Origin of the sequence: Natrinema salaciae, from assembly GCF_900110865.1 — an archaeon.
Lineage (GTDB): Archaea > Halobacteriota > Halobacteria > Halobacteriales > Natrialbaceae > Natrinema > Natrinema salaciae.
Window position 1 is genome coordinate 57,067 of sequence record NZ_FOFD01000003.1, and the last position, 56,933, is coordinate 113,999.

52 protein-coding genes (2 of these 52 only partly in view) are annotated in these 56,933 nt (G+C 66.0%); 27 read left to right on the forward strand and 25 right to left on the reverse strand.

What is annotated here, in order from left to right; translation table 11 throughout:
* On the forward strand, positions 1 to 1,460 hold the 3' portion of the coding sequence (gene ligA / locus BMX07_RS09815; RefSeq protein ID WP_090617325.1) for an NAD-dependent DNA ligase LigA. The gene continues 676 nt to the left of window position 1, outside the view; only the last 1,460 of its 2,136 coding nucleotides appear in the window; the start codon falls outside the window, past its left edge; it ends in the stop codon at positions 1,458 to 1,460.
* 397 nt (positions 1,461 to 1,857) lie between these two features.
* On the opposite strand, the gene BMX07_RS09820 is transcribed toward ligA, so the two are convergent.
* From BMX07_RS09820 to BMX07_RS09845, 6 genes are all read right to left on the reverse strand, one after another.
* On the reverse strand, positions 1,858 to 2,043 hold the full coding sequence (locus BMX07_RS09820) for a multidrug transporter (protein ID WP_090617327.1): 186 nt from the start codon (positions 2,041 to 2,043) through the stop codon (positions 1,858 to 1,860).
* A gap of 127 nt (positions 2,044 to 2,170) precedes the next feature.
* On the reverse strand, positions 2,171 to 2,764 hold the full coding sequence (locus BMX07_RS09825) for a GNAT family N-acetyltransferase (RefSeq protein WP_090617328.1): 594 nt from the start codon (positions 2,762 to 2,764) through the stop codon (positions 2,171 to 2,173).
* A gap of 120 nt (positions 2,765 to 2,884) precedes the next feature.
* Entirely contained in the window at positions 2,885 to 3,868 is a 984-nt protein-coding gene (locus BMX07_RS09830) for an ArsA family ATPase (protein WP_090617330.1), read from the reverse strand.
* A 92-nt stretch (positions 3,869 to 3,960) separates the two neighbouring features.
* Positions 3,961 to 4,932 carry an ABC transporter permease gene (locus tag BMX07_RS09835; protein ID WP_090617331.1) on the reverse strand — a complete coding sequence of 324 codons (972 nt, stop codon included), beginning with the start codon at positions 4,930 to 4,932 and terminating at the stop codon, positions 3,961 to 3,963.
* Positions 4,929 to 5,855 carry an ABC transporter ATP-binding protein gene (locus BMX07_RS09840; RefSeq protein ID WP_090617333.1) on the reverse strand — a complete coding sequence of 309 codons (927 nt, stop codon included), beginning with the start codon at positions 5,853 to 5,855 and terminating at the stop codon, positions 4,929 to 4,931. Before BMX07_RS09840 ends, BMX07_RS09835 begins: the two co-directional genes overlap by 4 nt.
* A 143-nt stretch (positions 5,856 to 5,998) precedes the next feature.
* Positions 5,999 to 6,268 carry a DUF7967 family protein gene (locus BMX07_RS09845; RefSeq protein ID WP_090618403.1) on the reverse strand — a complete coding sequence of 90 codons (270 nt, stop codon included), beginning with the start codon at positions 6,266 to 6,268 and terminating at the stop codon, positions 5,999 to 6,001.
* A gap of 129 nt (positions 6,269 to 6,397) precedes the next feature.
* On the opposite strand from BMX07_RS09845, the gene BMX07_RS09850 reads away from it, so the two are divergent.
* From BMX07_RS09850 to BMX07_RS09880, 7 genes are all read left to right on the forward strand, one after another.
* Positions 6,398 to 7,087: a hypothetical protein gene (locus BMX07_RS09850; RefSeq protein ID WP_090617335.1), complete on the forward strand. Its 690-nt coding sequence runs from the start codon at positions 6,398 to 6,400 to the stop codon at positions 7,085 to 7,087.
* Between the two features lie 26 nt (positions 7,088 to 7,113).
* Positions 7,114 to 8,853, forward strand: coding sequence for an excinuclease ABC subunit C (locus BMX07_RS09855; protein WP_090617337.1), 1,740 nt, complete (start codon positions 7,114 to 7,116; stop codon positions 8,851 to 8,853).
* A gap of 59 nt (positions 8,854 to 8,912) precedes the next feature.
* Entirely contained in the window at positions 8,913 to 9,209 is a 297-nt protein-coding gene (locus BMX07_RS09860) for an SUI1 family translation initiation factor (RefSeq protein ID WP_090617338.1), read from the forward strand.
* Positions 9,210 to 9,356: 147 nt separating this feature from the next.
* Positions 9,357 to 9,833 carry a GNAT family N-acetyltransferase gene (locus BMX07_RS09865; RefSeq protein WP_090617340.1) on the forward strand — a complete coding sequence of 159 codons (477 nt, stop codon included), beginning with the start codon at positions 9,357 to 9,359 and terminating at the stop codon, positions 9,831 to 9,833.
* Between the two features lie 194 nt (positions 9,834 to 10,027).
* Positions 10,028 to 10,552, forward strand: coding sequence for a GNAT family N-acetyltransferase (locus BMX07_RS09870; RefSeq protein WP_090617341.1), 525 nt, complete (start codon positions 10,028 to 10,030; stop codon positions 10,550 to 10,552).
* Between the two features lie 102 nt (positions 10,553 to 10,654).
* The gene (nrfD, locus tag BMX07_RS09875) at positions 10,655 to 11,971 is read left to right on the forward strand and encodes an NrfD/PsrC family molybdoenzyme membrane anchor subunit (protein WP_090617343.1); all 1,317 of its coding nucleotides are present in this window, start codon (positions 10,655 to 10,657) and stop codon (positions 11,969 to 11,971) included.
* A 230-nt stretch (positions 11,972 to 12,201) separates the two neighbouring features.
* Positions 12,202 to 13,428, forward strand: coding sequence for a putative manganese transporter (locus BMX07_RS09880; RefSeq protein WP_090617344.1), 1,227 nt, complete (start codon positions 12,202 to 12,204; stop codon positions 13,426 to 13,428).
* Between the two features lie 292 nt (positions 13,429 to 13,720).
* Here the strand turns inward: BMX07_RS09880 and uvrB are convergent, their stop codons facing one another.
* Entirely contained in the window at positions 13,721 to 15,775 is a 2,055-nt protein-coding gene (gene uvrB, locus BMX07_RS09885) for an excinuclease ABC subunit UvrB (protein ID WP_090617346.1), read from the reverse strand.
* A gap of 139 nt (positions 15,776 to 15,914) precedes the next feature.
* A complete protein-coding gene (locus BMX07_RS09890; protein WP_090617348.1) occupies positions 15,915 to 16,646 on the reverse strand; it encodes a DUF4397 domain-containing protein in 732 nt (243 codons plus the stop codon).
* Between the two features lie 287 nt (positions 16,647 to 16,933).
* Between BMX07_RS09890 and BMX07_RS09895 the strand changes: the two genes are divergently transcribed.
* Positions 16,934 to 17,203, forward strand: a complete 270-nt coding sequence (locus tag BMX07_RS09895) for a DUF7553 family protein (protein WP_090618404.1) — start codon at positions 16,934 to 16,936, stop codon at positions 17,201 to 17,203.
* A gap of 551 nt (positions 17,204 to 17,754) precedes the next feature.
* A complete protein-coding gene (locus tag BMX07_RS09905; protein WP_090617351.1) occupies positions 17,755 to 19,773 on the forward strand; it encodes an SLC13 family permease in 2,019 nt (672 codons plus the stop codon).
* A 36-nt stretch (positions 19,774 to 19,809) separates the two neighbouring features.
* Here BMX07_RS09905 and BMX07_RS09910 read toward each other — a convergent pair whose 3' ends face one another.
* A complete protein-coding gene (locus BMX07_RS09910) occupies positions 19,810 to 20,940 on the reverse strand; it encodes an ORC1-type DNA replication protein (protein ID WP_090617353.1) in 1,131 nt (376 codons plus the stop codon).
* A gap of 134 nt (positions 20,941 to 21,074) precedes the next feature.
* Between BMX07_RS09910 and BMX07_RS09915 the strand changes: the two genes are divergently transcribed.
* Entirely contained in the window at positions 21,075 to 21,398 is a 324-nt protein-coding gene (locus tag BMX07_RS09915) for a hypothetical protein (RefSeq protein ID WP_090617355.1), read from the forward strand.
* 33 nt (positions 21,399 to 21,431) lie between these two features.
* On the opposite strand, the gene BMX07_RS23720 is transcribed toward BMX07_RS09915, so the two are convergent.
* Positions 21,432 to 21,599, reverse strand: a complete 168-nt coding sequence (locus tag BMX07_RS23720; RefSeq protein ID WP_139210851.1) for a DUF1059 domain-containing protein — start codon at positions 21,597 to 21,599, stop codon at positions 21,432 to 21,434.
* Between the two features lie 65 nt (positions 21,600 to 21,664).
* On the reverse strand, positions 21,665 to 23,722 hold the full coding sequence (locus BMX07_RS09920; protein ID WP_090617356.1) for a MutS-related protein: 2,058 nt from the start codon (positions 23,720 to 23,722) through the stop codon (positions 21,665 to 21,667).
* Positions 23,723 to 23,801: 79 nt separating this feature from the next.
* Between BMX07_RS09920 and BMX07_RS09925 the strand changes: the two genes are divergently transcribed.
* From BMX07_RS09925 to BMX07_RS09935, 3 genes are all read left to right on the forward strand, one after another.
* Positions 23,802 to 25,370, forward strand: a complete 1,569-nt coding sequence (locus BMX07_RS09925; protein WP_090618405.1) for a SagB/ThcOx family dehydrogenase — start codon at positions 23,802 to 23,804, stop codon at positions 25,368 to 25,370.
* Between the two features lie 194 nt (positions 25,371 to 25,564).
* Complete coding sequence (locus BMX07_RS09930; RefSeq protein ID WP_090617358.1) at positions 25,565 to 26,524, forward strand: DUF368 domain-containing protein; 960 nt, start codon at positions 25,565 to 25,567, stop codon at positions 26,522 to 26,524.
* 84 nt (positions 26,525 to 26,608) lie between these two features.
* Positions 26,609 to 26,800, forward strand: a complete 192-nt coding sequence (locus BMX07_RS09935; protein WP_090617360.1) for a hypothetical protein — start codon at positions 26,609 to 26,611, stop codon at positions 26,798 to 26,800.
* Between the two features lie 137 nt (positions 26,801 to 26,937).
* On the opposite strand, the gene BMX07_RS09940 is transcribed toward BMX07_RS09935, so the two are convergent.
* Positions 26,938 to 27,876 (reverse strand): metallophosphoesterase family protein, encoded by a 939-nt coding sequence (locus tag BMX07_RS09940; protein ID WP_090617362.1) that lies wholly within the window; start codon positions 27,874 to 27,876, stop codon positions 26,938 to 26,940.
* Between the two features lie 89 nt (positions 27,877 to 27,965).
* Complete coding sequence (locus BMX07_RS09945) at positions 27,966 to 28,955, reverse strand: aldo/keto reductase (protein ID WP_090617364.1); 990 nt, start codon at positions 28,953 to 28,955, stop codon at positions 27,966 to 27,968.
* Between the two features lie 335 nt (positions 28,956 to 29,290).
* On the opposite strand from BMX07_RS09945, the gene BMX07_RS09950 reads away from it, so the two are divergent.
* Positions 29,291 to 30,439, forward strand: a complete 1,149-nt coding sequence (locus BMX07_RS09950; protein ID WP_090617365.1) for a glutamate-cysteine ligase family protein — start codon at positions 29,291 to 29,293, stop codon at positions 30,437 to 30,439.
* A gap of 9 nt (positions 30,440 to 30,448) precedes the next feature.
* Here the strand turns inward: BMX07_RS09950 and BMX07_RS09955 are convergent, their stop codons facing one another.
* Entirely contained in the window at positions 30,449 to 31,018 is a 570-nt protein-coding gene (locus tag BMX07_RS09955; RefSeq protein ID WP_090617367.1) for a DUF6789 family protein, read from the reverse strand.
* Positions 31,019 to 31,196: 178 nt separating this feature from the next.
* Between BMX07_RS09955 and BMX07_RS09960 the strand changes: the two genes are divergently transcribed.
* From BMX07_RS09960 to BMX07_RS09970, 3 genes are all read left to right on the forward strand, one after another.
* The gene (locus BMX07_RS09960; protein WP_090617369.1) at positions 31,197 to 32,744 is read left to right on the forward strand and encodes a hybrid sensor histidine kinase/response regulator; all 1,548 of its coding nucleotides are present in this window, start codon (positions 31,197 to 31,199) and stop codon (positions 32,742 to 32,744) included.
* Between the two features lie 80 nt (positions 32,745 to 32,824).
* The gene (larE, locus tag BMX07_RS09965) at positions 32,825 to 33,673 is read left to right on the forward strand and encodes an ATP-dependent sacrificial sulfur transferase LarE (protein ID WP_090618406.1); all 849 of its coding nucleotides are present in this window, start codon (positions 32,825 to 32,827) and stop codon (positions 33,671 to 33,673) included.
* A 230-nt stretch (positions 33,674 to 33,903) separates the two neighbouring features.
* Positions 33,904 to 34,263, forward strand: a complete 360-nt coding sequence (locus tag BMX07_RS09970) for a hypothetical protein (RefSeq protein ID WP_090617371.1) — start codon at positions 33,904 to 33,906, stop codon at positions 34,261 to 34,263.
* Positions 34,264 to 34,326: 63 nt separating this feature from the next.
* Here BMX07_RS09970 and BMX07_RS09975 read toward each other — a convergent pair whose 3' ends face one another.
* The 7 genes from BMX07_RS09975 to BMX07_RS23730 form a co-directional block, all read right to left on the reverse strand.
* On the reverse strand, positions 34,327 to 34,611 hold the full coding sequence (locus BMX07_RS09975) for an amphi-Trp domain-containing protein (protein WP_090617372.1): 285 nt from the start codon (positions 34,609 to 34,611) through the stop codon (positions 34,327 to 34,329).
* Positions 34,612 to 34,691: 80 nt separating this feature from the next.
* Positions 34,692 to 36,458, reverse strand: a complete 1,767-nt coding sequence (locus BMX07_RS09980; RefSeq protein ID WP_090617374.1) for a nitrite/sulfite reductase — start codon at positions 36,456 to 36,458, stop codon at positions 34,692 to 34,694.
* Between the two features lie 488 nt (positions 36,459 to 36,946).
* Entirely contained in the window at positions 36,947 to 39,127 is a 2,181-nt protein-coding gene (gene nasA, locus BMX07_RS09985; protein WP_245742114.1) for an assimilatory nitrate reductase NasA, read from the reverse strand.
* Between the two features lie 355 nt (positions 39,128 to 39,482).
* Positions 39,483 to 40,565 carry a twin-arginine translocase subunit TatC gene (locus tag BMX07_RS09990; RefSeq protein ID WP_090617377.1) on the reverse strand — a complete coding sequence of 361 codons (1,083 nt, stop codon included), beginning with the start codon at positions 40,563 to 40,565 and terminating at the stop codon, positions 39,483 to 39,485.
* A 279-nt stretch (positions 40,566 to 40,844) separates the two neighbouring features.
* Complete coding sequence (locus BMX07_RS23725) at positions 40,845 to 41,615, reverse strand: helix-turn-helix transcriptional regulator (protein WP_139210852.1); 771 nt, start codon at positions 41,613 to 41,615, stop codon at positions 40,845 to 40,847.
* Between the two features lie 123 nt (positions 41,616 to 41,738).
* Positions 41,739 to 41,912, reverse strand: a complete 174-nt coding sequence (locus BMX07_RS24825; protein WP_217643680.1) for a hypothetical protein — start codon at positions 41,910 to 41,912, stop codon at positions 41,739 to 41,741.
* Between the two features lie 61 nt (positions 41,913 to 41,973).
* A complete protein-coding gene (locus BMX07_RS23730; RefSeq protein ID WP_139210853.1) occupies positions 41,974 to 42,759 on the reverse strand; it encodes a hypothetical protein in 786 nt (261 codons plus the stop codon).
* A 697-nt stretch (positions 42,760 to 43,456) separates the two neighbouring features.
* On the opposite strand from BMX07_RS23730, the gene BMX07_RS09995 reads away from it, so the two are divergent.
* Entirely contained in the window at positions 43,457 to 45,796 is a 2,340-nt protein-coding gene (locus BMX07_RS09995; RefSeq protein ID WP_090617379.1) for a twin-arginine translocase subunit TatC, read from the forward strand.
* A 119-nt stretch (positions 45,797 to 45,915) separates the two neighbouring features.
* Complete coding sequence (locus BMX07_RS10000) at positions 45,916 to 46,092, forward strand: ribbon-helix-helix domain-containing protein (protein WP_090617380.1); 177 nt, start codon at positions 45,916 to 45,918, stop codon at positions 46,090 to 46,092.
* Between the two features lie 2 nt (positions 46,093 to 46,094).
* Here BMX07_RS10000 and BMX07_RS10005 read toward each other — a convergent pair whose 3' ends face one another.
* Complete coding sequence (locus BMX07_RS10005) at positions 46,095 to 46,868, reverse strand: 23S rRNA (uridine(2552)-2'-O)-methyltransferase (RefSeq protein ID WP_090617382.1); 774 nt, start codon at positions 46,866 to 46,868, stop codon at positions 46,095 to 46,097.
* A gap of 38 nt (positions 46,869 to 46,906) precedes the next feature.
* Between BMX07_RS10005 and BMX07_RS10010 the strand changes: the two genes are divergently transcribed.
* From BMX07_RS10010 to BMX07_RS10025, 4 genes are all read left to right on the forward strand, one after another.
* Positions 46,907 to 47,092, forward strand: a complete 186-nt coding sequence (locus tag BMX07_RS10010) for a hypothetical protein (protein ID WP_090617384.1) — start codon at positions 46,907 to 46,909, stop codon at positions 47,090 to 47,092.
* A 93-nt stretch (positions 47,093 to 47,185) separates the two neighbouring features.
* On the forward strand, positions 47,186 to 47,929 hold the full coding sequence (locus BMX07_RS10015) for a DNA polymerase sliding clamp (protein ID WP_090618407.1): 744 nt from the start codon (positions 47,186 to 47,188) through the stop codon (positions 47,927 to 47,929).
* A gap of 369 nt (positions 47,930 to 48,298) precedes the next feature.
* Positions 48,299 to 52,180 carry a S8 family serine peptidase gene (locus tag BMX07_RS10020; RefSeq protein ID WP_245742088.1) on the forward strand — a complete coding sequence of 1,294 codons (3,882 nt, stop codon included), beginning with the start codon at positions 48,299 to 48,301 and terminating at the stop codon, positions 52,178 to 52,180.
* 439 nt (positions 52,181 to 52,619) lie between these two features.
* The gene (locus BMX07_RS10025) at positions 52,620 to 52,925 is read left to right on the forward strand and encodes a HalOD1 output domain-containing protein (RefSeq protein WP_090617387.1); all 306 of its coding nucleotides are present in this window, start codon (positions 52,620 to 52,622) and stop codon (positions 52,923 to 52,925) included.
* Positions 52,926 to 52,951: 26 nt separating this feature from the next.
* Here the strand turns inward: BMX07_RS10025 and BMX07_RS10030 are convergent, their stop codons facing one another.
* Positions 52,952 to 53,821, reverse strand: a complete 870-nt coding sequence (locus tag BMX07_RS10030; RefSeq protein ID WP_090617389.1) for an alpha/beta fold hydrolase — start codon at positions 53,819 to 53,821, stop codon at positions 52,952 to 52,954.
* Between the two features lie 248 nt (positions 53,822 to 54,069).
* On the opposite strand from BMX07_RS10030, the gene priL reads away from it, so the two are divergent.
* Positions 54,070 to 55,155, forward strand: a complete 1,086-nt coding sequence (gene priL, locus BMX07_RS10035) for a DNA primase regulatory subunit PriL (RefSeq protein WP_090617390.1) — start codon at positions 54,070 to 54,072, stop codon at positions 55,153 to 55,155.
* On the opposite strand, the gene BMX07_RS10040 is transcribed toward priL, so the two are convergent.
* On the reverse strand, positions 55,156 to 55,536 hold the full coding sequence (locus BMX07_RS10040) for a hypothetical protein (RefSeq protein ID WP_090617391.1): 381 nt from the start codon (positions 55,534 to 55,536) through the stop codon (positions 55,156 to 55,158).
* A 41-nt stretch (positions 55,537 to 55,577) separates the two neighbouring features.
* Positions 55,578 to 55,844 (reverse strand): DUF7472 family protein, encoded by a 267-nt coding sequence (locus tag BMX07_RS10045; protein ID WP_090617392.1) that lies wholly within the window; start codon positions 55,842 to 55,844, stop codon positions 55,578 to 55,580.
* A gap of 198 nt (positions 55,845 to 56,042) precedes the next feature.
* Between BMX07_RS10045 and BMX07_RS10050 the strand changes: the two genes are divergently transcribed.
* Positions 56,043 to 56,681: a hypothetical protein gene (locus tag BMX07_RS10050; RefSeq protein WP_090617393.1), complete on the forward strand. Its 639-nt coding sequence runs from the start codon at positions 56,043 to 56,045 to the stop codon at positions 56,679 to 56,681.
* A 93-nt stretch (positions 56,682 to 56,774) separates the two neighbouring features.
* Positions 56,775 to 56,933 carry the start of an acyl-CoA dehydrogenase family protein gene (locus tag BMX07_RS10055; RefSeq protein WP_090617394.1) on the forward strand. The gene runs 1,680 nt beyond the window's last position, so 159 of the gene's 1,839 nt are visible here — the first part of the coding sequence; its start codon is at positions 56,775 to 56,777; its stop codon lies beyond the right edge, outside the window.

Sequence of the window (56,933 nt, forward strand, 5' to 3'; positions counted from 1 at the left end):
CGACCGCGGGGACGATCCGCCAGCTCGACCCCGCCGTCGTCGCCGACCGCCCCCTCGACGTGTTCTTCTTCGACGTGCTCGAGGCCAGCGACCTCGAGGACAGCCACCGCGCGGAACTCGAGCGGTTCCCCGACTGGGGCCTCCGAGTGAACGACCGCGTCGAGGTCGTCGGCGAAAGCGCGGACTGGAGTTCCGCGGCCGAGTCGAGCGGCGACGAGTCGCGCGACCCGATCGACGGCGCGATCGACTACCGCGACCGGCTGCTCGAGGTCCGCGACGACCTGGACTACGAGATCGACGGTGTCGTGATCAAGGTCGACGACCGCGAGGCCCGGGAGGAACTCGGGCGGACGGCGCGCCACGATCGCTGGGCGTTCGCTTACAAGTTCCCGGCGCGCGCGGAGGTGACGCCCATCGTCGACGTCGCGGTTCAGGTCGGTCGGACGGGACGGCTGACGCCCGTCGCCCTGCTCGAGCCGGTCGACGTCGGCGGCGTCACCGTCTCGCGGGCGAGCCTGCACAATCCCGAGGAGATCGCCGCGAAGAACGTCAACGTCGGCGACACGGTCCGCGTCCAGCGCGCGGGCGACGTGATCCCCTACGTCGAGGAGGTCGTCGAGAAGAACAGCGAGGGCCACTACGACCTCCCCGACGCCTGCCCCGTCTGCGACAGCCCGGTCGAGCGCGACGGGCCGATGGCGTTCTGTACCGGCGGCCTCGGCTGCGACGCCCAACTCCGGCGGTCGATCGAGTACTACGCGGGCGACGACGGCCTCGATCTCGAGGGGCTCGGCGAGGAGAGCGTCCGTCAGCTCGTCGACGCCGACCTGCTCGCGTCCGTCGCGGACCTGTACGAACTCGACCGCGCGGATCTCACCGACCTCGAGGGGTGGGGCGAGACCAGCGCCGCGAACCTGCTCGCGGAGATCGAGGCCAGCCGCGAGCCGCCCCTCCCGGCGTTCCTCTCGGCGCTGGGCGTCCCCCACGTCGGCCCGACGACGGCCCGCGAACTCGCCCGCGAGTTCGGCACGTTCGAGGCGTTCCGCGAGGCCGCCGAAGCCGACCCCGAGCGACTCGAGGGCGTCGACGACGTCGGGGAAACGGTCGCCGAGACGATCCACGAGTTCTTCACCAGCGAGGCCAACGCCGAGGTGGTCGACGACGTCCTCGAACACGTCACCCCACAGCACGTCGAGATGGACACCGGCGACGAGCTCGAGGGACTCACGTTCGTCTTCACCGGGTCGCTCGAGGGGCTGACCAGAGGCGACGCGCAGGAACTCGTCGAGGCCCACGGTGCGAACGCGACGAGCAGCGTCTCGGGGAACACGGACTACCTCGTCGCCGGCGACGACCCGGGTGCGACGAAACGGGCGGACGCCGAGGACAACGACGTGCCGATCGTCGACGAGGACGCGTTCGACGCGTTGCTCGAGGAGCGCGGTATCGATTCGGACTGAGTATCGCCGTTCCGCCGACTCGAAAACCGAGCCGGAGCGGAGCCGGTCGATTACTTGATTCGAACGAGCCGCTCGTTCCAGCACTCCTGACAGGTCGTGCTGTTGCTCTCGTACGTACAGCCGCAGTTCGAGCAGCGATAGATCCGCTGTTCCGATTTCGTTCGATACAACCGTCCCAGGTACTTCTCGAGGAGCTTCACGTGGATCAGTAGCGTGCCAGCTACGGACTCGAGGAGTCAGCAATCAGGTATAAGCTTCGTGGCTAGTCTCGTTCAGATTACAGTACGGTCGGGGAGACGATCAGGATAATCGAACGGATAGTGACCGGAACCGACGCGACCTGACGGCCGACCGGGCGGTCGAACGAACGGGCGACTCGAGACGGCGACGGTCGGACTCACCCGCGACGAGCGAGAACTACGAAGATCGCGATCACGGCGACACCGACGCCGATAGCCGTCGGCACGAGCTGTCCCGACCCCCACTCCCAGCCGAAGACCTGCGTGCCAACGATCGCCACGAGGGCGACGGCCAGTCCGATCGCGGTGACGAGAGACGAATCTCGAGCGATGGAAAACGCCATACGGTACTGTCATATCCCCAACGTAATAACTGCTCGGGTGCGTTCCGGGTCGCGACTGACAGGCAGCCGTCGTTTCCTCCCGTCCCGCCACTGGCCTCGCGCCATGCCATCGTCGCTTCAAACGCCGTTACCGGTTCGCCGCCCACTCCTCGCGCGTAATGCTGTACCGGACGGAATCCCGCGGTTGCCCGTCGATAATGATATCGTTGCGAAGCCGCCCCTCTTTCCGCCCACCGAACCGATCGACGTATCGCTCGATGGCCCGCCGGGAGTTCTCGTTCGCCGGGTCGTGGGTGACCGTGACGACCTCGAGCTCGAGCCGGTCGAACGCGAGTTCCAGCAGCCGGCCGGCCCGCTCGCCCGAATAGCCGCGCCCCCAGAACGGCTTCCGGAACCAGACGCCCAGGATCGCCTGTCGACGGTCCCAGTGAGGATCCAGGCCAGCGAACCCGGCCAGCTCTCCCGCTCGGTCGCCGTCTTTCGGCCGGACGGCGTAGGTCGCCTTCTCGTTCGCCTCGAATCCGTCGCCGAACCGGTCGACCACGTCGAACGCCTCCTTCGGATGCTCGTAGGGGTCCCAGGTGACGTACTCCGTGATCTCGTCGATACCGGGCGCACCGGCGCGGACGTGCTCGTACAGTTCGAACGGATCGAAGTCGTCGGGATGGACGCGCTCGTACCGGAGCCGTTCGCTCTCCATCTCGACGGGAAAGAGTGACATACCACGGCATTCGTGTAAGGGAAAATGTATGCATTGGTCGAAGCGCGACGACGGCAGCGACCGTCGGCGGCGAACGCGAGATCCGCGAGCGCGTCTCGAGTCGGTTCCGGCCCGCTCGGATCAGCGGTCGGCGGGCAACCGGTCCGCGATCTCCCGCAACGCCGCCAGTCCCTGCACCTCACCGTCCCGCTCGGGGAGGGTCACGATCTCGCGGTCCGGAAACGTGTCGCGAATCTCCGCGACCCGCGTTACGTGGCGCTCGTGTCGTGACAGACAGCGCGGGCAGTCGTCCTCGGGGTCCTCGAAGACCCGATTGACGACGAGGCGATCGACCCGCACGTCGGCCTCGCGGAGCCGGTCGACGAGGCGTTCGGACTCGGCGATCGCCATTCCCTCGGGGAGCAACACGACGCGAAACGCCGTGCGCTCGGGGTCGGTCAGCAGGTCGCGAGCGCGCTCGAGGCGCGCTCGAAACGCGGCGAGGCTCTCGTCCTCGTCGTCACCGCCGCGGGTCATCATCGACATCGGTCCGAACACCGCCGTCCGCGCAGCGTTCCCGATCCGTTTCGCCTGCCCGCGAAGCGACTGGGCCGTCTCGAGGGCCAGTCCCATCACCTCCGGCGTGTCGAACAGTCGCAGGGTATGGCCGGTCGGCGCGGTGTCGAAGACGACGGTCTCCCACTCGCCCGAGTCGACGTACTCGACCAGCAGATCCAGCGCCGCGATCTCGTCGCTGCCGGCCGGCGCGCCCGTCGCGAAGAGCCGCTCGACCTCCTCGTTCGAGAGGCTGATCCCGGCGCTCCGGAGGTCGGCGGCCAGCGCCCGCGCCAGTTTCTCGTAGCGCTCCCGCTGACTCTCGGGGTCGATCTCGACCGCCCACAGGCGTCCCGATTCGTCCGGGTCGCTCTCGAGCGCCGAGCGGATCTCGAGTTCGGTCGGTTCGGAGCCGAGATCCGTCTCGAACGAGTCGGCCAGGGAGTGGGCCGGGTCGGTCGAGACGACGAGCGTCTCCCGACCGGCGGCGGCCAGCGAGAGCCCCGTCGCGGCCGCGCAGGTCGTCTTGCCGACGCCGCCCTTGCCGCCGTAGAAGATGCAGTCGGTCACGGACACGTGTACGACAGCGACGATAGTAAACGGCTACCCGGCAAACCGAGTCGAGACGCGGTCGGCAGCGCGCGGAAGCGGACGGCGGCCGGTCAGATGTCGACGCGATCGAACCGATAGAGCGCGACGGCGATCGGGATGGCGATCCAGAACAGCAAGATCAGGAACGAGAACCAGTCTTGCAGGTAGAACGGCAACTCACCGCCGAACATCTGTTCGTCGACCAGGGCCTGCTGCTCGAGCGCGTCGACGTTCGTGAGCAGGGTCAGGCCCCTGTTGTAGGCCTCGCCGGGATCGAGATTGAGGATGAAGTACGTCCAGTCCGCCGGCCGCGTCTGTGAGAACGACCGTCCCTGTATCTCTATCGTGTACGTGACGGTATCGAAGAAGAGGATGTCGCGCTGCCCGAGCAACATGAAGACGCGCTCGAGGCTGTTCCAGACGCCGTAGAACAGGACGAAGATGCCACCCATTGCGGCACCGGCCATGGTCGTCGAGCGCGTCAGCGACGAGAGCGCGACGGCGATGCTCGTGTAGGCGACGCCGTAGACGATCGACATCACGAGCAGTCCGACGTAGTCGGCGATACTGAAGCCGCCGAGCAACGCGGCGACGACGACGGCTGCGAGCGCGAACCCCACGGTCAGCGACAGCGACAGCACGGCAGACCGACCGAGCAGCTTTCCGAGCAACACGTCCGTTCGCGAGTGGGGCAGCGACAGGAGGATCTTGATGCTCCCGGACTCGCGTTCGCCCGCGATCGACTTCCAGCCCAGCACCAGCGCGATCAGCGGGACGACGAGTTTCGTAATTTGACTGACGAAGAGGACGAGCATGTCCGTCGTCGCCCCCTGTGCGGCGATATCCTCGCCGAAGTACGAGAGGGCGCCGGTCACGATGACGAGCAGCGCGAAGAAGAAGATGCTCAGCCCCCAGAACAGCCACGAGCGAACGGCGTCCTGAAAGTCCTTCTTCGCGACTGCGCGGACGCTCTCGGGGTTGATCGCGCTCGAGGGCGAGCCGCCGCCCGCCGAGTCGGTCGCGGTGCCCGTTTCGGTACTCATCGCGCGTGCACCTCCGCGTCCGTGGTGTACGACTGGAAGACGTCCTCGAGCGACGCCTCGGTCGTCTCGAAGTCGTTCACGTCGATGCCGCGGTCCTCGAGCGCGGAGAGGACGGCGGTCTTCGAGCCGTCGACCGCGACGACGACCGTCGGCGGGTTCTGGCCCTCGACGGTGACGTTGCCGACGTCGGGTAGCGACCGGACCGCCTGCAGGGCGTCGTCGTCGATCCGATCGACGGTGACGCGAAGCGTCGTGCCGCCCTCGACGGAGTCGCGCAGTCCCGCGACGGAGTCGACGGCGACCATCTGGCCGTCCCGAAGGATGCCGACGCGGTCGCAGACCGACTCGACTTGCTCCATGATGTGACTCGAGAAGAAGACGGTCGCGCCCCGCTCGTTCTCCTCGCGGACGATCTCGCGCATCTCGCGGGCACCGTTGGGATCGAGGCCGGTCGAGGGCTCGTCCAGAATGAGCAGGTCGGGCTCGCCGACCAGCGCCATCGCGAGCATGAGCCGCTGGGACATCCCCTTCGAGTAGCCGCCGGTCTTCTTGTCGATCGCGTCGGCCAGGCCGACGCGCTCGAGCAGGGCCTCGGGGTCCTCGTCGGCGTTTTTGGAGTCGATCGCGAACTCGAGGTGCTGGCGAGCGGTCAGGCGGTCGTAGGTCTCGACGCCCTCGGGCAGGACGCCGGTCCGTTTCCGGATGTCCCGGCTGTGTTGCTGGGCGTCCATTCCGAGGACGCTGACCTCGCCCGACGTCGGGCGGGCGAAATCGAGGATGATGTTGATCGTCGTCGACTTGCCGGCACCGTTCGGACCGAGGAAGCCGAACACCTCGCCCTCTTCGACCCGAAACGAGAGGTCCTCGAGCGCGAGGGTCTGACCGAACGACTTGGTCAGATCGTCGACCGTAATAGCGGGCATGTCCGTGTGCTCGCAGCGTTTCCCGATAAGGGTTGTGACATGCACAGTACAGCTGCACGGTACGGCTGTACCCATCGATTGATGTACGCTGCATGCCGACGAACGCGTTATTTCGATCTACCGACGGTCGAAGAAATGGGTGCCTAGATCGGCTCGTCGGGCTCGTACCGCTCGGCAGTTCTATCGACCTCGTCGGCGTACCGCTCGCGGGTCTCCTCGTCCGGAACCGGCTCGAGTTCGTCTTCGGGGATCTCCGTCGCGGCCGTTACCTCGGGGCCGGTCCGCAGCGCGGTCGAGGATCGCTGGCGCTGCTGGTAGCGCGAGCCGTCCGGCGTCGCGTAGACGAGCGTGACGAAGTCCCGATCCCCGACCTCCCGTTCGACGAGCCAGCACCGTACCGTCGACTCACTCATACGCGGGCGTTCGGAACCGATCACCGAGAAAGTACCGAGTCGCATCGCTCCGGAAGGCACACCGTACTCGATCGAACGAGCCCCGACGTATTTGAGGGCGAGCGTCGGACCAGTGAGGGACGAACACTCATGGCCGACACCCGAAGCGAGCGCGTCGAGGAGTGGCGCGACCACGTCGACGAACTGTGCCACGACGGGGAGACCGTCGAACACCGTGCGGACCTCGAGGGCGCGACGGTCGTCGTCACGAACCAGCGCGTCATGGCGTTCACGCCCGACGCGGCGGGGCCGAATTTCCGCCACGTCGACCGGCCGAACGTCGGGACCGTTACCGTCGAGACGACCCACCGGCTGGGCCGTCTCTGTGCGGGATTTGTCGTCGCCTTCGTCGGCGTCGGACTCCTCGAGTTTGCGACGGACGTCAGCTTCGCGACGCTCGTGCCGGGCGTCGACCGCGACGGCAGCGGACCGATTCCGGAACCAAACGCCGCGACGCGCGTCGTCGAGACCGCGATCGAGGCCCTCGAAACGACGCTCCTGGTGCTGGAGTGGGGCGTCCTCGCGGCCGGCGTCGCCGCGCTCGCCGTCGCCGCTCTCCTCGCGATTTCCTACCTCCGGTCGCGCTCGCGGCGACTCGTGCTTCGGGTGACCGGCGGGGACGATCTCCCCCTCCCCGTCGGCAGCGCCGACCTCGAAACCGGGGCGGTTTCCGACCTCGAGCGCGCGATTCGACCGGGGACGGGGTCGGGGTCGGCGTCGACGCTCGAAGATCGCACGGCGGGTGAGGAGTTACGGCCCGGTGCCGAGGAGTCAGGCTGAAACCTCCTGGCTCCGTAGGGCCGCCGATGAACGCCGACGGGGTTCGCGAGCGGGCCGGATCGTTGCCGCGAGAGCCCGGCGTCTACCAGTTCCGCGAGGGCGATACCACCCTCTACGTCGGGAAGGCCGTCGATCTGCGCGATCGGGTGCGGTCCTACGCCGACCCTCGCAGCGCGCGGATCCGGCGGATGGTCGACCGCGCCGACGGCGTCGAGATTGCCGTTACCGATACCGAAACGCAGGCGCTCCTCCTCGAGGCGAACCTGATAAAGCGCCACCAGCCCCGCTACAACGTCCGGCTCAAGGACGACAAGTCGTATCCGATGGTCCAGCTGACGGCTCACGACGCACCCCGGATCGAAGTCACCCGCGACCCCGACGAGTCCGCGACCGTCTTCGGCCCCTACACCAGCAAGCGGCAGGTCGAGACGGTCGTGAAGGCGCTACGGGAAACGTACGGCGTCCGGGGCTGTTCGGACCACAAGTACGCCGGCCGCGACCGGCCGTGTCTGGACTACGAGATGGGGCTCTGTACCGCGCCCTGTACCCGCGAGATCGCCCTCGCGAGCTACCGCGAGGACGTCACTGCGGTCGAACGCTTTCTCGAGGGCGAGACCGGCGTCCTCGCCGACCCGCTGCGCCGGGAGATGGAGACCGCCGCGCAGGACCGGAACTTCGAGCGCGCCGCGAACCTGCGAGACCGACTGGAGACCGTCGAGGCCTTCCACGGCGAGGGCGGCGAGGCCGTCCAGTCGGTCGGCGACGAGCGGGCCGTCGACGTCCTCGGCGTCGCGATCGAAGGCGAGGACGCGACCGTCGCTCGGCTACGCGCCGAAGACGGCAAGCTGGTCGACCGGGACCGGCACACGCTCGAGGCACCCGCCGCCGACGAGACGGACGGCGTCCCGGCCGTCCTCGCCGCCTTCATCGTCCAGTACTACGCCGAACGCGAACTGCCCGACGCCCTGCTCCTGCCCGAGCGGCACGGTGACGACGAAGTCGCGGCCTGGCTCGAGGCGGCGGGCGTCTCGGTCCGCGTCCCGGGTGCGGGTCGAGAGGCAAAGCTCGTCGAACTCGCGCTGAAGAACGCGCGACGCAACGTGGGCCGGCGCGACGAGTGCGGCATGCTCGCGGACGCCCTCGAACTCGAGTCGGCCCGGCGAATCGAGGGGTTCGACGTGAGCCACACGCAGGGGAAGGCGGCGGTCGGCAGCGACGTCACGTTCGTCGACGGGAGCGCCGAAAAGAGCGACTACCGCCGAAAGAAGCTGCCCGATCAGAACGACGATTACGACAACATGCGTGCGCTGCTCGAGTGGCGCGCCACTCGCGCCGTCGAGGGCCGCGACGACCGGCCCGATCCCGATCTACTGTTGATCGACGGCGGCGCGGGCCAGCTCGAGGCGGCACGCGACGCGCTCGCCGCGGTCGGCTGGGACGTGCCGGCCGTCGCGCTGGCCAAAGCCGAGGAGCGCATCGTCACGCCCCACAGGACGTTCTCGTGGCCCAGCGACGCGCCGCACCTGCATCTCCTCCAGCGGGTCCGCGACGAGGCCCACCGTTTCGCGGTGCAGTACCACCAGACGGTCCGGGACGAGGTCAAGACGGTGCTCGACGACGTACAGGGGGTCGGTCCCGAAACCCGAAAGCGGCTGCTCGGCCGCTTCGGCAGCGTCGAAAACGTCCGCGAGGCGAGCGTCGAGGACCTCCGGAGCGTCGACGGGATCGGCGAGAAGACCGCCGAGACGATCAAGTCGCGGCTCTGACCGTCGACCGTTGCGAAGGCAAGGACAGGGCTCTCCCCGACCGCAATCCATGTGAATGTATGGCAGACGAAGACGACCTCGACGACCTGCTCGACGAACTCGACAGTCAGGGCGACCTCGAGACCTCCCAGCAGGTGCTTTCGATCCGGACCGAGAGCCGTCGGTACGACAAACCGGTGACGATCATCGAGGGGTTCGATCTCTCCCAGTCGGAGATCAAATCGACGGCCTCGGACCTCAAGCGTTCGCTGGGCACGGGCGGAACGGTCGACGACGAACGGATCGAACTGCAGGGAGATCACCGCGACCGCCTCCCGGCGCTGCTCCGTGATCGGGGGTTCGACGTTCGCGAGTGAGAGGCGGCGAACCGGGGTCGCCGGACGCCGACCGCGAACGACCGATCGAACGGCGTTCGCCGTCGAATCAGTGGGAGCGGAGGACACCTCGTCTGCCGCCGAATCGGTGTCGGCGTGTTATTTATGTCCCACGTTCGATGATGACGTATGAACGTTCGATCCGCGACACCCGACGACTTCGAGGCAATCACGGCCGTCGCTCGCGAGACCTGGCACGACACCTACGACGAACTCGAGCCCGAGACCATCGACCAAACCGTCGACAACTGGTACACCGACGACTCGATGCCGCTCGAGGCCCCCGGAACGGTCGTGCTCGTCGCCGAGCGAGACGGGGAGCTGGTCGGCTTCACTCACGCGGTCGTCCAGGGAGAGACGGCCGATATCCTTCGGATGTACGTCCACCCGGAACAGCAGGGCGAGGGGATCGGGTCGGCGCTCCACGAGCGGCTGATCGCCGAGATCGTGTCAACCGACGCCGAGCAAGTCCGATCGATCGACTTCGCGTTCAACGACGCCAGCCGCGCGTTCTACGAGGGGCTGGGCTTCGAGCAGACCGACGAGGGAGACGTCGAGATCGACGGCGAGTACTACTCCGAAGCGATCTACACCCTCGATCTCTGACCGCCGTCTCCGGTCGGGCGGAAACTGTGTTTCAGCGCCGATTCGCACACGCGTTCGATGACGACCACCGCATCGGGCCCGATCCGTCTCCCTGTGAGACGCTTCGGAACTACGAGCCAACGCCGACCGCCGCGCCGCCCGTCCCTAACTGGGACGGTGGAACGCCTTTGACACTCGGCGTGGTAGACCGCCGCATGGACATCAGACCAGCCACGCGCGACGACCGCGAGCGGATCAGGGCCGTCGCCCGCGAGACCTGGCACAACACCTACGACGAGCTCGAACCCGAGACCATCGACCGGACCATCGACGAGTGGTACGGCGACGACGCGCTCGAGACGGCGCTGTCGAAGCCGGGCACCGCTTTTCTGGTCGCAGTAACGGAGAGCCCGGAGCGAGACGCCGCGGACGACGGGTCGCAGGCGGGCGGCGAGATCGTCGGCTTCGCCCACGGCGTCGTCACCGAGGACGAGGGCGACGTCCTGCGACTGTCCGTCCACCCCGATCATCAGGGCGAGGGGATCGGGACGGCGCTGTACGAGCGGCTCCGTGAGGATCTGCGGGACTTCAACATGGAACGGATGCGCGCCATCGACCTCGCCTCGAACGAGGGCGGCCGGGAATTCTACGAATCGCACGGGTTCGAGCCGACCGACGAGGCCGACGTCGAGATCGGCGGCGAGCGGCGACGGGAAGTGGTCTACACGCTCGAGCTGTGAGCGGCCGCTCGACGAGCGTTCGGATCGCGGTGAACCGACCCGGACCTTGCAAATTCAGTGCACGGACGCAAGTGGGCCGCTGGTGAGTTCCACGGTAGCACGATGGGGACGAAAACGCCGAGCGAGGCCGACATCTTGCGGCCGATCGGACAGGTATCGAGAACGTACTTTATACTGGTCGGAATCGCTGGGCTGGCGTTCGGCGCCTTCCTGATCGGGTGGGCCTACCAGCTCCAGCAGGGACTGGTCGTCACCGCCCTCGGTGACTGGGGAAGCGGCGGCGGCGTAACCTGGGGCATATACATCGGCGCGTTCATCTGGTGGGTCGGGATCGCTCACGGCGGCATCATCCTCTCGGCCGCGGTCAGACTCCTCGGGATGGACCGATACATGCCCATCGCACGGCTCGCCGAGTTGCTGACTCTCGCCGGGCTCTCCGCGGCCGGCTTCTATATCATCGTCCACCTCGGTCGGCCGGACCGAATGGTCACGAGCGTTCTCGGCCACTATCACATCACGGTCCACGCCTCGCCGCTGGTGTGGGACGTGACCGTCATCACGGCCTACTTCGTCCTGACGGCGACCTATCTCTCGCTCACCTTACGCTACGACATCAGTCGACTGCGCGATCAGCTCCCGGACCGGCTCGATCCGATCTACGCGTTCATGACGATCGGGTACACCGAGCGGGAGGACAGAGTCGTCGAACGGATGGTCTGGTGGCTCGCGCTCGCGATCATCATCATGGCTCCGCTGTTGCTCCACGGCGGCGTGATCCCGTGGCTGTTCGCCGTGATCCCGACGATGCCGACCTGGTTCGGCGGCGTTCAGGGACCGCAGTTCCTCACCATCGCGCTCACGTCGGCGATCAGCGGCGTGATCCTCCTCTCGTTCGCGTTCCGCCGCGCCTACGACTGGGAACACATCATCACCGACGACATCTTCCGCGGGCTGCTCCTGTGGCTCGGCTTCTTCTGTCTCCTCTTCCTGTGGCTCCAGCTCCAGCAGAACATCACCGGGCTGTTCACGGCGCCCGTCGACCTCACTCACGCGGCCGTGGCCAGGGCCACCACGCCCCTCTACCTCTTCGCGATGGGGCTGGTCTTTCTGGTACTGGCGTACATCTTCGCGCAGTCGATCCGTCCGGAGCTGTTCACCAAGCGACGAGCCGCCGTCTGCAGTATCGCCGTCCTCACCGCGACGATCGTCGAGAAGGTGCTGTTCGTCGTCGAGGGGTTCCTGCACCCGACGTTCGACATCTACCACGCGACGCCCGGCGTGTACGTTCCGAGCCTGATCGAACTCGCGTCGATCACCGGAACGATCGGGATGGTCGGGCTCTTCTTCCTCACCGTCGCGAAAGTGTTCCCGGTGGTCGAACTCCACGCGATCGAACACCTGCGGGACGATCACGAGTGAGGGCAAAGCGCTCGCCCACCCGCATGACCCGTCTCCGCTGCCCACCGACGCGAACGAAGCGTCCGTAGCCGTCGAGCCCTGCATCACTCGTTCCGTACCGATACCGATCTACGGTCGACCCCGCGCTCTCTGCGACGGTTACCACCAGATATTTATAATATAATGCTAAATCCATTTTTAGAGATGTCTAATCTGAGGACACACTGTTCCCAAACCCCGGGTGAGTCCCCGTGAACGAGCTCCTCACAGTCCTCCTCGAGTCGCTGCGCGACGGCTACGTGCAGGTGAGCGCCTTCGTCGCGGTGACGGTGCTGGCGTTCGGACTGGTCCAGTACTGGACCGACGGGGCCGTGATCGGCGCGATAGAGGACAACGAACGGCTACAGGTCCTGTTCGGCGGCCTGCTCGGACTGACGCCCGGCTGCGGCGGTGCGATCGTCGTGATGCCGCTGTACGTCCGCGGGACGGTCAGTTTCGGCACCGTCGTCGCGACGCTGGGCGCGACCGCGGGCGACTCGGCGTTCGTCATCCTCGCGCTCGCCCCCGAAGCCGCGCTGTACGCCTACGCCATCGCCTTCGCCGCGTCCGTCGCGACCGGCTACCTCGTCGACTCGGTCGGACTGGGCGTCTCGCGGATCGACGCCGCGGTCGCCCGGCTCTCGACCACCGCGACGCCGGACGGCGGGACCGTCGTCAACGGCGGCGTCAGTCCCAACCCGGCCCACGACTACGGCGGCCCCGCCCCGACCCACGCCCACGAGAACGGCCCCGATCGCCACTCTCGAGTGCTCACCCCGCTCTCGCACCTGGCACACGTGCTGTGGTGGGTGACCGCCGTCGCGGGGCTCGTCCTCGGGACGCTCTACCTGCTCCGCGGCGGTCCCGAAGTCGCGCTGGCCACCAATCTCGGCTTCGACGGTCTGTTCACGATTACCGGCGTCGTCGGCGCGGTGCTGTCGCTGTACCTCTACGCCGTCGGCCGCCACTACGTCGGCGAGGGGGAGATCGCCCGGGCTCGAGACTCGTTCGCGTCGGCCTACGACACGCTCACCCACGCGGCGATGGAGACGAGCTTCGTCACCGTCTGGGTGCTCGTGGCCTTCCTCGTCTACGAGTACGCCGTCCTCCTGACGGGGGTGAACGTCGCCACCGTCGCCGCGGCCGCGGGCGTGCTGGCCCCGATCGGCGGCGCGGTCGTCGGGCTGATCCCCGGCTGTGGCCCCCAGATCCTGCTGGCGAGCGTCTACGCCGAGGGCGGCCTGCCCTTCTCCGCGCTGACCGCCAACGCGATCGCCCAAGACGGCGACGCGCTGTTCCCGCTGCTGGCCGTCGACGCCAGAGCCGCCATCGTCGCCACCATCTACAACTTCCTGCCCGCCGTCGTCGTCGGCGTCGCGCTCAACCTGCTGTGGGGGCCGGTGTTCGGGATGGCGGAGTTCGGGTTCGGCGTGCTCTGAGCGCTGCTTGATAACACTCGGTCGTCGATGACCACGAGCGTGGCTCCCGTCGAGTCACGAACCGCCGATTTCGGACAGCGCAGCAACAGCTCCAGACGTCGTCGAGTCGATGTTCCCCGGTTTTCCTACCTCCGGTCGCCCCGTCTGGGTCGTGACCGCCCTCGGCCCCACCGAGGGAACCGCCTCCCCCTGCGGCTGTCCCGCCGTTCCCGGACACCTCGAGCGCGAGTAACTGAATCGGGGTCGGACACCGCGGACCGATCGGGGCGATCCTGCCAAACCCGGTTCTCGCTCAGAACTCCTCGGTCGGCGGCGCGATCCCCTCGTCGTCGCCCTCGAGGTCGAACTCCTCTCTCACGTCTCGAATCCGATCGCGGATGTCCGCGGCCAGCTCGAACTCGAGGTTGCTCGCGGCCTCCTGCATCCGGTCCTCGAGTTCGTCGATGTACCGCGCGGCGTCGTCTTCGTCCGCGAGTTCCCGGCCGGAGACCTCGCTGGTATCGGTCTTGCTGCCCGGCAGGTTGGCCTCGCCGACTTCCTTCTCGATCGTGGTGGGCTCGAGGCCGTGTTCCTCGTTGAACTCCCGTTGAATCCGGCGACGGCGCTTCGTTTCCTCGATCGCCGACTCCATGGCGTTCGAGGGCTCGTCGGCGTAGAGGACGACCTCGCCGTTGACGTTCCGGGCGGCCCGGCCCATCGTCTGGACCAGCGTCGTCTCCGAGCGCAGAAAGCCCTCCTGATCGGCGTCTAAGATCGCGACCAGCGAAACCTCGGGGATGTCCAGCCCCTCCCGGAGGAGGTTGATCCCGACGAGCACGTCGATCTCGCCCAGGCGAAGGGAGCGGATGATCTCGTGGCGCTCCAGCGTGTCGGTCTCGTCGTGCATGTAGGCCACGTCGACGCCGGCCTCCTCGAGGTACTCGGTGAGGTCCTCGGCCATCCGTTTGGTCAGCGTCGTCACGAGCGTGCGCTCGTCGCGCTCGATCCGCTCGTCGATGCGGTCCATCAGGTCGTCGACCTGTCCCGTCGCGTCCGAGACCTCGATCGCCGGGTCGACGAGGTGCGTCGGTCGAACGATCTGTTCGACGATCCGGTCGCTCTCCTCGCGCTCGTAGTCGCCCGGGGTCGCGCTGACGTACAGCGTCTGATCGGTCTTCTCCTCGAACTCCTCGAACGTGAGCGGCCGGTTGTCGTACGCGGTCGGCAGCCGGAACCCGTTCTCGACCAGCGAGTCCTTGCGGGACTTGTCGCCGGCGTACTGCCCGCGGACCTGTGGCAGCGTCACGTGGGACTCGTCGACCACGGTCAGGAAGTCCTCCGGGAAGTAGTCCAGCAGCGTGTACGGCGCGTCGCCGGAGTCCCGATCCGAGAGGTAGACCGAGTAGTTCTCAATCCCCGAACAGTAGCCGGTCTCCTGCATCATCTCGAGGTCGAACGTCGTCCGCTCCTCGATGCGCTGGGCGGCGATCATGTCGCCGGTTCGTTCGAAGTACGAAACGCGGGAGTCCAGGTCGTCCCGGATCTCGTCCATCGCCTCCTCGAGCGTATTTTCCGGGATCGAGTAGTGCTCCGCGGGGTGGACGAGGACGGCCTGTTGCTCGCCCTGCGTCGTCCCCTCGAGCGGATCGACCTTGACCATGCGGTCGATCTCGTCGCCCCAGAGCTCGACGCGGACCGCGTAGCGGCCGTACATCGGGTATATCTCGAGCGTGTCGCCGCGAACGCGGAAGGTGCCCTGCGTGAAGTCGACGTCGTTGCGCTCGTAGTTCAGGTCGACCAGCCGGGCGAGCAGTTCGTCGCGACCGATCTCCTCGCCGACCTCGAGGCGCAGGGACATGTCGACGTAGTTGCGCGGGTCACCGAGGCCGTAGATCGCGGAGACCGAGGCGACGACGATGACGTCCTCGCGCGTCAGCAGCGATCGCGTGGCGGAGTGGCGCAGGCGGTCGATCTCGTCGTTGATCGAGGCGTCCTTGTCGATGTAGGTGTCGCTCTGCTCGACGTAGGCCTCGGGCTGGTAGTAGTCGTAGTAGGAGACGAAGTACTCGACGGCGTTGTCGGGGAAGAGGTTCCGAAACTCCTCGTAGAGCTGGGCCGCCAGCGTCTTGTTGTGGGCGATCACCAGCGTCGGCTTCTGGACCTCCTCGACGACCCACGAGACGGTGTTCGTCTTGCCCGACCCGGTCACGCCGAGCAGGGTCTGTTTGTCCATCCCCGACTGGAACCCGTCGACGAGCCGGTCGATCGCCTCGGGCTGGTCGCCCGCGGGCTCGAACGGTGCGTCGACCGCGAACGGTCGATCGACATCGGGGCGGTCCGGCTGAAGTGGACCTTTCGCGTCACTCATTATCGGGTTCAGGGGTTCGAACCACTTTACCCGCTCGCATGTGGTACGCGACCGTCCACCGTTCACCGTCCGACGGCGACGACGCGAGGGCCGCGGCTGCCCCGTGGTTGTCCGGTCCGTCGACCGAACCGCTGCTCACCTATCCGTGGTGGGTGTCGCTGTCAGCCGTCGGCCCGTCGGCAGTCACTTCGACGGTGAACTCGCGGTCCATCGCGTCCGCCGGCGGCTCGAGATAGCCGATCGCGTACCCGGTGGAGGCGGTTCCGCGTTCGAGCGCCACGTCGAACGAGGCCACGGTCGTTTCCGGGTCCCCGGCCGGTCGGACGGAGAGGGTGTACTGGCCGGCGGGGACCGGGACGTAGTCGGTCGAGTCGGTGAACGAGACGCCCTCGAACAGGGGCTCGTCGTCGGCGTAGACGTCGACCGTGGGGGCGTCGGGCGCGGCGTGAACGAGCCGGACGAGCGCCGAGCCAGCGTCCACCAGCACCGCCGGCTGGAAGGTGTCGGCCTCGAGTTCGCCGATCGCGGCGACCGTGTAGAACGCGGCTCCGAACGTGACGTCGCCCTCGAACGCGACCGTGTTCGGATCGCCGGCGGCCGTGATCGTGACCGTGTACGTCCCCGGCTCGAGTTCTAGATACGGCGAGACGTCACCGTAGGCGACGTCCGCGAGCACTTGCTCGTCGTCGACGTAAACGTCGACGTTCGGTGCGTCCGGGGAGAAGTGTGCGACCCGGACGGCCGCGCCGCCGAAGTCCGCGTCCGCGTCGGCGTTCTGTTTCTCGTCGTCGGAAGCCCGTTGGTCGTCTTTGTATTCGCCGACCGCCAGAACGGTCCCGCTCGCTGCAGTCAGTCCGCCCGCGACGCCCATCGTTCTCAGGGCAGTTCGTCGTGATACTGGCATGATGCAATCGGTTCGGAGGACTACGACGGAAAAAAGACAGCAGTCGGTATCGCGGGTAACGTCGACGTTTCCGGCTCGCACGGCTCGTGTATCGAGACCCTGTCAGCGGATGGAGTCCCATATCGCGACGAACGGCGATAACTAGCGAGAGGCTACAGGCGAAGCCAGGCCTCCGGTCCGGATCGGCGCGTCCGCGGCCGGACGTGGCCACTGCTCGCCCAACCGTTATGACTCACCTCGTGGTCGATCGGCGTATGACGGCGCAACTCCAGCAGGCTCGAGACGACCTCGACGCGGCGGCGAAGTCGGCCGACGACGACGACGTCCGCGAGGACATCCGCGAGACCACGGACGCGTTCGCCGACTACGTGATGGGCGATACGGAACCGGATCACGCCATCCTCGACGAGCGGCTCAACACGCTCCGGCAGGTCCGCGAGCGCGCGGACGGCGACACCGAGGCCAAGGTCGGATCGGCCATCGAAACGGTCGAGGACTACCGCGAGAGCCTCTATCAGGACTGAGAGCCGAGAAGGCTGACGGGACGAGTCGAACGGACGGAACGGGCGGGGCCCTCCGAGATCAAAGGCCAGTATTCTCCCGGCGTTCGATCGCTCACGTCGACGTCCGCGTCCGTCTTCGCGAGTAGCTCCGCGTACCCGTAGTGCTCGAACTGGTCGACGACCGCCACGCGGTCGCGCTCCTCGAGACGGTCGCACAGCGCGTCCGATTCGTCCTCGTCGACGTGCTCGAGCAGCGTCCCGGCGACGGCCGGTGACGAGCACGGCTGGCGGTCACTCCCGAATCGGTGACGGCGGCCGTTTCGGATCGGTATCGCGCTCGCGGCCGAACCGACGGCCCGACCGCTCGAGGTCGTCTCGCGATCGACACGGGTTCCGACGAAGCCGGACGAGCCGTAGATCGGGAGGGTGGACGGACGCCGAGCCCGCGTTCTCGGCGGGTAAGCGGCGGGCCGGCGTAGCGAACGGCCGTCGATACGCCCTCGAAACATAGATTTGTCAATAGCTCACAGATACGAGAGTATGACTGGTGACGGACGACCGGACGACGCACGATGATCGGGGCGGCGCTATCGGAGGGCGCGCTGGTGGTGTTCGGACTCATCGTCGTCGCCCTCGTCCTGTTCGTGTCGGAACTCGTTCCGAACGACGTGACGGCGATCGGTATCATCGTCTCGCTGGCGGCGCTCGAGCCGCTGACGGGCGTGGGCCACCGGGCGGCGATCTCGGGCTTCGCCAACACCGCGACGATAACGATCGTCGCGATGTACATGCTCAGCGAGGGCGTCCAGCGAACCGGCGTGGTCCAGCGACTCGGGCTCTCACTCGCCGCGTTCGCGAAGGGAAGCGAGACGCGTGCGCTGGCGGCGACGGTCGCCACGGCGGGACCGATCGCGGGCGTCGTCAACAACACGCCCGTCGTCGCGGTGTTCATCCCGATGATCACCGATCTCGCCGAAAAGACCGGCGTCTCCCCGTCGAAGCTGCTCTTGCCCCTCTCGTACGCGGCGATTCTGGGTGGGACGTTGACGCTCGTCGGCACGTCGACGAACCTCCTCGCGAGCGAGTTCACCGTCGATCTGCTCGATCGCGAGCCGATCGGTATGTTCGAGTTTACGTCCCTCGGACTCGTCGTCCTGGTCGTCGGTATCGCCTACCTCATGACCGTCGGCCGGTGGCTGACGCCCGCGCGAATTCCGGTCGACGCGGACCTCGTCGAAGAGTTCGATCTCGAGGACCACCTCACGCAGGTCCGCGTCGGCGCGGATTCGGCGGCCGTCGGGCTCACGGTCGACGAGCTCGAGGACCGAACCGGGGCGGACATTCGCGTCCTCCGACACCATCGAAACGGCGACCGCGACGCTCGGCACGCGGAGACCGAGCGAGTGCTCGAATACGACGGCGACAGCGGCGGCGATTCCGACGCGCACGCCGACGGAGCGGAACGCGACCCGGAGCGCCATCGCGACGGGGTCGTCGAGACGCGAAGCGGTGCGGACGGTGCCGACCGGCAGCGCCACCGGGCGGGCGAAGCGGTCGCAGCGACGGAGGCCGACCCGCGGATTCGAGCGGGCGACGCCCTCACCGTCCACGGCACGTTGCAGTCGGTCAACCGGTTCGTCGAGAACCAGGGACTGCGCCAGCTCCACCGCGAATCCGTAACCGAGGAGACGTTCGACGAGTCCGCGGGCGAGGAGTTGCTCGCCAAGACGATCGTCCCCATGGAGTCGCCGTTCGTCGGGAAGACGCTCTCCGAGACGCACCTCCGGGACGTCTACCAGCTGACCGTGTTGGCGATCCGGCGCGGCGGTGAGTTGCTCCGCACGGACCTCGAGGACCGCACGCTCGACGGGGGCGACCTCCTCCTGGTCCAGACCGTCCCGAGCACGATCGAATACGTCACCGACACCGGTGACCTCGTGGTCGTCGACGACGCCTCCGACCGGCTGCTCGAGGACGGGATCGACGAGATCGCGCCGTTGTCGCCGCGGACGCCGATCGTGCTCGCGATCATGGCGGGCGTGGTCGGCACTGCCGCGCTGGGTATCGTCTCCATCGTTATCGCCGCGTTCGCCGGCGTCTTCCTCATGATCGTGACCGGCTGTCTGTCGACGACCGACGCGTACGATGCCGTCTCGTGGAACGTCGTGTTCCTGCTCGCGGGCGTGATCCCGCTCGGCGTCGCCCTCGAAGCGACCGGCGGGTCGCAGGTCATCGCCAGCGGGCTGGTTGCAACCGCCGATTTCCTCCCGCTTATCGCGGTTCTCCTGCTGTTCTCTCTCGTGACAGGAGCGCTCGCGAACGTCATTACGCCCGTCGCGACGGTGGTGCTGATGATCCCGATCGCGGTCGACGCTGCGGCGAGCCTGGGCGCCGAGCAGTTCTCCTTTCTCCTCGTGGTGATGTTCGCCGCCGCGACCTCGTTCATGACGCCGGTCGGCTACCAGACGAATCTGATGGTCTACGGACCCGGCGGGTACACGTTCGCGGATTTCCTGAAAGTCGGCGGACCGCTGCAGTTGCTGCTCGCGATCGTTACGACAGGCGGGATCGCCGTCATCTGGGGCGTGTGAACGCGCGGCCGTCTCGGCGGACGCGTCCGGGTCGGATCACTCGAGCCGGTCTAACACCGCGTCCTTCTCGTACGACAGCGAGAGCGACCGCGAGCGGCCCCGGCCGTCGACCTCCGCGTAGGCGGCGTCGATCAACCCGAGCTGGTCGAGTTTGTTGACGATCTCGGAGTAGCGCGTGTATCCGAGGTCGGTCCGGTCGTGGAAGACCTCGTAGACCTCGCCCGCTTGCTCGCCGTCGTGGTTGGCGATCACCTCGAGCAGCGCCTGCTCGGTATCGGTCAGGCCCGACAGCGACCGCGAGAGGTTGATGTACTTGGACTTCTCGTAGGCCTCCTCGACGTCCTGGCGCTCGACGCGACGGCTGGCCCGCATCTCGGCGTTCAACCCCGCCCGGCGCAGCAGGTCGATGCCGACCCGGAGGTCGCCGCTCTCGGCGGTCAGGTCGGCGACGTACTCGAGGGTATCTCGGTCGATGACGCCCTCGTGGAAGCCGCGTTTCACGCGCTCCTCGAGGATGTCCACGATCTCGGGCTGGTCGTAGACCGGGAAGTAGACGTCTTCCGGGCGGAAGACGCTCTGAACCCGGGAGTCGAGTTCGTCGATCACGTCCAGGGCCGGATCGGAGGAGACGACGATCACGCCGATCTTCGCGCCCGGATACTCCTCGTGGGCCCGTAACAGCGAGTACAGCGTATCGGAGGCCTCGTTCTCGTAGAAGAGGTAGTTGACGTCGTCCAGGGCGACGACGAGCACGTTGTCCTCCTCGACGAGTTTCTCGGCGATCTGGCCGAACAGCTTCTTGAACGAAATCCCCGAGGACGGCGGTTCGTAGTCGAACGTTCCCTCGAAGAGCCGAGAGAACACCGAGTACCGGGTCGCGTTGACCTGGCAGTTGACGCGGATCGTCCGGACCTCGCTCGTCTGGGCCCCGACTTCGTCGAAGAGCTTCTGGATCGCCGTCGTCTTTCCGGTCCCGGGTGGCCCCCGAACCACGACGTTCAGCGGTCGCGACCCCCGCACCGCCGGGCGCAGCGCGTACGTCAGGCTCTGGGTCTGGCCCTCGCGGTGCTTGAACGTCTCGGGGACGTAGTCGATTTCGAAGACGTGCTCGTCCCTGAACACGGATTCGTCCCACGACAACATCCCCTCCTCGGGGTCGTCTGCCATCACTTTCACCCTGCTTCCGCAGCGTCTTAATGGTTCGGTAGGGTGGATTCCGCGCGCGAGCTGGGAATGTGGTGTGCTACATTTCCACACAACCACAAGCATTAATATTCCTTATATCAATTTAGGCCACAGCGATGACACCACCGGACCCACCGGCGGCGATTCCCGACTTCCTGCTCGAGCAGTTCGCCGACCTCTCCCCGGAGATCCTGCGGGAGATCGGCGACTACGCTCGGAACGACACGTACGTGGCACCCGACGGGATGCCGGATACCACGAAGGAAGCGTTCGCACTCCAGGACGAGGAGACACTCGAGGCGGTCGCCGCGTACGTCGACGACCTCGCCGCGTTTCTCGAGGATCGGGACGCCGACTCGCTCGTGGATATCACGGGCAGTCCGAACGACGAGGAAGAGAAGTGGGGCCACAAGCGGATCTTGGAGTGGCACGGTGGATAGAACGGGGGGCGCGAGGAGCCGGAGCCGAACGGGTCAGGCCAGTTCGATCCGTTCGGTACCCCGCTCGATGTCCGCCACGTCCAGACGCCCGTTGTGCGTCATCCGAACGTGGGCCCGCACGAGTCGCTCCACTTCGTCGGCGCTACTCGACCGAATCAGGAACTGGCAACTCCCCTTCGAACACTCGAATTGGTAGGGCATACCACACCGTAGCTCGAGTATCGGCGTATGAATTCCACTTGCAGTCGCATGTCGGGGCCGCTTCGTCACTCGAATTTCTCGAGCAACCGATCGTAGAAGAGCGGTTCGGGCTCTCCCGTGGCGTCGTCCGGCACGCCACCGTTCGCCGCTTTCGCCTCGGTCCGGGCCTCACCGGCCAGTTTCTCGACGATCAGCTCCGGCGTCGACCGCGCGAGGTGATCCTTGACCGGCGAGCGGTTCACCTCGAGTTCCCCGTCGACCAGCCCGACGGCTTCGATGCCGTCGACGGTCACGTCGAACGCCGCCATCTCGCGGATCTCGCCCGCCAGGTGGGAGACGAACACGGCCGTCGCGCCGTTCTCGGCGAGCGCCTCCAGGATGCCGGCGATGATCTTCGCCGAGGCTCCGGGCTCGGTGATGCTCTCGAGTTCGTCGACCAGGACCAGCGAGCCCTCGCCGCCCTCGGCGAGATCCGCGAACTCCCGCACGGTGGATTCGAACGCGCCGGCGTCGAGGGTCCCCTGCGTCTTGGCGTGGTAGTGCAGGTCGTCGAACCGCCGCAGCCGAACGCGTTTGGCGGGGACTGGCAGCCCCATGTGTGCCAGGATCACGACGCTCGCGACCAGATCCAGCGTGGAGGTCTTCCCGCCGCTGTTGACTCCCGAGAGCAACGCCACGCCCGAAACCTCGTAGTCGACGGGATCGACCGCCTCGAGCGGTTCGTCGAGCAGGGGGGAGCGACCACCCTCGATCGCGAATCCCGCGTCGCCGGCGCTCGAACCGGATTCGACGGCGACGAGTTCGGGCATCGTGCACTCGTACTCCCGCGCGAACCTGGCGACGGCGAGTTCGACGTCGAGCTCGAGGGCGTCGCGCACGAGCTGGCGGGCCCCCTCGCGCTGGTCGGCGAGATCCGCCGCGAGCTCCCGCTTGAGGCGACCCGCGCGGCGTTCCTTGGCCGCCGTGAGCTCCTCGCGCAATCGGGCGGTGACGTCCTCGTCGCGTTCGACCGGAAACGTCGGCTCGTCGCTGAACGCGCGGCGTGCGATCTCGGCCTCGCCCTGATCGAGGTCGAGCGCGTCGACGAGGTGATCCCGGGCCGCCTCGACGGCCGCGGCGTACTCGTCCGCCAGTTCGCGGGACAGGAGGGAATCGACGCCGGCACCGCGTTCGACCAGCGAGAGCAGGTCCGCCCCCTCGATCGTGACGTCCTGCTCGCGGATCGCCTCCCGGAGGTGATCGTTCGCGACGCTCTCGGCCGCGCCCGCCGCCGCGTCGAGGTCGTCGATCGCCGTCGTCAGCCGGTCGAGTTCGTCGTCGCCCGCGACCGTCCCGTCCTCCGCCAGCCGCGAGAGGCCGTCCTCGAGGGCCGCCAGGTCGCAGGGGGCCTCGAGCCCGGCCGCGCGGTGAACCTCGACGGCGGCCTGCAGGCGATCCCGGTTCCGCGCGAAGAACGAAAGCGGCCGCTCGGGGACGACCTCGGCCGGGTTCTCGAGGGCGTCGGGTCGGACCTGTACGTCGCCCTCGAGGGTGACGCCGGCGAAGGACTCGTCGAGGGCGATCACCGTCGAGTACCCCCGCGCGAGTTCGGCCAGTCCCTGTGCGTCTTCGACGATCTCGACGGAAAGCTCCGGAATCGCCTCGCGCGCGTCCGAGTAGCGCTCGGCGTCGGTCGTCGCCAGACAGCGCTCGCGAACCCGTACGTCGCCCGGCTCCCGGAGCGGTTCGAGCCCCTCGAGCGCGTCGAGCACCGCGGCGTCGGGATCGCGCTCGAGCGCCTGGCGAGCGAACGTCTGCACCTCGTCGATGCGCGAGCGCCGGGGGCTCGGGTAGATGGTCTCGAGTCGCTGCGCGGCGTAGTCGGTGACCGTCCGCTCCTTGAGCAATCCGAGGACGTCGCGGTAGACTTCGCGGGCGCGGTCGGTCGCGAGGAACCCGCCGGGATCGTCGTGCTCGAGTCGGATCGCACCGCGCGCGATGCGGGCGGCCCGCCCCTGCGTGATCCCCGGCGCGGTCGCGATCGTCGCCACGTCGCCCGTCCGGAGCGCGCGCTCGGGATCGTCGAGCTCGGCCAGCGCTCGGGCCGTCTTCTCGCCGACGCCCGGAATCGACTCGAGGTCCATGTTCTCGAGCGGCGTATCAAACCGGAGCGAGAAAAAGTTCCCGCCCGCTCTTTTCGGGACCGGCGTGGTAGACCGGCACATGCCGACCGGAACGATCGACTACCACGAACGGACGAAACACTCGCCGAAAAGCGTCCGTGAGGGAGGTTACGGCCTGAACTTCGACAACAAACCGACGCCGTACAAGGAGTACACGGACCGCCCGACGGTTCCGCTGGCCGACCGGATTCGCCCGCCTCAGCAGTCCGCGCTCGCGTCGATCGCGGAGCCGACGCCCGACGGCGACCCGACTCGCGAACCGCGACCCGACCTCGAGACGGTCACGACCCTGTGTTACTACGCTGCGGGCATCACGAAGCGGATCGACAGACGCGGTCGCAGCCTGCTGTTCCGCGCCGCGGCGACCACCGGCGCGCTCTACCACGTCGATCTGTACGTCGTCTGCGGCGACCTCGAGGACGGAGGCGGCGACGACGGTGACGCGGGACACGGCCTCGAGGCCGGCGTCTACCACTTCGACCCCCGGACGCTATCGCTGAACGTCCTCCGCGCGGGGGACTACCGCGGCGTGCTCGCGAACGCCAGCGGGGACGCAGGCGTCGCCGACGCGCCGCTGTCGATCGTCGCCACGTCGACCTGGTGGCGAAACGCCTGGAAGTACGGCGCACGGACGTTCCGCCACGCCTTCTGGGACTCCGGGACCACGCTCGCGAACCTGCTGGCGGTCGCCCACGCGCTCGACTACCGCGCCGCGGTCGTCACCGGCTTCGCGGACCGGCCGGTCGCCGACCTCCTCGGACTCGAGCCCGAGCGCGAAGCGCCGCTCGAGATCGTCCCGATCGGCGGGGGCGATCCGATCCCCGAGACCGCGCCCGCGAGCGTCGGCTCCATCACCCCGGACACCGCGCCGCTGTCGCCCGACGAGAAGACGTTCCCGCTGATCCACGAGGCGTGGGCCGCCGGCACCCTCGAGAGCGGGGCGGCGGCGGACGCCTGGCGATCCGGACGGCCCGCGGGGTCGGTCGGCACCCGGGACCCCGGTGACGGCGATCGACTCGCGCTCGAGCCGGTCGACGGCGAGACGGCCTCGAGTCGGCCGCTCCACGAGACGATCCGTCGCCGCGGCTCCTGTCGCGAGTACGAGCGCGAGCCGATCAGCGTCCGGAAGCTCTCGACCGTGCTCGATCGCGCCGTTCGCGGCGTCCCGATGGACGTTCGCGGCGAGGACGCCCCGTCGCTCTCGTTCGTCGATCCGTATCTTATCGTCAACGCCGTCGACGGCCTCGAGCCCGGCGCGTACCACTACCGTCCGGCGGCCGGCGAACTCGAGCGGCTCCGGACCGGCGAGTTCCGCAGCGAGGCGGGTCACCTCGCCCTGGATCAGCGGCTGGCCGCCGACGCCGCGGTCTGTCTCTACTTCCTGACCGACCTCGAGGAAATCGCCGACGCGCTCGGGGATCGGGGCTACCGGGCGGCACAGCTCGAGGCGTCGCTGACGGCCGGTCGACTGTATCTGGGGACCTACGCGCATCGCACCCTCGGCGGGACTGGACTGACGTTCTACGACGACGCCGTCTCGGAGTTCTTCGCGCCGCGGGCCGCGGGACAGACGCCGATGTTCCTGTACACGATGGGGCGACCGGCCTGAGGCAGGGTCGCCGAGTCCGCCACGGGTCGGGTGCGGAGAGCGCACGCGCTGACGCGCTTCTCACACTTTTATACGGCCGCGCGTCGCCTCATCGTGCATGCAGCCGAATCGACGGCTCGGTCCCCCGAACGCGAGACCGCGGCACCGAACGCAGTTGGCCCCTCCATCGAGCCGGACACCGGCGGAGGAGACGCATGGAGTATGAGCGATCCGACGTCGTCGTCGACCGCCTCGAGCTGCTCCGGGCCTACGGCTACGGGCTCTGTATGGGTGCGGCCGACGCCCTGCCCGGCGTCTCCGGCGGCACGGTGGCGCTCCTGCTCGGGTTCTACGGGCGGCTGATCGCGGCCGTCACCGCGTTCACGCCCGGCCGCGCGATCGCCGTCCTTCGGGGCTACCACCCCGAACGCCGGACGCGGGCCCGGGAAGCGCTCCTCGACCTGGACCTGCAGTTCCTGCTCCCGCTTGGCGTCGGCATGGTCACGTCGGTCGTCCTCATCGCCGATATCGTCTCGTCGCTGGCGGAGACCCATCCGATCGCGATCTTCGGCTTCTTCACCGGACTGATCGCCGCCTCGGCGATCACCCTCGGTCGGAGCCTCGAGCTCTCTTCGCCGACCCACATCGCCGCCGCCGCGGCGGGCGCGACGCTCGCGGTGCTGGTCGCCGCCGACGTCGTCCAACTGCCCGGCGGCGGGCCGGCCGTGATCGTCGCCGCCGGCGCGATCGCGATCAGCGCGATGATCCTGCCGGGCGTCTCCGGCTCGCTGATCCTGATCCTGCTCGGTCAGTACGTCTTCCTCTCGAACGAACTGAGCGAGTTCGTCCGCGCCGGTGCGGACCTGCTCGGCGGCGGATCGCTCGCGGCGGTCGCCGATCCGGGGGCGACGGTGGCGCTGTTCGTCGCCGGCGGGGTCGTCGGCCTCGTCACTATCGCCCGCGTCGTGCGCGCCGCGCTGGCCCGCAATCGCAGCGTGACCCTCGTCTTCCTGGTGAGCCTCATCGCCGGATCGGTCCCCGCGCCGTTGCACAACATCGGCGAAACGTACGCGTGGACGACGGAGACCGTCGCGCTGACGGCCGCGTGGGCCGCACTCGGCGCGATCGCCCTGTTCGTACTCGAGTTCCTCGTCGGCGGCTTCGATCCGGAGTGAGCGGGGCCGCGACGGTCGCCGTCGGGGCGTCGCCCGTGCGCGCTCGAGGAGCAGCGCTATTTCCGTGCCGGGACTAGCACGGGTATGCCGGTTACAGCGCTCCTCGGGACGAAATCGACGCGGTCGCTGACGGTCCGTTCGGTGTGGGCGGCGGCGAAACGCGAGTTCGACCGCGGAAACCGAGCCCGCGGGCTCTTGCTGCTCAGTCTCCTCCTCCTCGTCCGATCGGGAGCGGTCGTCGAGGCGCTCCGGCGCGGTCGACGGCCGTCCGATTAGTCGCCGAAGTCCGCGTCTCCGAAGTGCTCGTGGATTTCGTAGTCGGTCACACCAGCCCGTACGCCCGCGTCGGTAAATCGGCCACACCCTTGCGTGTTCACCCGGTCCGCGGTCGGTTTCGACGGCTCGCGACGCCGCTACGCGAAGTCGTCGACGAGCGGAAACGACGCCAGTTGCGCCGCGGAGAGCAACACGCGATCCTTCTCGTAGCCGTGTGCGACGGACTCGACCATCCCCTCGGCGTCGGTCAGCGGGAGGAACCGGACCGTCGTTCCCCGCTCGTCGACCTCGAGCAGGAGCAGCGCGTGCGGGAACGAGGAGACCGCCGGGACCGTGAGTTCCGTGATGCCGTCGGCGCGCTCCACCGCGGGGAAGTGGAGGTGGCCGGTGACGGTCACCGCCACGTCGCGGGCCTCGAGCAGGTCCACCAGCGGTTGCGGGTCGGCGAACCCCGGCACGCCGCCCTCGACGGGTAACTCCGCGCTGTACCGCTCGTAGAGGTCGCTCGTGGCCGGCAGGTTGTGGTGGAGTGCGACGATCGTCGACTCGGGATCGGCGTCCGTCAGTGCGTCGTCCAGCCACTGCAGTTGCTCGTCGCCGATTCGACCGTCCCACGTCTCCGCCGGGGAGTCCGGCGTCGCGGCGTGGCTGTCGAGTCCGAACACCGCGAGACCGCCGATCTGCACCCGAAACGGGAGCCCGCCGGGCGTGTACCGGGCTTCGAACGCCGGGATCGGCAGCGACGTGCGCTCGTCGAACGTCGTCGGGAAGTCGTGGTTGCCGGGGATCGCGACCGTCGGCGGGTCGAACGCGGCGAGGTCGTCGAACCGGTCGAACTCCGCGGGGACGCCGTTTCGAGTCAGATCGCCGGCGACGAGAACGCCGTCGACGTCCCGCTCGTTCGCACACTCGACGGCGGCACGGAGGTGACGCTCGGTCCGGTGGTACACCTTCCACGTTCCCGTCGCGTCGGTCGCGAGGTGAACGTCAGAGAGCACCGCGAGCCGCGTCGGTTCGGTCGTCGTCGGTCGCTCGAGGCGGGCGAGCACCTGTCCTCGGTGACGCCGGTCCGTCATATCGGGCCCGATGCGAACGAGGCGGGTACCGGTTACGCCGGCAAGCGTCGAGTCGGCGACGCGCGGCTGGGGGCGTCCGACGCGACCAGCTACCAGCGGTGGTGTACGTGCTCGGCGACGGACGCCTCGTAGACGTCCCGGACTGCGCCGTGAACCCGATTCGAGAGCGGCGACAGCTCCGACACGGCGGCGTTGCTGCGGACGTGCTCCGGCGAGGTCGTCCCCGGAATGACGGTCGATACCGCCTCGTGGTCGAGGATCCACCGGAGCGTCAGTTCGGCCAGCGTCAGGTCGTCTGGAACGTGGGCCTCGAGCGCGTCGACGGCGTCGTGGCCCGCCTCGTAGGGGACGCCGGCGAACGTCTCGCCGACGTCGAACGCCTCGCCCTCGCGGTTGAAGTTGCGGTGATCGTCCTCGGGGAAGGTCTGGTCGCGCTCGAGCGCGCCTGTCAGCAGTCCCGACGCGTACGGGACGCGGACGATCACCCCGATATCTTCGTTCTTCGCCTGCTCGAGGAACAGCGCCGCTGGCCGCTGGCGGAACGGATTGAAGATGAGCTGGACGGTCTCGACGACGTCGTACTCGATCGCCTTGAGCGCCTCCTCGACGTTCTCGACGCTCACGCCGGCGTGGGCGATCTTGCCCTCCGCTTGCAGGCGTTCGAGCGCCTCGAACGTCGACGGCTGATAGTACGTTTCGGTCGGCGGACAGTGCAACTGGAGGAGATCCAGCCTGTCCTCCCCGAGGGTCTCGCGGCTCCGGTCGACGAACGCAGAGAGGTTGTCGTAGTCGTAGCGGTCGGCCTCGTGTGGCTCGAGTCGCCGGCCGGCCTTCGTCGCGACGAACACGTCGTCGTGGGCGTCGCGCTCGTCGAGAACGTGGCCGATGTGGCGTTCGCTGCGGCCGTCACCGTACACGTCCGCGGTGTCGATGACGTCGATCCCCGCGTCGAGGGCGGCGCGGACGACCTCGCGGCCGGTCTCGTCGTCGACGTCGCCCCAGTCGCCGCCGATGTTCCACGTCCCGAGGCCGACCTCGGAGACGGCGCGTCCGGTCGAGCCGAGTCGTCGGTGGTTCATACGTGACGGTGTTCGCGAGTCGCCCTATGCGTTGGTCTGGCGGCAATCCGTCGCGACGCGACACGCGGATCGGACCGAGACGACGACGGACGTCGAAGACGCGAGCGGGTCTTCGAGGCGCTCGGTCGGCAGCCGTACGCGAGCCGAATGCGCTCGAGGAAAATACGGCAGGCGGCTGCAGGCACGGTCGCTTCGGCGAAACGCATCGATCGTCACGACACCGAGAAGCGAATGTGAGCCGGCCGAACGACCCGAATCGTGGCTTCTGCGGGACCGCGTTCGACCGATCGAAACCGCCCGAGTAGCCGACCGACGGGAGCGCTTTCACACGGACAATGAAAACGAGCATCGAAGTCGAGTACTGGGTCGTCGATAGCGACGGACGTCTCGCCGAACCGGGGCCGCTCGCGGACGTCTCGGAGCGCACGGAGCGAGAGTTCGTCGAGCCGTTGTTCGAACTGAAGACGCCGCCCTGCGAGTCGATATCGGAGCTGCGAACGGCGCTCGTCGAGGAACTCGAGGCCGCCCTCGAGAGGGCGGCGGCCGTCGACAAGCGTCTCGTCCCGCTCGGCACGCCGATCAACGGCGACGGCGTCGACCGACGGCCTGACGAGCGAAGCCGCATCCGAGAGGCAGTGACCGGCGAGCGTTTCGACGCCGCGACGTACTGTGCCGGGACGCACATCCGCGTCGAGGAGCGAACCGTCACCGACCAGCTCAACGCGCTCGTCGCCCTCGATCCGGCCCTCGCGCTCGTCAACTCGTCGCCGTACTATCGGGGCGAACGGATCGCAAACGGGGCCCGAGCCTACTGTTACCGAACGCGGAGCGACGAGGCGTCCCCGAAACACGGCCCGTTCTGGCGCTACGTGGAGAGCGTCGACGAGTGGCACCGGCGACTCGAGCGCCGCTACGAGGAGTTCGAAGACGCCGCCATCGAGGTGGGCGTCGATCCGGAGGCGGTCGCGAACAACGTCTCTCCGGACGACGTGGTCTGGACGCCGGTCCGACTGCGCGATTCGATACCGACCGTCGAGTGGCGCTCGCCCGACGCCGCCCTGCCGAGTCAGGTCCTCCGCCTGGCCGACGACCTCGAGACGGTGATGGAACGGCTCCATCGCACCACCGTTCGGATCGACGGCGGAGTCGCGGGCGACGGGGGACGCGAGGCGAGCGGCGGCGGTATCGCCGTCGACACCCGCGGGCCGACCGCTCGCCCCGGTCGCGTCACGAGCGACGGGACCGTCCTCCCGGCGTTCGAAACCGTCTGCGATCTCGCCGAATCGGCGATCGGCGACGGCCTCGAGTCGGCGGCCGTCGCGGGCTACCTCGAGCGGATGGGGTTCACCGTCGGCGACTACCACCCGATCGCGGCCCAGATCGACGGCCGCCGGTACGTCACGAGCGCCGACGCTCGCGACCTGCGACTCGAGTACGCGAGCCGGCTCGAGGAGGACGTCGAGAAGCTGCGTGACGCCGAGTGACGTCGGCGGTCAGTTGCCGTCGTCGTACTCGTACTCCCGCTCCGGGTCCTCGACGCCCTCGGTCCGGGAGCCGACCCAGGCCCCGAGCGAGAGCCCGTAGACGAGGTGGCCGGCGTGAAAGAGCGCGAGTTCGTCGGCGTCGAGTCGGATATCGAGGAGCTCTTGCAGCACGATCTGCACGCCGAATGCCGAGAGGACCATGCCGTAGACCGAGCCCCAGACGAGCCCGCGCTGTTCCGGTTCGATGGACCGCCCGGCGTCGTACAGGGAGAACAGCGCTCCGAAGATCACGCCCGAACTGACCCCGTAGACCAGATGCAGGGCGAGGCCCGCGATCGGATGGTCGTCGGGGTCGCCGCCGGCGACGTACTGCGACCAGAAGTTCGCAGACGGTGGCAGCGATCGCAAGAGCGGGAGGCGAAAGGCGGTCATGATGAGCGTCGCGACGAACCCACCCTGAATACCGCGAACGACGGCGTCGGCGACGTGTTCCTCGCGCGGACGGTCGTCGACCTCGCTGGTGTGTCCCTCGGTGTCGGCGATCCCTCGCAGTCGTCGCAGCCGATCGGAAACAGCCATACTTGTCTCGAGCCGTAACCTCCCACGCCGGTCGTCTTAACGGTCCGGCGCGCCGATTAATGCACCGCGAGTGAACGACGGGAAGCGGACCGAGACGCCCGATCGAGAGATCGGCCCGCCGGGAAGCGGTCGTTCGCGGCAAGTACACTTTTGGCCGCCTGCTCCGATAGGGAGCGCAATGCGCGATCCGATCCGGGTTCTTCACGTAGACGACGGGCCCGATAGCCCGGATCTGACGGCTGCGACGGCAGACGACGACTCGGAGCCGTTCGACGTCCGTACGGAGTCCACCGCCCAAGCGGCGCTCGAGCGACTCGAGACCGGGACGGCGGCGACCGACTGCATCGTTTCCGAATATCGACTCGCCGGCCTCGACGGACTCGAGTTCCTCGCTCGTGTCCGGGAGCGCGATCCCGAACTCCCGTTCGTGCTCTACACCGAAGCCGGCTCGGAAGCGGTCGCGAGCGACGCCATCTCGCTCGGCGTGACCGACTATCTACGGAAATCGGCGGACGAAGCCGACGAGCGTCTCGCCGATCGGGTTACGGCCGCCGTCGAGCGGTACCGGCGCGTGAGGCGACTGCGAGCGGACAGCGATCTCCTGGACAAGATCTTCGATCACGTTCCGGTCCACCTGTTCGTGAAAGACACCGAGGGTCGGCACGTCCGCGTGAGCAAGCACCTCACAGAGCGAGTAACGCACGAGACGGACGCGCTCCTGGTCGATTCGTTCTCTCGGGAGGAGATTCTCGGCAAGACCGACGTCGAGATCGCCACCACCGACCACGAACGACAGGCGCACGCCGACGACAGGCGCGTCATCGAAACCGGCGAGCCGATCATCAACAAAGAGGAGTACAGTCCGCTCTCGACGGAGTGGAACGTGACGTCGAAAGTGCCCTGGTACAACGACGATGGGTCGGTTCGGGGCCTCATCGGAATTACACACCGCATCACCGAGCGAAAACGCTACGAACAGGAACTCGAGCGCCAGAACGAGCGGCTCGGCGAGTTCACCAGCATCGTCTCCCACGATCTCCGGAATCCGCTGAACGTGGCCCGGGGACACCTCGAGGCGGCGAGGCTGTCGCGTGACAGCGACCACCTCGCGACTGTCGCCGAATCGCACGAGCGGATGGAATCGCTGATCGAGAACCTGTTGACGGTCGCACGGGAGGGCAAAGCGGTGACCGAATTCGACACCGTTCCGCTGACCGAACTCGTCGAAACCTGCTGGCAGACCGTCGAAACGGGGGCGGCCGAACTCGTCGTCGAAACGGACGCGGTGATTCGAGCCGATCGGAGCAGAGCGAAACAGCTGCTCGAGAACCTGTTTCGGAACAGCGTGGAGCACGGCTCCACGAGCAGTCAGTCCGAGAATCACGCTGACGACAGCGTGGAGCACGGCTCCACGGGCAGTCAGCGCGAAACCCGCGCTGACGACAGCGTCGCGCACAGTGAGCCGAACGTGACGGTCACGGTCGGCGGTATCGACGGCGGCCCCGACTTCTACGTCGCCGACGACGGCCCCGGAATCCCGCCCGACGAGCGGGACCGGGTGCTCGAGCGAGGGTATTCGACGGCAGCGGACGGGACCGGGTTCGGGCTCTCCATCGTCACGCAGATCGCCGACGCCCACGGCTGGCGCGTCTCGGCGACGGAGGCGGCAAACGGCGGCGCACGGTTCGATATCACGGGCGTCGACGACGCCGCGTCCGGCCGCTGAGCGAATCGGTGAGCGACACGAGCCCGTCGCGGACGACCGACGACAACGTCCTTTTGCCCGTTCGGTTCGAACGGCGGACTATGACAACGGTCGAGGCGAAACTCGAGGCCGCCCGCGACGACCTCGCGGGTCGCGACGGGGCCCTCGTCGCCTTCTCCGGCGGAGTCGACTCGAGCGTGGTTGCCGCGCTCGCCCACGACGCGCTCGGCGAGGACGCCGTCGCCTGCACCGCGAAGAGCGAGACGCTCCCCGAAGCCGAACTCGAGGACGCCAAGCGGGTCGCGAGCGAGATCGGGATCCGCCACGAGATCGTCTCCTTCTCCGAACTCGACAGCGACGACTTCGTCGAGAACGACGACGATCGCTGCTACCACTGCCGGACGATGCGACTCGGCGAGATGCTCGGGACCGCCCGCGAACTCGGCGTCGGGACGGTCTGCGACGGGACGAACGCCGACGATCCGGGCGCGGGCCACCGACCCGGACTGCAGGCGGTCGCGGAACTGGACGTTCACTCACCGCTGCTGGCCCACGACATCACGAAAGCGGAGGTCCGCGAGATCGCCGGCCGCTACGGCCTCTCGGTCGCCGACAAGCCCTCCATGGCCTGTCTCTCCTCCCGGATCCCGACCGGGCTCGAAGTCACCGACGACCGATTGACGCGGATCGAGCGGGCCGAAGCGCTGCTGCGACAGTGGGGCTTCGACCAGTTCCGCGTCCGCGATCACGACGGCCTCGCTCGTATCGAGGTCGCCCCGGACGAGCTCGAGCGGGCCCTGGAACTCGAGTTCGTCGAGACGGTCCGGACGGAGCTGGCGGAGCTGGGGTTCGACCACGTCACGCTGGACCTCCACGGCTACCGGACGGGGAGCGTCAGTCCCGAAACCGAAGACGAGAATCCGACCGCCGAGACCTCGACCGACGACTGAGCGCCGGGCTCGAGTACCGAAAGTCGATCGCTGACTCGGGTCGTCCCCGCACGCCGAGCGGAGGGTGAATCTGCCGTTCGTCCGGATCGGATGTTATTTGGTAGACGATCGGTCGGAATATAATCGTCTTTCCCACACGAAACCTTCCAGTGGAATCGTTTTTGGACTCGCGTACGGCAATATTGCACATTCCGATACGAACGTAGCACTCCGGTCGGTATCAGTGATCGATGGAAGCCGACGTGCCGCTCGAGTGGACTACGGAAGAGTGTCGGTCCTATACCCCTGCCGACACGGACCGAGAGATGCAGTATCGGACGTACCGCCACGATTCGGGAGATCTGCGGCTGAAGGTCGCGCCCGCCTCACTCGACGACGGTGAGGACCACCCCGGCTACGCGCTGACGGCGACGAGCTACCCGGGGCTCGATCTCTCCGAGACGACGCGAGTCAGGACCGTGCTGACGTTCGAACGGTGCGATCGGATCGCCGCGGAGTTCATGGACCTCTTCTCGGCCAGCTACGACGGGGCCGGCTCGCTCGACGACGCGCTGGAGTACGCCTACGAGCGGACGCGCGAGCACCGCTGACGGTAAGCCTGGAGACGACTGAGAACCGCCGTTAGCGGCCGTGGCCGCAGTCGACCGGCGCGATCATTCGATTTCTAACCGTCCGCCACTGCCGGCTCCCCCGTCGTCCTCGTCCCACTCGAGTTCGAACTCGATACTCAACTCGCCGGGCCCGTCCGCCGGCCCCTCGCGTTCGGCTTTGACCTCGAAGGTGGGACGAGCGGGTGGCTCGAGCGTCACCGATTCCGAGCCCGCTTTGAGCGTGATCGCGTCGCCGTCGTCCAGGTTGTCCGCGACGCGGCGAAGCAACGCCGCGATCTCCGCCCTGTCCTGGTCCTGTTCGGCCTTGAAGAGTACTTCTTCGGGCATACGCGACGATACGGTCCGCGGGTTGATAAATGCGCACACGAGAGCCGGCCTCGCGTCCGCCGAGCGACGGGGGCCGGCACTCAGTCGTCCGAGGGGGCCGCTGACTCGTCGGCCGCGGCCGCTGCCGACTCGCTCTCCGCGAAGGGATACCACGACTGTTTGGCGTCGGCCATGTACGGCGCCTCGAAGTCGGTCTCCTGGGGCTCACAGAACTCGACGAGCTGCTCCGTTGCCGTCGCCTCGACCCACTGGCGGAACGTCTGCCCCTCGGTGCGGTGGGCCGCGTAGGCCTCGAGCAGGTTCCGGATCGCACCGGGGGCCTCGTCGGCCGGCACGCGCTGCTGGATCCAGTCGATGAACGAGGGGTTCTCGCCGACGCCGCCGCCGACGCCGATATCGAAGGCCTCGACCATCTCGCCGTCCTTGCGGGCGCGCATCCCCTGTAGACCGATGTCGGCGGTCATCGCTTGCCCGCAGTCCGCGGTACAGCCGGAGTAGTGCATCTTGATCTTGCCGACGTCCGGGGGGAGTTCGACGTTCCCGTTGAACCAGCGCAGCATGCGAGCCATTCGGCCCTTCGTCTCGGTCAGCGCGATCGAGCAGAACTCGGTCCCGGTGCAGGCCATCGCGCCGCGCTCGAACGGAGTCGGCTCGGCGGGGTACTCCTCGAGCAGCGGTTCGGCGAGCAGGCCAGCGAGGTCCTCGTCTGCGACGTCGACGATGACGGGGTTCTGACGGCGGGTGAGACGGACCTCGCCGGAGCCGTACTCGTCGGCGTAGTCGGCCAGTTCGATGGCGTCCTCGGCCGGCAGGCGGCCGACGGGGACGCTCAGGCCGACGTAGTTCCGGCCGTCCGTCTGATCGCCGACGCCGACGTGGTCGTGCTGGCCCGCCTCGACCGGTTGGCCGGCGTTGTAGGTGTACTCCTCGCGGAAATCCTCGCCCGCGGTGGCCATCTCGAAACCGACGTACTCCTCCTGGAGTGTCTCGCGGATCTTTTCCATGCCCCAGTCCTCGGCGAAGAATCGCGCGCGATTCTTCGAGCGGTTCTGACGGTCGCCGTAGTCGTGGTAGAGTTCGACGAACCCGCGGCCGACCTCGTAGGCGTTCTCGGGCCGGACGAAGACGTCGAGCGGGGTCGCGGCGCGGGGCTGACGGCCGCCGAGCCCGCCGCCGACGCGGACGTTGAACCCTCTCACCGTCTCGCCGTCGATCTCCTTCGTCGCCGGCTCGAATCCGATATCGTTGATCGAGTCCTGCGCGCAACCGACCGTACAGCCCGAGACGCTGATGTTGAACTTCCGGGGCATGTTCGCGAGCGCGTCGTCTTTCCGCAGCTCCTCCTCGAAGCGCTCGAGCAGCGGCCCGGATTCGACGAACTCCTCGGCCTTGCCGTGGAGCGGACAGCCCGAGATATTACGCATCGTGTCACCGCCCGCGGAGCGGGAGTGGACGCCGACCGACTCGAGTCGGTCCCAGATTTCGGGGACGTCCGCGAGCTCGAGCCAGTGCAGTTGGATTGACTGACGGGTCGTCAGGTCGATCCAGCCGTTCCCGAACTCGGGATTCGCGACGGGCCCCGTCGCGTAGTCGCGGGCGACCTCACCGATCGTTCGCAGCTGTTCGGGCTCGAGAATGCCGCTGGCGTTGGTCAGCCGCATCATGAAGTACGATTCCTGCCCGTCGCGCTGGTGGAACAGGCCCCAGAACTTAAAGCGGGTGAACCACGTCTCGCGTTCGTCCTCGGGGATCGCCTCGTACCCGCCGTTTTCGGCGAACTCGAGGATGTGTTCGCGGACCTCGTCGCCGTAACAGCCCTCCTTCAGGTCTTCTTTCTTATGCGCCATCGGGGACCACCTCAACGACCGAACGATTAGACAGCGATTCCCGCATTTTTGATTTAAACATGTCGTGATTCACGTTCCAACATCATGTTCCTGAATCATATAATGGTGATCGTTGACAAATACCTAATTTCTCGCCGCGTTCGGGCTCGGGTACGGCATCTCCAATGAGATATAGCCTGTTCTAGGACGTATATCACGGGAGACCCGGGTCGAGACTGGGCGAATACAAACAGAAAGACGGTCACGATGACCGCGAGGTCGTCAGTCAACGAGCAGGTGTGCCAGTGGGGTTCCGTCCTGCCGACCGACGGCCCGAACGGGTGAGAACCGTCCGCTTCGCGCCAGCGCCCTCGAGTCGTGCTTCGAACGGGATGCCCGCCAGCGATCCCGTCAACAGGAGCACCGCGACGAGCACGCCGTCGGCTCCCCCGGTTCGCGAACGCGTCCCTACTGGCAGACACGGACGCCGCGTTCGCGGTCGTGTCCGGTCAGACGCTCGCTTCCGCGACCGCCCTGACGTCCCGCTCCTGCGGCGGCTCGAGGCGTACCGCACACTGCTTGAAGTTCGGTTCGTTCGAGCGGGGGTCGACGTCGGGCAGCGTGAGGTCGTTGACGTCGGGGTGGTGGATCGGCAGCCAGACGACCCCGTCGGGGATCGCCGCGTCGGGCTCGACGCTGACCGTGACCGACGCCCGGCGCGAGACGACGCGAGCGTACTGTGCCGCCGCACCATCCTCGCGGCCGTCTGCCACCGCCGCGCCATTCTCGCGGCCGTCTGCCACCGCCGCGCCATCCTCGCGGCCGTCCGCTGGGGCCTCGAGGTCATCCGCGAACGCGGCGGCCGTCGCCGGGCTGATCCGGGCCGTCGGCGGTTCGTCCTCGCGGGTCCGAACCCCGGTGTTGTACGCGTCCGGGCGGCGCGCGGTCGTCAGCGTGAACGGATACGATTCGTCCGTCGGCTCCGGGAGCGGTCGGGCGGTACCCGACGAGAACCGCGCGCGGCCGGACCGGGTGTAGAACGACCACGATTCGTCCGTCGGTTCGGGGGTGGAAGCGGCCGCGTCGTCCGCCTCGTCGCCCTCGTAGTACCGGTAGCCGCCCGCAACGTCCGGCTCCGGTGCCGGCCAGCGGACCGCGCGTTCGGCCTCGAGGCGGTCGTAGCTGATCCCCGAGAGGTCCGCGGGGGTGCCGGCAGTCAGCGCGGCGAACTCGTCGAAGATCGCTTCGGGTTCGGGCCGGTCATCGAACAGGTCGGGGACGAGCCGATCGGCGAGCTGGCCGATCAGGGTGAGATCGGGCCGGACACCGGACGGCATCTCCGTCGCGGCCCGGACCCGGGAGACGGTCCGCTCCATATTGGTCGTCGTCCCCTCGGACTCGCCCCAGGTCGCCGCAGGCAGGACGACGTCCGCGTACTCGACCGTCTCGCTGCGGAACGCGTCCTGGACGACGAGGAACGCTTCCTCGAGGTTCTCGCGGACGCGCGTCGCATCGGGCATGCCCGCGACGGGGTTGGTCGCGACGGCGTAGACCGCATCGACATCGTCGCCGATCGCATCGACGATGCCGACCGGCCCCGGTCCCGGATCGTCGGGGAGCCGGGAGACCGGGACGCCCCACGCCTCGGCGACGTCGCGGCGGTGGTCCGGATCCGCGAAGGGGCGGTGACCCGGCCAGGACCCCTTCGAGGAACAGACGCGGGTTCCCATCGAGTTCGCCTGCCCGGTCAGCGAGAACGGTCCCGATCCCGGCCGGAGGTTGCCGGTCGCGAGACACAGATCGATCAGCGCGCCGGCCGCCGCCGTCCCGTTGACGCTCTGGTTGATCCCCATTCCCCAGTACAGGAGCGTGGGGTCTGCGAGGGCAGCCGCGAGGCGGTCGACGTCGGACATCGAGACCCCCGCCATCTCCGCGGCGTCGGCCGCGTCGGGGAGTTCCGCGCGGAGGTCGTCGAACCCGATCGTCGCGTCGTCGACGAACGCCTCGTCGATCCGATCCGTCTCGACGACGCGAGCGAGGACGGCCCGCGCGAGCGCGAGATCGCCGCCCGGCTCGAGCGGGACGTGGTGGTCGGCGACCGCGGCGGTCTCGCTGTGGACGGGATCGACGACGAGCAGTTCGGAATCGTCGCCGGCGGCGGACTGCCGAATCCAGCGGAACATGACCGGATGGGCGGCCGCCGGGTTCGCGCCCCAGACGACGTGTGTCTCGGCGTCGGGGATGTCGTCGTAGGTCGGCGGCGGCGCGTCGCTGCCGAAGGCGTCGTAGTAGGCGGTGACGGCCGAGGCCATACACAGCGTCGTGTTGGCGTCGTAGTACCGGGTCCCGAAGCCACCGCGGGCGAGCTTGCCGAGCGCGTAGGCCGCCTCGTTGGTCTGCTGCCCGCTCCCCAGGACGGCGACGCTATCGCCGCCGTCCTCGAGGGCGGTCCCGAGCCCCTCGGAGGCGCGCTGCAGCGCCGACTCCCAGGTCGTCGGCACAAGGTCGTCGCCCTTTCGCTCGAGCGGCCGGGTCAGCCACTCGCCGTCCGGATGCGCGGTCTCGCTGACGCCGCGTTGACACGCCAGCCCCTGATTGACCGGGTGGCCGGGGTCGCCGCGGACGGTCTCGAGGCCGTATTCCCGTTCGGGGGCCTGCTGGACGTGACCACAACCGACCGCACACCGCATACACGTGGTCGGCACGAGTTCGGTCACGGCTCCCACCCCCTCGAGTCGGAGCGAACGGGAGCATGCGATTTACAATCACGCCCATCCGAAAGAAATTCTCGAGCTATCATTCAGCGCGTCACAGATACGGAAAACATATGCAACTACTAAACGGTGATCGTTTACGAACAGTGATTTTTCCCGGACGAAGGGGCGGGAGTCCGCAATATGCGGACGGATAGGGACAATATAAGGCCATTATATGGCGGGAAGTCGTCCGCAGTCCGGACGAATGTCAACGGCCTCGAGTCGGTCGCGGCCACGCTGCAGCCGGCAGGAGAAGCGATCACGCGATCCGAACTCGGCCGCGGGGCGGTTACTCCCGCCCGACCCACTTGAGGACCAGCAGCGTCCCCTCGAACAGCAGGATCATCGTGACGGCGACGAGGATGGGTGCCATCCCGGTCGGATCCAGCGTGAACGCGAACGAGAGCGCCGCGAAGGCCGCCCAGAAGTACAGCCGCTTCTGGGCCAGCCAGCGGCGGGTCGTCACGCCCAGCATGATCGCCAGCATGATGAAGAGCGGAATCTGGAAGACGATCGCGAGGAAGCCGGTGAGCGTGATGATCAGGTTGAACGTGTCGCCGAGCGCGTACGCGATCTCCGCACTTCCCTCGGCGTAGTACGTGAAGTACTCGAACAGGATGGGCAACACGAGCACGTACGAAAACAGCATGCCGACCGCGCCGAGAACGACGCTCGTCGGAACCGCCGCGAGGTAGTACTTCCGCTCGTTGGGGTACAGCCCCGGCCGCATGAACAGGTAACACTCGTAGACGAACGCCGGCAGTGCGATCATGATCCCCAGTAGCGACGAGATCTTGATCCGGGTCAGCCACAGCTCGAGCGGGTTGTAGAGGTGCGGCGGCGGCGCGTTGCCGCCGTCGGGAAAGACGTTGAACCAGACGAACTCGATGGCCTGGGACGCCCACAGGATCCCGATCGCCGTCCCGCCGGCACCGAACAGGAGGACGACCGCCAGCCGGAGGACCATCTCCTCGATGTGATCGGCCAGCGGCATCTCCTCGTCGTCCGGCGGCGTCGAGATGCCGCCGACGTCGTCGTCCGGATCGGGATAGGTCGGCTCGGGGTCGGGATCGTGGCGGTCACCGACGACGCCCTCGCCGTCGGTCTCGAGGTCCGGAGCGCCCGCCGCCGCGGCATCGGCCGACGGCTCGGGATTCGAACTGTCAGCGTCGACGTCGGCCGACGATGCCGGCGCCGAACCCTCGTCGACGGCATCGGTCGACGGCTCGGGGTCGGGACCGACGAACGACGGGGTCTCGTCGTCCGCGGGAAGGAACCCGGAGTCGTCCTCGGGGAGCGGTCGCTCATCGGCGTCGTCCCATCGGTCTCCGAGGTTCGGGGCGTCCTCATCGTCCGTCGGCTCGTCCGCCATCTACGGGATATTGATAGGCCACCGGTTATAGGCCTTTTTCTTACGAACACCCCCGAAAGTGAGAAGGCCGCTCGAGGGAGCCTCGGACCGCATGCCAGTGCAGTTCAGATACGTTTCGGAAGTTGTGAAGTCGAATTCGGAGCATCCATGACGGAATTCAGTCGCCATACTGGGTCTAATAGCGGTATTCGATTAGAGATGTGGAAAACAAACGGACGCCGAGTGGGCTAAGGGAGTTTAGTATTCGACTCGAGATTCCTGAAGACGTTCTGTAGAATTTCATTGTTCAATAGTCGCTTCGTTTTTGTAGTGTTCATACACGTTACGAGTCCAGCTAATTGCTTCGGATGTGTTATTTATTAAGACGCCTTTTATTCCTCCATCTTTATGTACAATTATGCCCGCGTAGGTGTCGTTTTCAGATGTCATAATCCATAGAGAGTAGGGAAGTGCACCGTTGTATATTTGAATAGATGTTCGATCATTATCGAGGATTCTATCAAATTCGTATGCGTTAGTGTTTTGCAGAGTACTAAACAGATGGTCTTCGATGATGAGCTCTACCGAAGTCTCACTCTGGTTGATCGCATCCTCAATAACTCTTGTATACGATAAGTGGACTGTTGGCACTAGCCCCAACAGTCGGGTGGACTCTCGCAATATTTCTCTGATTGGCTCGAGAGCTAGATCGGGTATTTTGGGATCTGCTTGGTGGACATCCATTTCGTGAATGAACCGAGAGTTAAGAGAGTTCTCGTTAGGGAATGTGTTTAACAATCTCCCCGACTTTTGAATATTATTGATAGTGTCTGTGTATCTAGAGTATGCTGTTAATGCGATTTCACCCTTGGGTGTTGTGTGGTACTTTCCATCTCCGTATTCGACGCATTCCACTTCTTGAAGCAATTCTAATCCCCGGTCAACGGTTGACCGCGACTTTGAGCATATATCTATTAATTCAGCTTTCGTCTTCGGATCATCTACGAGTATATCTAGAATCTCGTTCCGTTTGTGTACCGCATCGTGTAGTTTCCTTCTCTCATCAGACATACATTAGCGTTATTAGATTGGGACCTTAGTTATGGTGATTTCCACCAAGGCCTTAATTCCAACACTAACAGGTGTTTCCGATCCTGGAGTTGATTCGATCGCTAATAACAAAGATAGGTTTGATCACTTTGATCGAATCGAACTATATATCGGCCAACCAATCAAATAGAATGCAAGCAAATACAAGATGGCATATAGTGAGAGACCATATAATATAAATCCGCCAGAACTAATTTCTATTGCGATTCCTGTTAATATGTATGCAATCAGTCCAAGAAACCACTCTTTTTCATCCATATATGGATAGAATATTTAGATGACTTAATAGTATTGTTTTAGGGATTTGATAGCCGTGTTGTCAGATGAGGTCATCTGTGCTTTCGTCATCGGTGATTTGCCAATCGCCCTCCAGTATACCGCCGAAAGAGACAGAAGCTGGCCCCGCTCCACCCTCAATACTATCGACAGTTACACTGGTTGGGTTGGCAGACCAAGCGTGGACATAACTTCCATAGATCGTTCCTGGATTGCCATTGAGGTTGTTTAGAGACTGAGCTAATAGCACGCTTTGAGAGGCATCTGGATAGATTTTTTCCAAATCAACAAGGGCTCCAACCCCTCCATTGCTTATTGAGTCAGGATAGAGTTCGATTGAACTGTCCTCAGACGGGCTTGTTCGTAGGCTTGATTCACCAACGTTTGTCCACTCATTACCGTCATAAGTGATTGTGATAACGTCGTCTGCCCAGGTCCCGAACCCAGGGGATATAACTGCAACGTCCAGCGTTGTGATTACTTGTACTCGAATCCGTTCCTCTCCTTTCGGATCGTTGAACGCATTAATGAGGAAGTTCGCTGTAGGCTTTTTATAATGTGCTTGGGGACTGAACTCCGAATCATTTTCTGACTCTAATGTCTCTGTTGTCGTTGAGACCACATAATTGTACCCAGAATCCTCCATTACCTCGTGCAGACCATCTTCACCATGGTCATTATACGCTTCTAATACTTTCGAATCTATATTATCTAATGGATCTGAGCTTGCTTTTTTAGCACTAGTGGTTCCAATGATACCAACTGTTGCAAGGCAGGAACCGGCCATTTTCAGGGTTCGTCGACGGGTCTGATTTTGATCGTTCTTCATTGTCTTCTTCCAACTGATACTTTGACTACTACAATAACTTAATTGTAGACAAATAAACCACAATATGATTAATATGTAATGGTCTGATTATAGTCTGAATGGATGATTAGACCACCATCTTTTGATACGTTATTCAGGTGTTGGAAGCCGCGACCGTGCCACTATTTTATTGACGAAAAAGGATTGGCTGCTTGAATCTACAGTGTTCAAACACGCTATAGTAGATGTTGAAAGTCTATTGCACTCCCGCTCGCGAAGCAGCGGCCAGCATCGTTCGTGCTGGCCGCTCAAGTGCGAGCAGTGAGTAAATCGTTTCAACGACTACTATAGTACTATGTGAAGCTGAATACTCAAAGCCAATTATCAACTGCCTCAATATCTACATTGCAAAGAAGTTTGAGGGAGGGCGTCCAGCAGCAAGGAACACCATATATTCGACTATAGTAGCCGGTGAAATGGGTTGTACACTGAACACAATGCGTCATGCGATCAGGGCACACAGACTCACTGTAGCGACTATAGCTTCGATGGTGCTTTTAATTTCATAAAATCCGATTCAGTCTGGTCAACACTGCCGCGAAAGGTAGCGACATCCGAGATAGGTGCTTAGAAAACGTCTCACGTTTTATCCATATCTGAACGCCATCCACACACCCACTCGAAAGGTTGATAACTGGATGTCAGTTACCCCTACCCAATGAGTTCTGCCGTCGACGAGGACACCGCCCGAGCCCTCAACACCGGCCGGGAGACGATCGGCGCGTTGCTCTCGGGTGCTCAGCAACACCTCCAGAAGGTGTTCATCGTCTTTCTCGTAGGCTTCGTCTCCTCGTTCTACGCGCTTCGGATGTTCGTCTGGGATTTCCTCGAGGCGACCGCGAAGGGACAGATGAGCGAGGAGATCGCCGGCTCGACCGACATCATCACCCGAACGCCGTTCGAGGTGATCCTGTTACAGGCCAAGATCGGGATGATCGTCGGCGCCGTCTTCGCGATCCCCGCCCTCCTTTTCTTCTCTCGAAAGGCGCTCCACCGTCGCGGCTACGACAGCGCCGTCCCGATCTCGAGGGAGCTTATCGCCGGTATCGTGATCATGTCGCTGTCGTTGTTCGTGACCGGTGTCGTCTACGCCTACAACATTTTCTTCCCCTTCGCGTTCAATTTCCTGGCAGGGAACGCCGTCAGCGCCGGCATCAAACCCAGTTACGGCATCACCGAGTTCACCGAGTTCATGGCGCTGCTGACGCTGTCGTTCGGCCTCGCCGCCCAGCTCCCGCTACTGATGGGCGTGCTCTCCTACACCGAGATCATCCCCTACGAGACGTTCCGCGACAAGTGGCGCCACGCCGTCGTCGGGATCGTGATCTTCGGTGCCGTGGCCTCGCCGCCGGACCCGTTCACGCAGGTCATGTGGGCGATGCCGATGGTCGTCCTTTACGTCTTCAGCCTCGGGCTCTCCAAGGTCGTTACCAACGTCCGACGGCGCGGCGCGGCGAAATCCGACGGCGCGGGGACGGCCCACATCAAACGCCGCCTCCTCCAGTTCGGTGGCGTACTCGTCGTCGTCGCCGCCGCGATCACCGCCGCCGTCAATCAGGGTGGCTTCGGCTACCTCCACGAGTCGGTCTACCCGGTCTTCCCGTCACCGGTGCGACCCAGCGGGACCTTCGGACTCGAGGCCACGGCGAACGCGAACGGGCTCTTCGGGGAGATTACGGTCGGGCTGATCGTGTCCGCCGCCGCCGGTTTCGTCGTCCTGCTGGGCTACACGATTTACGTGCTCCAGCAGCCGGTCTACCCGCGACAGGACGACATCCGACGCGCGGACACCCACGAGGACGTCGACTTCGAGACGCTCGACGTCGAGGACATCGACGACGTTTCGACGACCGTCTTCCGGAGCATGAGCGAGGAGGACGCCCTCGAGTACTCCCGGAAGGCGATGTACGACGACGACCGGGCGAAGGCCCAGGCCATCCTCGATCGCTTCGACACGATTCATGACGCGATGGAGGACGAGGACGGGACGGCGTCGGGCGACGCGGCCACAGCGGGCGCGGCGGGATCCGGCGGCGCTGCGGGCGACGACGAGGGCGGCCTCTTCGCGAACACCGCGGCCGGCATGCTCGATCCGTTCACCGAGGACGAGACCACCGAGGACGACATCGGCGGCTACGCCTACGACATCGCGTTCGTCTTCAACAGCCTCACCTCGAAGGTGTTCCGCATCGTGGGGCTGTTCATGCTCGTCATGGGAGGCACCTTCTTCTGGCTCTACTCGGGCGGTATCGGGGCCGTGCTCAGGCTCTTCCTCGATCGGGTTCCCCGACACGTGCTCGAGAAAATCGTCGGCGAGGGCGTCGATCCGAGCACGCTGACCCTCCAGGAACTCATCACGGAGATGGACATCGTCGTCGCCCTGCACCCCGTCGAGGTGCTCATCTTCGAGGCGAAGGTGAGCGCGCTCGCCGGCCTCGTCGCCGCCTTACCGGTGATACTGTACTACGCCTGGCCACCCGCCAAGGAGCGCGGGCTGGTCTACGGCGACCGCCGGACGTTCGTCGTCTGGGGCGGGGGCCTGCTGGCCGGCTTCGCCGTCGGGACCTACCTCGGGTTCTTCTGGGTCGCGCCGACGATCATCTCGTATCTGGTCTCGGACGCGATCAACAACGGGATGGTCGTCTCCTACCGGATCAAGAGCTTCTTCTGGCTCGTGATCTTCACCACCGTCGGCATCGGCTTCCTGTTCAACATCATCGTCACGATGGCGCTGTTCCACGTCGGCGGCATCGTCAGCTACCGCTCGATGCTCGAGCGCTGGCGGCCGGTCGTCGTCGGCATCTTCACGCTCGCCGCCTTCTTCAGCCCGAAGGGCGTGCTCATGATGTTGCTGTTCTCGATCCCGATCTCGCTCACGTATCTGATCGGGCTCGCCGTCCTCTACGTCCTCACCGCCGGCGGCCGGCTGTTCGGCGGCGGCGGCGGGTCGGCGGCCGAGTCGGAGCCCGACGACGCCGGCGCGACCGCAGCGGAGTGACGGCGCGCCGACGATCGGAACCGCCGCGACCTCGGAGACCCGTGCGACCAAGATCACCTCGTGGGACCGTGCGACCAAGTACCGTTAAGTCGGGGACGCGCGAACGCCTACGCAGACTGATGCCCAAGATCAGCGTCGAAATCCCGCAGGAACTCCTCGAGGATCTGGACGACCACGTCGGCGAGGACGGCAAGTTCGTCAACCGCAGCGACGCGATCCGATCCTCGATACGCAAGAATCTGGATATTCTAGACGAGATCGACAAACGGCACGATCGTCTCGAGACCGACGAGTGAGGTCAGTCCCGATCCAGACGCTGGGCGAACCCGAAGTTCGGTTTCGCGTCCTCGACGCGGACGGCGACGGTTTCGCCGACCTCGGTGCCCGGCACGAACAGCCGGTAGCCGTCGACCGACGCGATGCCGTCGCCTTCGCTGCCGACGTCTTCGATCTCGACCTCGAGTTCGTCGCCCGGTCGCACCGAGGCGGTGAGCCGCCCCTTCCCGATGAAGTAGACCTCGGAGGACTCGTCGCGGCTGGCCTTCGGCGAGGTCGCGCGGACGTACTGGAACTCCGCTTCGACGTCCGCCCGGAAGTCGTCGACGTCCGGCCCTTCGAAGACCTTCACGACGAAGTCCCCGCCGCTGTCGAGTAGCTCGAGTGCGGTCTCGAAGGCCTGCCGCGCGAGGTGCAGCGAGCGGGCCTGGTCCAGCGAGTACTCGCCGGACATGTTGGGTGCCATGTCCGAGATGACCGCGTCGACGGAGCCGCCGGCGGCGTCGATGACTCGGTCGCGGGTCTTGTCCTCGGTCATGTCGCCGCGCAGCGTCTCGACGTTGTCGTGGTCGTCGAACGCCTTGATCCGCTGGAAGTCGACGCCGATGACGTTCCCCTCCGGGCCGACTTCCTCGGCGGCGACTTCGAGCCAGCCGCCGGGGGCCGCGCCAAGGTCGACGACCGTGTCGCCGCGGTCGATCACGTTCTCGAGGTCGTCGAGTTGCTTGAGCTTGTAGGCCGCTCGAGAGCGGTAGCCCTCCTGTTTCGCTTTGTTGTAGTAGTGGTCTCGGGCCATGATCGGTCTTGGAAGCGCTAGTCGCCCGATACGGATAGGTGTGGCGAGAGTGGACGGAGAGAGCGGCTATCGACGGCAGCGGCCGACAGCAGGCGACACCCGTCTCTCGAACTACCGGCGAGTCGTCGGCGGGGACGCGACTCGAGCGGACACCGAGACGCGACCGGGACGCCGCGAGCGGCGAGATCACCGTCGAGGAAATCCGGTTGCGCGACGAGTACTGATCCCATCCCGACGTCGCCGCGGAACCGGCCGACTGCGCGCCGGCTGGCCGTAAAGGGTGGCTTTTTATGCCGACCGTCCGTACGCCGACCTATATGTTCAAGGCCATCGTGAGCGCCGAAACGCTCACCAGCGCGCTCGACTCGGTGAGCGTGTTGGTCGACGAGTGCAAGATCCACCTCGAGGAAGACGGACTGGAGATCCGGGCCGTCGACCCCGCGAACGTCGGGATGGTCGACCTCTCGCTCGATGCGGCTGCGTTCGAGTCCTACGAAGCGGACGGCGGCCTGATCGGTGTCGACCTCTCGCGGCTCGAGGATATCGCGGGTATGGCCGAATCCGGCCAGCTCATCCAGCTCGAACTCGACGAGGAGACCCGGAAGCTCCACATCCAGATCGACGGGCTCGAGTACACGCTCGCGCTCATCGACCCCGATTCGATCCGCCAGGAGCCGGACATCCCGGACCTCGATCTACCCGCTGAGGTCGTCCTCGAGGGGAAAGACGTCAACCGCTCGGTGACCGCCGCCGACATGGTGTCGGACCACATCGCGCTCGGCGTCGACGAAACGGAGGAGTACTTCTACGTCAACGCGGAGGGCGACACCGACGACGTCCACCTCGAACTCACGCAGGAGGATCTGATCGATCTGCAGGTCGGCCCCGCTCACTCGCTGTTCTCGCTGGATTACCTCAAAGACATGAACAAGGCGATCCCCACGGATACCGAGGTCACGCTCGATCTCGGCGAGGAGTTCCCCGTCAAGATCTACTTCGGCTTCGCCGAGGGGCAGGGACAGGTCACCTACATGCTCGCGCCGCGCATTCAGAGCGACTGACGACCGCGTCACTCGAGCAGTAGCACCGATTTTCCGGAACCACGGTTTTCTCGAGCGGTAGCTACTGTGCGACTGTGATCGTCGGGAGGGCTGACTCCGTTTTCCACGCGTAGCGTCAGGCGGCGTTCCGTCTCTCGGCGATGCGTCGGTTGTCGGTCGAATTCGATCGACCCCCAATCTGAGGGTCTACCGTACGTTAAATGGTTTCAGTATACTGATTCAGTATTCAACCCCAACAGATGTTAGTAATATGTATTTTCCGGATTGCACAATTTTATTGTCTATAACAATATCCTATTTCTATTTGTAACGATGACATACGGTGACAGCCGAACGACTGTATTCGTAGTGCTCGTGTCCCTGTTGTTGGTGACATCTCCAGTCGCCGTGGCAACAGGAGGTCTCACGGGCGCGAATACCGGGACGGAGGGAGAAACGGTCACGATCTCCGACGTACAGACGCAGTCAGGAGAGGACGTTCAGATCGAGTCGGAACTCGAGCAGTCAGCGGCGTCGACGGACACTGTCGAGGTGTTCGTGCGCATGGACGCCGAGGTGTCGCAGTTCGCAACCGCAACCGACGCTGAGAGCGCGGCCGCGCTCAAACGGGAGGCGACGGCGACACAACGGACGATCGAAACGTACGCTGAGGGCGTCGCTGGCGTCGAGATCGTCACGGAGTTCTGGCTCACCAACGCGGTCCTCGTCGAAGTCGACACGACGCAGGTCGATCTCGAGGAACTCGCACGGATCGACGGAGTCACCGAACTCCACCCGAACTACGAGGTCGAACTCGTCGAACCGGATGTGAACAGCGGGTCGACAAACGGCTCGACGGTCACGTACGGCCTCGATCAGGTGAACGCACCCGAAGTCTGGGAAGATTTCGACGCGACCGGCGAGGGCGTCTCGGTCGCCGTCGTCGACACCGGGCTCGCAGCCTCGCACGAGCAGTTCGCAGGTCGCGACGAGATCCAGGACAACTGGGCGGAGTTCGACTTCGACGGGAGTGAAATCGAGAGCGAGCCCTACGATCGGAACGGACACGGGACCCACGTCGCAGGGACGATTCTGGGCGGCTCCGCCGACGGCCAGCGGATCGGCGTCGCACCCGACGCGGAGCTGATCCCGATCAACGTCTTCCCGGGCATGCCCGATCGACAGTCGACGACGCTCGCGGCGATCGTCGCCGGCATGCAGGAAGCGGTCGAGCAGGACGCCGACGTAGCGAACTTCAGCCTCGGCGGCGGCGGGTTCGCCGCGATATACGTCGACGTGATACGGAACGCCCAGAAGGCGGGCACGCTCGTCGTCAGTTCCGCCGGGAACGACGGCCCGGGTTCCGAAGGAACGCCGGCGAACGTCTACGACTCGCTGGCGATCGGCGCGACGGACGCGAACGAGCAGATCGCCGAGTTCTCGACCGGTGCGACGGTTAACACTGACGAGGACTGGGGTCCCATTGCACCGGACGACTGGCCCGAATCGTACGCGACGCCCGACGTCTCCGCACCTGGCGTGGACGTCCGGAGTTCCTACCTCGGCGGCAACGATACCTACGCGGAACTCTCCGGGACCAGTATGGCTGCGCCACACACCAGCGGCGTGGCTGCGCTCCTGGCCGCCCAAGGTGTCGAAGATCCGTACGAAATGAAATCGCTCCTCGAGGAGACGGCGACGAAGCCGGCTCCCGACAGGATCAGTAAGCAGGTCGCCGCAGACGCGGCGGAAGTCAGCGACGCACAGTACGAGAACCTGTTCGCTGACGACGAACGCGACGTCCGGTACGGGTACGGCATCGTCGACGCGTACGCAGCGTCGGCAGCGCTGGCAAACGAAAGCCGGATCGACGGAACGGTCGTCGACAGCGACGGTGAACCGATCGCGGACCGCTCGGACCGGGTCCCGGACGGAAGCGGGCCCACAGTCACGATCGACGACGCCGATCGAACACAGTACGCCGCCGACGGGAGTTTCGAATTCGACGTCACGGAAGGCCAACACGAGGTGACCGTCTCCGGCGCGTTCGGGTACGAGGAGACGACCGAGACGATCGACGCGAGCGAGCCGGTCGAGCAGGACATCGTCCTCGCGGAGCAGTTCGAACTCGAGCTCGTTCGGGGACAGCCCCGTGAACTGGAAGTGGGAAGCACGGCCGAGGTCGCGGTCGACGTTGCCCACGTCGACGAACTCACCGTCGAGCTGGCCAACGAATCGACCGTCGACGAATCGAACGTAACCGTGGACCTCGCCGGAATCGAATCGGACGTGTTGGGCGACACCGTCGCGTTCGACGAGCCGCTGACCGCGACGCCCGCAGTGCTCGAGGTCACCGTCGACGGAGCGAACACCGCGGGCGAGACGATCGCGCTCGAACACACGTTCACCGGGAGCGACGGGACGACCGAAACGGTCACGACCGGTCCGACGACCGTCGTTACCGAGGTCACGGAGACCGACCCGCTTCGGATCGTCGAGACTGACATCGTCGAGGAGGCACTCGCCAGCGAGCAGATCGCACCGGGCGAGGTCGTCGTCAAAAACACGGACGACGACGTGACCCAGACCGGCACCGTGATCTGGAAGACGCCGATCGGGGACTTCTCCTCCGACGAGTACGAACTCGAGCCGGGCGAGACCGCGACGTACAATCGCACGCTCTCCTTCGGTGACGGCACGCCGGCACCCTGGTCGTACATCGCCGACACTGGCGAAACCGTCGACCACCGGTTCGTGCTGGTCAACGAAACGCTGACACAGATCCAAGAAGAGCGGTTCTCCACCGAGATCGTCGGCGGCGAACTCAACGGCACGGTGACCGACGCGGACACGGGCGAGCCGCTGCCCGGAATCGAGGTGACGGCGACGAACGGCGACACCCAGCTCAGTGCCGTGACCAATAGTTCCGGCGCGTACAGCATCATCGTCGACGCGCCGGGCGAGTGGACGGTCACTGCGGACGCGGCCAGCTACGGGCCGGCGAGCGCGACGGTCCAGTTCAACGACGATCTCGAGCCGGTCGAACGAGATCTCGCGGTCGGCAGCGATCCGACGTTCGAACTCTCGATGGAGGGTGGGAAGACCTACTCGGTCGGGCTCCCGGGCCCGGTCGACGGTGGCACCGTCGGTGACGTCGTTCCGGAGGAGACCAACGCCACGGTCCTCATGTACAACGAAACGACGAACCGCTGGGTCCAACCGAGCCCGGACGACGAGCTCGAGCCACTCGACGCGCTGCTCGTTACGCCGTTCGAAGACACGACGGTGACCGTCGAATTCGCCGGGACGCCCGGTACCGGCGACGGAGTGACGGAACCGCGTGACATCGAAAAGGGCTGGAACTTCGTCGCACCGGCCGCCTATGACGACCCCGAGGCGGCGTTCGAGCACGATTCGGATGCCACCCTCGGCGTGTTCCGGATGCAGCGGGAACCCGGCTCGAAGATGGTTCCCGAGAGCGGGTTCGCCGGAGTCGGGATCTTCGAAAAAACCACTAACGCGGTCAATCCGTTCACCGGCTACTTCGTGTACGCGTCGGCAGACGGCCAGCTCGAAACCAACGTGGACGAGGGAACGACCCTCGACTCGGCGTACGAGGACCTCGGAATCGACGCCGAGCGGCGGACCGGAACCGTCGAGCGACGCGTCGACGGCGCGCCCGTCGCAGGTGCGACGGTTCACGTCACGGGAACCGCCGTCTCGGCGACGACGGGCGCCGACGGGACGTTCACGCTTCCGCCACTCCCGACCGATGTCGAGCAGGAGGCCATCGTCACCGCCGACGGCTTCGAAAACAAGACCGTAAGCCTCGGCGAGAACGACACCGTCGAACTCGAGGCGAAGACCTTCTTCGAGGTCACGGACATCACCGTGAACGAGACGACCCTCAGTGTCGGAGAGCAGTATACGGTCGAGTACGAACTCCAGAACGAGGGCACCGAACGGGCATCGCAGATCGTCGAAGTCGAGTTCGGGCCCGGTCTCGAAAACGGGACGCGAGCGCGGCTGAGCGACGACGTCGTCGCGATCAACAGTACGGTCGTCGAACTCGCGCCCGGTGCCACGACGACGATCGAAATTCAGTCCGAAGTGATCGACGAACAGGTCACCGGCGACAGTCAGATCGGCGTCTTCACTCCGGACGATAGCGAGATCGTGAACGTCACGGTCACCGACGAGAACGGCACTGCGAGTGAGGCCGCGATCGGAGCGAGCGACCGGAGTGCCTCGCTGACGCCGATCGCCGCGTAGTACTCGTCGGTTTGTTCGTTCTCGGAGAGTCACACTGAGACGCGAGACAACAGGGGAGTCCGATCGACAGGAACATCGCGGAAGAGGCGGTCGTACTCGCGGTAGGACTCTCCGCGATCGCCGTCGGTAGCGGTGTCGCAGTTCACTCCAAGATGATGCTCCATCGGTCGCTGCGTTCGTCGTCCTGCAGCGCCCGTAACGGGTCGCCACGCCGGTAGCAACCGCTTCCGGCGGCCGCGTTCTGCGGTGCTCGCCGGAACGCGCTCCGCTCGAGGTGTGGCTGAATCGGAAGCACCGCGTTCGAGCGGCGACCGGGCTCGCGGGCACGCTACGGACGGTGTCTCGAGTCCGGCTCGAACGGCACGACGGATGCGACCGTGACTTAATGACGGAATATGCAAAGGATCGCGGCTACCGGTATCGCCGCTGTAGCTGGTCTATGCCCTCCGGAAACGCCTCCCCCGATCGACGCGACGGTGACTTCGTCACGACGTTCGATCGCGCCGATGATCGCGCGAGCGAAGCCGTCCTAAATGCGGTCGCTGCCGTCAGTGGGGTGGAGCCGGCCGATCTCTCTCCCCTCTACGACGTCGTCGAACCGGACGCACTCGATTCCTTCATCGAGCACGCCCAGCGAGTCTGCGACGCCGGCAGCCATCAGGTGTGGTTCACTTACGAGGGATTCGACGTCGGCGTTCGAAGCGACGGCGAGATCCGGCTCCGGGATGCCGCGACCGCGAACTGACGCCGCTGGTGCCTCGAGCGACACCGCTACTCCTGCTCGTCGAGGAACGACAGCACCGTCTCGTTGACCGCGTCGGCGTCCTCGATGAAGAACAGGTGGGAGCCGCCCTCGACGAGTTCGACGCGGCTATCGGCGATCTTCTCCTCGAGCAGCCGCGCGTTCTCGGCGGGGACCACCCGGTCGTTCGTTCCGTGGAGGATCAGCGTCGGCACGCGGACGCGTTCGAGACGGTCGCTGACGTCGAAGTTCAAGACGGCGGCGGCCTGGGCCTCTCGAGCGGGGTCGTCCGCGTCCTGTTCCAGCCGCCACTCGATGATCCGATCCATGAGGTGCGGGTTCCGATTGGTGAACCGGTCGTTGAACGCGGGCCGCATGCGGTGACGGAGCGTCTCCCGCTCGCTCGCCCCGTCGGGCGCGTCGAACATGTGTTCCTGGGTCTCGTCGGGCACCGGGGCCGCGTCGGGACCGCCGTGGGTCGTACAGCACAGCGTCAGCGTCTTCGCCCGAGAGTACTCGAGCGCGTAGCGCTGGGCGATCATCCCACCCATGCTCGCGCCGACGACGTGTGCGTCGTAGATCCCCGCGTCGTCGAGGACTGCCTCGAGGTCGGCGGCCAGGCCGCCGATGGAGTAGCCGGCCAGCTTGAACAGCACGAGCGCGCGGAGCCTGCCGGGGAGGCGCGGAACCAGCGGCGGCAGGCCGGTGTCCGAACGGCCGGTTCCCCGGTTGTCGGGGGCGACGATATCGTACTCGTCGGCGACGGCCTCGCGCTGCCAGCGCCACATCCACCGCCCGAACCCGAGTCCCTGTACGAACACGACCGGCGCGCGCCCGTCGCCCTCGCGCCGCTCGTACTCGTAGTAGATCGACACGCCGTCCCTCGTCGCCTGTGGCATACCCGAGACGACGTATCGAACGCCCTTGAAATCGATCCTCGCGACAGGAGACGGCGGTCGGCGATCGGACGCGAGGCCGAATCGGCGGGGATCGTCGGTAATACGTTGTTACCGCCGTCGTGGCGTCCGGATTCCGGCGGTGACCGCGTGGATCGGTTCTCCGACGAGTCGCCCCGACCGACGGCCGTGATAAAACGTGATTGGGATAATCAGCGCGTTTATCCCGTCGGAGTAATATCGTCTTACCGATGCAGCGACTCCACGCTCGGTACCCGTTTCTCGAGGCGGCCCGCGAGTCGGTCGCGACGGAAGCGGTCGATCTCGCGACCGTCGTCGAGCAGGACCGGGCGGTCGTCGATCGGGCGCGCCAACGCGTCGTTACCGCGCTCGAGTCGGGGGCGATCGGGGAGCCACACCGCGATCCGCGAATCGAGTTGCTCTCGTACCCGGTCGCGCGGGTGCTCGTCTCGATGGTCGGCGAGCGCGTCCTCGTGCGCAAGTACGCCCGCGCCGAGGCCGCGACGGCCTACGAGCGGTTCACCGCCGATATGGCGGACGACACCGAACTGAAAAGCGTCGAATCGACGGGACTCGAGCTCGCGGACCTGCTCGCCGAGTTCGACCTCCGGGAGGACGTCCGCGAGGTGGCCGACAGCGGCTACCGGATCGACGTCGGCACCTACCTCCCGCTGGCCGAAGATCTGTGGGAAGACGAGTGGCGGCTCGTGAATCGGCCGCTGAAGGCGGGCGAGGTGCCCGTCGACGAGGACGAGCTTCTCACGCTCCTTCGGGAGGCGATTCGGGGTCGCATCGAGGACGGACTCCCCTTCGACGTGCCCGACACCATCGCGACCGCGCTCGCGGACGACGACGAGGAGATCCGGTCGGTGCTGGCCGAGCTGGATCTCACCCAGGACATCGATACCGTCGTTCCCGACCTGTTTCCGCCGTGTATGAAGGCGCTGCTCGATCAGATCCAGAAGGGCGAGCACCTGCCACACCACTCCCGCTTCGCGATCACCGCCTTCCTGACGAGTATCGGGATGTCGACCGACGAGATCGTCGACCTCTATCGGATCAACTCGTCGTTCGGCGAGGAGATGACTCGCTACCAGACCGACCACATCCGCGGCGACAGTTCGCCCACGGAGTACTCCGCGCCCTCCTGTGCGACGATGCAGTCGTACGGCGACTGCGTGAACAAGGACGACCTCTGTGAGCGCATTCCCCATCCGATGGCCTACTACGAACGGCGGATCGACGACGCCGACGACGAGGAACTCGAGGACTGGCGGGAGAACGGGGACGACGAACAGTCCGCGAGCGACGACTGACTACTTCCGTGTCGGGTCCTCGGACAGGTCGTCGGCCCGTTCCCGGACGTCTCGTATCGCCCGTTCCTGTTCGCCGCGAGTGAGACCGCCGGTTTCGGCGTGTCGCCCGTCGTACTGCCAGGGCGGAATCGCGTTCCAGACGGTCGATCGGCCGTCGGTCTCGCGCCCGGGATCGGTCGCCGCCGTCCGTCGTCTCGAGAGCGCGATCAGGAGTCCGACCAGAACCACGAGCCCAACGGCTGCGCCCGCGACCGCCGGTCCGGCGAGGAATGCGACCCCTGCGAGAAGCGGAGCACAGAGCGTGAGGAGGACGAACGAGACGGCGATCCGCCGACGCGGCGATCGGGACGGGGAGCCACCGTCGTCGTCAATACTACCCATACGACAGTTCAACGTCCCAAGGTGAAAAGCGTGACGACGCCTCAGAACGTTCCCTGTGCGTCGTCGCCGTCGCCGTCGGTTTCGAGGCCGTCCTCGGGATCGTTCAGCACGTACGCGAGGCCGATACCGATCGCGGTCAGCAGGAGAATGAAGCCGACGATGACCGCGATGAGCATCTGGCCGCCCGCTGGCGTGAGCGTGCCGTTATCGGTTCCGTAGGTGGAGCCGACGACGATCATAGCCGCCAGCATTCCGAGGACGGCACCGGCGGAGACGACGATTTCGATGACCTGTTCGCGTTCGACCATTGACTGATCGCTTTCGCCGGCCCGGTGAAAAGCGCTTCGAAGGGGGCCTCGAGCGGCGGTCGGTCGGGTGCGATCGCCCCACGGCGGTGATCGCTACATAAACGCCACCCTTGCGTGTTCAGGCGCGCTCGTTATTGCGATCGACACCCTACGGACGACGAATAGCCAGCCGACCATCGATTTCCACTCGACGCACCTATGAAAACAACAGCGTCACCGAAAGCACCGCTCCCAGTACCGTCAGCACAACACCTCACGAAGCGATCGCGCCGGGCGCGCGTCGAACCGATGTCCGTCCTGGCGCTCGGCGACGGCCTCTACGAGGTCGAGTCCGCGAGCGATCACACCTATCTCGTCGATCTCGAGGCGGGCAGGTGCACCTGTCCGGATCACGTCTTCCGCGAGGCCCGCTGCAAACACGTTCGCCGGGTCGCGATCGAGATCACGGAGGGACGGACCCCGCCGCCGGGGGAGATCGCGGTCGACTGTCGCGACTGTGGCGAGACGATCTTCGTCGACGAAGACGCGACCGCCCCGTTCTACTGCGAGTCGCACGCGATCCGCCCCGGCGACACCGTCGTCGACCGCGAGACCGGCGACCGCCTCACCGTCGTCGACGTCTCGGAACTGCGGGCCGACGCCGTCGAACTCGAGGCGGCGGGCTGTACCGTCGCCGAGTACGGGACGAACGAGGACTACGACCCCGACGTTCCGGTCGTCGGGGCGGTCTACCATCACGCCACCGTGGCCCGAAACGGCGTCGTCCCCTCGTCACTGAAGGTCTACGTCTTCCCGCGGACCCGCCTCGAGAAGGCATCGAACGCCCGATCCGCGTAACGCTGGCCGTCGAAACACCGGCGGAAACCCCTTCCAACGCGTCGCAGGTTGGTACCGCCCGTTTTCTTGTGTACTGGTACCGATGATCGAACCATGGGTACGGGCATCGACTACGGGGAGTTCGACGAGGGACGGCACGTGAACTACTGGAAACTCGACCGCACGCTCCAGCGCGAACTGCGTCGAGTGACCGATACCGAAACGTACGACTGGGCCGAGCCCCGGCTCACCGAGTTCGGCGAACTGATCGGC

What these genes read in the sequence shown, in the direction of transcription:
- nrfD (WP_090617343.1), top strand. Translation starts at nt 10,655, where the DNA reads ATGGGGACGAAAACGCCGAGCGAGGCCGACATCTTGCGGCCGATCGGA.
- BMX07_RS09895 (WP_090618404.1), top strand. Translation starts at nt 16,934, where the DNA reads ATGACGGCGCAACTCCAGCAGGCTCGAGACGACCTCGACGCGGCGGCG.
- BMX07_RS09995 (WP_090617379.1), top strand. Translation starts at nt 43,457, where the DNA reads ATGAGTTCTGCCGTCGACGAGGACACCGCCCGAGCCCTCAACACCGGC.
- BMX07_RS10015 (WP_090618407.1), top strand. Translation starts at nt 47,186, where the DNA reads ATGTTCAAGGCCATCGTGAGCGCCGAAACGCTCACCAGCGCGCTCGAC.
- BMX07_RS09990 (WP_090617377.1), bottom strand. Translation starts at nt 40,565, where the DNA reads ATGGCGGACGAGCCGACGGACGATGAGGACGCCCCGAACCTCGGAGAC.
- priL (WP_090617390.1), top strand. Translation starts at nt 54,070, where the DNA reads ATGCAGCGACTCCACGCTCGGTACCCGTTTCTCGAGGCGGCCCGCGAG.
- BMX07_RS09870 (WP_090617341.1), top strand. Translation starts at nt 10,028, where the DNA reads ATGGACATCAGACCAGCCACGCGCGACGACCGCGAGCGGATCAGGGCC.
- BMX07_RS09980 (WP_090617374.1), bottom strand. Translation starts at nt 36,458, where the DNA reads ATGGCGCATAAGAAAGAAGACCTGAAGGAGGGCTGTTACGGCGACGAG.
- BMX07_RS09955 (WP_090617367.1), bottom strand. Translation starts at nt 31,018, where the DNA reads ATGGCTGTTTCCGATCGGCTGCGACGACTGCGAGGGATCGCCGACACC.
- BMX07_RS09845 (WP_090618403.1), bottom strand. Translation starts at nt 6,268, where the DNA reads ATGAGTGAGTCGACGGTACGGTGCTGGCTCGTCGAACGGGAGGTCGGG.
- BMX07_RS09890 (WP_090617348.1), bottom strand. Translation starts at nt 16,646, where the DNA reads ATGGGCGTCGCGGGCGGACTGACTGCAGCGAGCGGGACCGTTCTGGCG.
- BMX07_RS10000 (WP_090617380.1), top strand. Translation starts at nt 45,916, where the DNA reads ATGCCCAAGATCAGCGTCGAAATCCCGCAGGAACTCCTCGAGGATCTG.
- BMX07_RS09820 (WP_090617327.1), bottom strand. Translation starts at nt 2,043, where the DNA reads ATGGCGTTTTCCATCGCTCGAGATTCGTCTCTCGTCACCGCGATCGGA.
- nasA (WP_245742114.1), bottom strand. Translation starts at nt 39,127, where the DNA reads ATGCGGTGTGCGGTCGGTTGTGGTCACGTCCAGCAGGCCCCCGAACGG.
- BMX07_RS09950 (WP_090617365.1), top strand. Translation starts at nt 29,291, where the DNA reads ATGAAAACGAGCATCGAAGTCGAGTACTGGGTCGTCGATAGCGACGGA.
- BMX07_RS09920 (WP_090617356.1), bottom strand. Translation starts at nt 23,722, where the DNA reads ATGGACCTCGAGTCGATTCCGGGCGTCGGCGAGAAGACGGCCCGAGCG.
- BMX07_RS09915 (WP_090617355.1), top strand. Translation starts at nt 21,075, where the DNA reads ATGACACCACCGGACCCACCGGCGGCGATTCCCGACTTCCTGCTCGAG.
- BMX07_RS10040 (WP_090617391.1), bottom strand. Translation starts at nt 55,536, where the DNA reads ATGGGTAGTATTGACGACGACGGTGGCTCCCCGTCCCGATCGCCGCGT.
- BMX07_RS09840 (WP_090617333.1), bottom strand. Translation starts at nt 5,855, where the DNA reads ATGCCCGCTATTACGGTCGACGATCTGACCAAGTCGTTCGGTCAGACC.
- BMX07_RS09925 (WP_090618405.1), top strand. Translation starts at nt 23,802, where the DNA reads ATGCCGACCGGAACGATCGACTACCACGAACGGACGAAACACTCGCCG.
- BMX07_RS09945 (WP_090617364.1), bottom strand. Translation starts at nt 28,955, where the DNA reads ATGAACCACCGACGACTCGGCTCGACCGGACGCGCCGTCTCCGAGGTC.
- BMX07_RS09835 (WP_090617331.1), bottom strand. Translation starts at nt 4,932, where the DNA reads ATGAGTACCGAAACGGGCACCGCGACCGACTCGGCGGGCGGCGGCTCG.
- BMX07_RS10050 (WP_090617393.1), top strand. Translation starts at nt 56,043, where the DNA reads ATGAAAACAACAGCGTCACCGAAAGCACCGCTCCCAGTACCGTCAGCA.
- BMX07_RS23725 (WP_139210852.1), bottom strand. Translation starts at nt 41,615, where the DNA reads ATGTCTGATGAGAGAAGGAAACTACACGATGCGGTACACAAACGGAAC.
- BMX07_RS09960 (WP_090617369.1), top strand. Translation starts at nt 31,197, where the DNA reads ATGCGCGATCCGATCCGGGTTCTTCACGTAGACGACGGGCCCGATAGC.
- BMX07_RS10030 (WP_090617389.1), bottom strand. Translation starts at nt 53,821, where the DNA reads ATGCCACAGGCGACGAGGGACGGCGTGTCGATCTACTACGAGTACGAG.
- BMX07_RS23720 (WP_139210851.1), bottom strand. Translation starts at nt 21,599, where the DNA reads ATGCCCTACCAATTCGAGTGTTCGAAGGGGAGTTGCCAGTTCCTGATT.
- BMX07_RS09975 (WP_090617372.1), bottom strand. Translation starts at nt 34,611, where the DNA reads ATGCCCGAAGAAGTACTCTTCAAGGCCGAACAGGACCAGGACAGGGCG.
- BMX07_RS10005 (WP_090617382.1), bottom strand. Translation starts at nt 46,868, where the DNA reads ATGGCCCGAGACCACTACTACAACAAAGCGAAACAGGAGGGCTACCGC.
- BMX07_RS09970 (WP_090617371.1), top strand. Translation starts at nt 33,904, where the DNA reads ATGGAAGCCGACGTGCCGCTCGAGTGGACTACGGAAGAGTGTCGGTCC.
- BMX07_RS10025 (WP_090617387.1), top strand. Translation starts at nt 52,620, where the DNA reads ATGCCCTCCGGAAACGCCTCCCCCGATCGACGCGACGGTGACTTCGTC.
- BMX07_RS09905 (WP_090617351.1), top strand. Translation starts at nt 17,755, where the DNA reads ATGATCGGGGCGGCGCTATCGGAGGGCGCGCTGGTGGTGTTCGGACTC.
- BMX07_RS24825 (WP_217643680.1), bottom strand. Translation starts at nt 41,912, where the DNA reads ATGGATGAAAAAGAGTGGTTTCTTGGACTGATTGCATACATATTAACA.
- BMX07_RS10045 (WP_090617392.1), bottom strand. Translation starts at nt 55,844, where the DNA reads ATGGTCGAACGCGAACAGGTCATCGAAATCGTCGTCTCCGCCGGTGCC.
- BMX07_RS09865 (WP_090617340.1), top strand. Translation starts at nt 9,357, where the DNA reads ATGAACGTTCGATCCGCGACACCCGACGACTTCGAGGCAATCACGGCC.
- BMX07_RS09930 (WP_090617358.1), top strand. Translation starts at nt 25,565, where the DNA reads ATGGAGTATGAGCGATCCGACGTCGTCGTCGACCGCCTCGAGCTGCTC.
- BMX07_RS09860 (WP_090617338.1), top strand. Translation starts at nt 8,913, where the DNA reads ATGGCAGACGAAGACGACCTCGACGACCTGCTCGACGAACTCGACAGT.
- BMX07_RS09940 (WP_090617362.1), bottom strand. Translation starts at nt 27,876, where the DNA reads ATGACGGACCGGCGTCACCGAGGACAGGTGCTCGCCCGCCTCGAGCGA.
- larE (WP_090618406.1), top strand. Translation starts at nt 32,825, where the DNA reads ATGACAACGGTCGAGGCGAAACTCGAGGCCGCCCGCGACGACCTCGCG.
- BMX07_RS09850 (WP_090617335.1), top strand. Translation starts at nt 6,398, where the DNA reads ATGGCCGACACCCGAAGCGAGCGCGTCGAGGAGTGGCGCGACCACGTC.
- BMX07_RS09825 (WP_090617328.1), bottom strand. Translation starts at nt 2,764, where the DNA reads ATGTCACTCTTTCCCGTCGAGATGGAGAGCGAACGGCTCCGGTACGAG.
- uvrB (WP_090617346.1), bottom strand. Translation starts at nt 15,775, where the DNA reads ATGAGTGACGCGAAAGGTCCACTTCAGCCGGACCGCCCCGATGTCGAT.
- BMX07_RS09855 (WP_090617337.1), top strand. Translation starts at nt 7,114, where the DNA reads ATGAACGCCGACGGGGTTCGCGAGCGGGCCGGATCGTTGCCGCGAGAG.
- BMX07_RS09910 (WP_090617353.1), bottom strand. Translation starts at nt 20,940, where the DNA reads ATGGCAGACGACCCCGAGGAGGGGATGTTGTCGTGGGACGAATCCGTG.
- BMX07_RS23730 (WP_139210853.1), bottom strand. Translation starts at nt 42,759, where the DNA reads ATGAAGAACGATCAAAATCAGACCCGTCGACGAACCCTGAAAATGGCC.
- BMX07_RS09935 (WP_090617360.1), top strand. Translation starts at nt 26,609, where the DNA reads ATGCCGGTTACAGCGCTCCTCGGGACGAAATCGACGCGGTCGCTGACG.